45 protein-coding genes and 1 tRNA gene are annotated in these 53285 nt (G+C 61.0%); 18 read left to right on the top strand and 28 right to left on the bottom strand.

The genetic code is table 11. The features are described from left to right. Positions 1-141 precede the first annotated feature (141 nt). From J7E24_RS07720 to J7E24_RS07705, 4 genes are all read right to left on the bottom strand, one after another. Complete coding sequence (locus J7E24_RS07720) at positions 142-876, bottom strand: alpha-amylase family glycosyl hydrolase (RefSeq protein ID WP_215136793.1); 735 nt, start codon at positions 874-876, stop codon at positions 142-144. 160 nt (positions 877-1036) lie between these two features. After that, positions 1037-3145, bottom strand: a complete 2109-nt coding sequence (locus J7E24_RS07715) for a glycoside hydrolase family 97 protein (RefSeq protein ID WP_215136791.1) — start codon at positions 3143-3145, stop codon at positions 1037-1039. Between the two features lie 362 nt (positions 3146-3507). After that, positions 3508-5133: a DUF6377 domain-containing protein gene (locus J7E24_RS07710; RefSeq protein ID WP_215136789.1), complete on the bottom strand. Its 1626-nt coding sequence runs from the start codon at positions 5131-5133 to the stop codon at positions 3508-3510. 126 nt (positions 5134-5259) lie between these two features. Beyond that, positions 5260-5333 (bottom strand) — tRNA-Asp (locus tag J7E24_RS07705). A 247-nt stretch (positions 5334-5580) separates the two neighbouring features. Here J7E24_RS07705 and J7E24_RS07700 point away from each other — a divergent pair. The 5 genes from J7E24_RS07700 (at position 5581) to J7E24_RS07680 (ending at position 9830) form a co-directional block, all read left to right on the top strand. Continuing rightward, the gene (locus tag J7E24_RS07700; RefSeq protein WP_215136787.1) at positions 5581-6534 is read left to right on the top strand and encodes an acetyl-CoA carboxylase carboxyltransferase subunit alpha; all 954 of its coding nucleotides are present in this window, start codon (positions 5581-5583) and stop codon (positions 6532-6534) included. Between the two features lie 135 nt (positions 6535-6669). After that, complete coding sequence (locus J7E24_RS07695) at positions 6670-7518, top strand: MBL fold metallo-hydrolase (RefSeq protein WP_215136785.1); 849 nt, start codon at positions 6670-6672, stop codon at positions 7516-7518. 155 nt (positions 7519-7673) lie between these two features. Then, positions 7674-8477 carry a patatin-like phospholipase family protein gene (locus tag J7E24_RS07690; RefSeq protein ID WP_215136783.1) on the top strand — a complete coding sequence of 268 codons (804 nt, stop codon included), beginning with the start codon at positions 7674-7676 and terminating at the stop codon, positions 8475-8477. Between the two features lie 136 nt (positions 8478-8613). Continuing rightward, positions 8614-9183, top strand: a complete 570-nt coding sequence (locus tag J7E24_RS07685; protein WP_215136781.1) for a 1-acyl-sn-glycerol-3-phosphate acyltransferase — start codon at positions 8614-8616, stop codon at positions 9181-9183. Between the two features lie 44 nt (positions 9184-9227). Continuing rightward, positions 9228-9830, top strand: coding sequence for a hypothetical protein (locus tag J7E24_RS07680; RefSeq protein WP_215136779.1), 603 nt, complete (start codon positions 9228-9230; stop codon positions 9828-9830). Between the two features lie 89 nt (positions 9831-9919). Here J7E24_RS07680 and J7E24_RS07675 read toward each other — a convergent pair whose 3' ends face one another. After that, positions 9920-10591: a DUF4159 domain-containing protein gene (locus J7E24_RS07675; protein WP_215136777.1), complete on the bottom strand. Its 672-nt coding sequence runs from the start codon at positions 10589-10591 to the stop codon at positions 9920-9922. Positions 10592-10723: 132 nt separating this feature from the next. On the opposite strand from J7E24_RS07675, the gene J7E24_RS07670 reads away from it, so the two are divergent. Then, positions 10724-12196 carry an RtcB family protein gene (locus J7E24_RS07670; RefSeq protein WP_251047088.1) on the top strand — a complete coding sequence of 491 codons (1473 nt, stop codon included), beginning with the start codon at positions 10724-10726 and terminating at the stop codon, positions 12194-12196. Between the two features lie 126 nt (positions 12197-12322). Here the strand turns inward: J7E24_RS07670 and J7E24_RS07665 are convergent, their stop codons facing one another. Next, complete coding sequence (locus J7E24_RS07665) at positions 12323-13039, bottom strand: 16S rRNA (uracil(1498)-N(3))-methyltransferase (protein ID WP_215136775.1); 717 nt, start codon at positions 13037-13039, stop codon at positions 12323-12325. Between the two features lie 145 nt (positions 13040-13184). Here J7E24_RS07665 and J7E24_RS07660 point away from each other — a divergent pair, with 145 nt between their 5' ends. Further along, entirely contained in the window at positions 13185-14450 is a 1266-nt protein-coding gene (locus J7E24_RS07660; protein ID WP_215136773.1) for an SDR family oxidoreductase, read from the top strand. A gap of 129 nt (positions 14451-14579) precedes the next feature. On the opposite strand, the gene J7E24_RS07655 is transcribed toward J7E24_RS07660, so the two are convergent. Together J7E24_RS07655 and pckA are read right to left on the bottom strand one after the other, a co-directional pair. Next, positions 14580-15365 (bottom strand): S1/P1 nuclease, encoded by a 786-nt coding sequence (locus J7E24_RS07655; protein WP_215136771.1) that lies wholly within the window; start codon positions 15363-15365, stop codon positions 14580-14582. Between the two features lie 153 nt (positions 15366-15518). Continuing rightward, positions 15519-17135 carry a phosphoenolpyruvate carboxykinase (ATP) gene (pckA, locus tag J7E24_RS07650; RefSeq protein WP_215136769.1) on the bottom strand — a complete coding sequence of 539 codons (1617 nt, stop codon included), beginning with the start codon at positions 17133-17135 and terminating at the stop codon, positions 15519-15521. A gap of 255 nt (positions 17136-17390) precedes the next feature. Between pckA and J7E24_RS07645 the strand changes: the two genes are divergently transcribed. Next, the gene (locus J7E24_RS07645; RefSeq protein ID WP_215136767.1) at positions 17391-18812 is read left to right on the top strand and encodes a peptide MFS transporter; all 1422 of its coding nucleotides are present in this window, start codon (positions 17391-17393) and stop codon (positions 18810-18812) included. 79 nt (positions 18813-18891) lie between these two features. Here J7E24_RS07645 and J7E24_RS07640 read toward each other — a convergent pair whose 3' ends face one another. From J7E24_RS07640 to J7E24_RS07575, 14 genes are all read right to left on the bottom strand, one after another. Next, on the bottom strand, positions 18892-19731 hold the full coding sequence (locus tag J7E24_RS07640; RefSeq protein WP_215136765.1) for an aldo/keto reductase: 840 nt from the start codon (positions 19729-19731) through the stop codon (positions 18892-18894). A 146-nt stretch (positions 19732-19877) separates the two neighbouring features. Continuing rightward, positions 19878-21524, bottom strand: a complete 1647-nt coding sequence (gene groL / locus J7E24_RS07635; RefSeq protein WP_215136763.1) for a chaperonin GroEL — start codon at positions 21522-21524, stop codon at positions 19878-19880. A gap of 53 nt (positions 21525-21577) precedes the next feature. Further along, entirely contained in the window at positions 21578-21868 is a 291-nt protein-coding gene (groES, locus tag J7E24_RS07630) for a co-chaperone GroES (protein ID WP_019947230.1), read from the bottom strand. A gap of 352 nt (positions 21869-22220) precedes the next feature. Then, the gene (secG, locus tag J7E24_RS07625; RefSeq protein ID WP_215136761.1) at positions 22221-22583 is read right to left on the bottom strand and encodes a preprotein translocase subunit SecG; all 363 of its coding nucleotides are present in this window, start codon (positions 22581-22583) and stop codon (positions 22221-22223) included. Beyond that, the gene (locus J7E24_RS07620; RefSeq protein WP_215136759.1) at positions 22584-24035 is read right to left on the bottom strand and encodes a hypothetical protein; all 1452 of its coding nucleotides are present in this window, start codon (positions 24033-24035) and stop codon (positions 22584-22586) included. A 146-nt stretch (positions 24036-24181) separates the two neighbouring features. Then, positions 24182-24670: an LptE family protein gene (locus J7E24_RS07615; protein WP_317195624.1), complete on the bottom strand. Its 489-nt coding sequence runs from the start codon at positions 24668-24670 to the stop codon at positions 24182-24184. 103 nt (positions 24671-24773) lie between these two features. Further along, entirely contained in the window at positions 24774-26102 is a 1329-nt protein-coding gene (locus tag J7E24_RS07610) for a sigma-54 interaction domain-containing protein (RefSeq protein WP_410779723.1), read from the bottom strand. Between the two features lie 43 nt (positions 26103-26145). Then, positions 26146-26502 carry a type II toxin-antitoxin system HicB family antitoxin gene (locus J7E24_RS17765; RefSeq protein ID WP_215136755.1) on the bottom strand — a complete coding sequence of 119 codons (357 nt, stop codon included), beginning with the start codon at positions 26500-26502 and terminating at the stop codon, positions 26146-26148. 94 nt (positions 26503-26596) lie between these two features. Next, positions 26597-28057 (bottom strand): tRNA (N6-isopentenyl adenosine(37)-C2)-methylthiotransferase MiaB, encoded by a 1461-nt coding sequence (gene miaB / locus J7E24_RS07600; protein WP_215136809.1) that lies wholly within the window; start codon positions 28055-28057, stop codon positions 26597-26599. Positions 28058-28351: 294 nt separating this feature from the next. After that, on the bottom strand, positions 28352-29629 hold the full coding sequence (gene pabB, locus J7E24_RS07595) for an aminodeoxychorismate synthase component I (RefSeq protein WP_215136753.1): 1278 nt from the start codon (positions 29627-29629) through the stop codon (positions 28352-28354). Between the two features lie 154 nt (positions 29630-29783). Continuing rightward, positions 29784-31208: a DUF3808 domain-containing protein gene (locus J7E24_RS07590; protein WP_215136751.1), complete on the bottom strand. Its 1425-nt coding sequence runs from the start codon at positions 31206-31208 to the stop codon at positions 29784-29786. A 138-nt stretch (positions 31209-31346) separates the two neighbouring features. Continuing rightward, on the bottom strand, positions 31347-32099 hold the full coding sequence (locus J7E24_RS07585; protein WP_215136749.1) for a zinc ribbon domain-containing protein: 753 nt from the start codon (positions 32097-32099) through the stop codon (positions 31347-31349). Next, entirely contained in the window at positions 32089-33189 is a 1101-nt protein-coding gene (locus J7E24_RS07580) for a Nif3-like dinuclear metal center hexameric protein (protein WP_251047086.1), read from the bottom strand. Before J7E24_RS07580 ends, J7E24_RS07585 begins: the two co-directional genes overlap by 11 nt. Before the next feature lie 154 nt (positions 33190-33343). Then, entirely contained in the window at positions 33344-34021 is a 678-nt protein-coding gene (locus J7E24_RS07575; protein ID WP_215136747.1) for a uracil-DNA glycosylase family protein, read from the bottom strand. Between the two features lie 199 nt (positions 34022-34220). On the opposite strand from J7E24_RS07575, the gene lpxK reads away from it, so the two are divergent. The 4 genes from lpxK (at position 34221) to J7E24_RS07555 (ending at position 38519) form a co-directional block, all read left to right on the top strand. Continuing rightward, complete coding sequence (gene lpxK / locus J7E24_RS07570) at positions 34221-35300, top strand: tetraacyldisaccharide 4'-kinase (RefSeq protein WP_251047085.1); 1080 nt, start codon at positions 34221-34223, stop codon at positions 35298-35300. Next, positions 35293-37251 carry a putative porin gene (locus tag J7E24_RS07565; RefSeq protein WP_215136746.1) on the top strand — a complete coding sequence of 653 codons (1959 nt, stop codon included), beginning with the start codon at positions 35293-35295 and terminating at the stop codon, positions 37249-37251. Before lpxK ends, J7E24_RS07565 begins: the two co-directional genes overlap by 8 nt. Positions 37252-37273: 22 nt before the next feature. Beyond that, entirely contained in the window at positions 37274-37870 is a 597-nt protein-coding gene (locus J7E24_RS07560; RefSeq protein ID WP_215136744.1) for a tRNA-(ms[2]io[6]A)-hydroxylase, read from the top strand. Positions 37871-38051: 181 nt separating this feature from the next. Further along, entirely contained in the window at positions 38052-38519 is a 468-nt protein-coding gene (locus J7E24_RS07555; protein WP_215136742.1) for a hypothetical protein, read from the top strand. Positions 38520-38815: 296 nt separating this feature from the next. Here the strand turns inward: J7E24_RS07555 and J7E24_RS07550 are convergent, their stop codons facing one another. Continuing rightward, a complete protein-coding gene (locus tag J7E24_RS07550) occupies positions 38816-40093 on the bottom strand; it encodes an asparagine synthetase B (protein WP_215136740.1) in 1278 nt (425 codons plus the stop codon). Between the two features lie 228 nt (positions 40094-40321). Between J7E24_RS07550 and J7E24_RS07545 the strand changes: the two genes are divergently transcribed. The 3 genes from J7E24_RS07545 to J7E24_RS07535 all read left to right on the top strand — a co-directional run bounded on the left by J7E24_RS07545 (position 40322) and on the right by J7E24_RS07535 (position 43558). Continuing rightward, on the top strand, positions 40322-41560 hold the full coding sequence (locus J7E24_RS07545) for an ABC transporter permease (protein ID WP_215136738.1): 1239 nt from the start codon (positions 40322-40324) through the stop codon (positions 41558-41560). A 185-nt stretch (positions 41561-41745) separates the two neighbouring features. Continuing rightward, positions 41746-42333 carry a hypothetical protein gene (locus tag J7E24_RS07540; RefSeq protein ID WP_215136737.1) on the top strand — a complete coding sequence of 196 codons (588 nt, stop codon included), beginning with the start codon at positions 41746-41748 and terminating at the stop codon, positions 42331-42333. A 355-nt stretch (positions 42334-42688) separates the two neighbouring features. Next, on the top strand, positions 42689-43558 hold the full coding sequence (locus tag J7E24_RS07535) for a cyanophycinase (RefSeq protein ID WP_215136735.1): 870 nt from the start codon (positions 42689-42691) through the stop codon (positions 43556-43558). A gap of 32 nt (positions 43559-43590) precedes the next feature. On the opposite strand, the gene mtaB is transcribed toward J7E24_RS07535, so the two are convergent. Then, complete coding sequence (mtaB, locus tag J7E24_RS07530; protein WP_215136733.1) at positions 43591-44934, bottom strand: tRNA (N(6)-L-threonylcarbamoyladenosine(37)-C(2))-methylthiotransferase MtaB; 1344 nt, start codon at positions 44932-44934, stop codon at positions 43591-43593. Between the two features lie 501 nt (positions 44935-45435). On the opposite strand from mtaB, the gene J7E24_RS07525 reads away from it, so the two are divergent. Then, positions 45436-45633, top strand: a complete 198-nt coding sequence (locus J7E24_RS07525) for a hypothetical protein (protein ID WP_215136731.1) — start codon at positions 45436-45438, stop codon at positions 45631-45633. Between the two features lie 26 nt (positions 45634-45659). On the opposite strand, the gene J7E24_RS07520 is transcribed toward J7E24_RS07525, so the two are convergent. Further along, on the bottom strand, positions 45660-47525 hold the full coding sequence (locus J7E24_RS07520; protein WP_215136729.1) for an LTA synthase family protein: 1866 nt from the start codon (positions 47523-47525) through the stop codon (positions 45660-45662). Positions 47526-47898: 373 nt separating this feature from the next. Between J7E24_RS07520 and J7E24_RS07515 the strand changes: the two genes are divergently transcribed. Then, positions 47899-50088: a glutamine synthetase III gene (locus J7E24_RS07515; RefSeq protein WP_215136727.1), complete on the top strand. Its 2190-nt coding sequence runs from the start codon at positions 47899-47901 to the stop codon at positions 50086-50088. A gap of 495 nt (positions 50089-50583) precedes the next feature. On the opposite strand, the gene J7E24_RS07510 is transcribed toward J7E24_RS07515, so the two are convergent. The 3 genes from J7E24_RS07510 to J7E24_RS07500 all read right to left on the bottom strand — a co-directional run bounded on the left by J7E24_RS07510 (position 50584) and on the right by J7E24_RS07500 (position 52153). After that, complete coding sequence (locus tag J7E24_RS07510; RefSeq protein WP_215136725.1) at positions 50584-51006, bottom strand: STAS/SEC14 domain-containing protein; 423 nt, start codon at positions 51004-51006, stop codon at positions 50584-50586. Between the two features lie 378 nt (positions 51007-51384). Next, positions 51385-51531, bottom strand: a complete 147-nt coding sequence (locus J7E24_RS07505) for a hypothetical protein (RefSeq protein WP_215136723.1) — start codon at positions 51529-51531, stop codon at positions 51385-51387. 121 nt (positions 51532-51652) lie between these two features. Next, positions 51653-52153: a hypothetical protein gene (locus J7E24_RS07500; protein WP_215136721.1), complete on the bottom strand. Its 501-nt coding sequence runs from the start codon at positions 52151-52153 to the stop codon at positions 51653-51655. A gap of 135 nt (positions 52154-52288) precedes the next feature. On the opposite strand from J7E24_RS07500, the gene J7E24_RS07495 reads away from it, so the two are divergent. Further along, positions 52289-53263: an NAD(P)H-quinone oxidoreductase gene (locus J7E24_RS07495; protein ID WP_215136719.1), complete on the top strand. Its 975-nt coding sequence runs from the start codon at positions 52289-52291 to the stop codon at positions 53261-53263. The last annotated feature ends 22 nt before the right edge of the window (positions 53264-53285 follow it).

The raw sequence follows: 53285 nt of genomic DNA, 5'->3' as shown, positions 1-53285 counted from the left end.
GCCCGGCGGCGCATGCGCGGGTGCGGCCCCCGGGCACAAGCCGCTTCCAGGGTGGTTATTTCGAGGGCTGTCAGCGGCAGAGGGGCTAAAATCATGGCCCAAAGATACGCCCATCCGTACCACCCGTTTACTTATGCAACACTACTTAATGTTGCGCAACGTATCGGTGGCCTGCTTCCAGAAATTGCTGGGCTGGAAGTCGGCGTAGTCGAAGCGGAAGCCGTCCACGTTGGCTGTGTATACCCACGATTTTAGCGCCGAAATCATCTCCAGGCGCATGGCGGCGTTGCTGAAATCAAGCTGAGCCACGTCGTTGTAGGTGGTGCCGTTGTTGGATACAGGCGTTATGGCTCCGGCTGCGTTTTTCTGGTACCAATCGGGGTGCTGGGTAATCCAGGGGTTGTCCCAGCTGGTGTGGTTGGCCACCCAGTCGAGCATAACGGCCATATTGCGCTGGTGGGCACCGTTAACCAAGGCCCGTAGGTCAGTAAGGGAGCCAAACTCCGTGTTCACCGCGCGGTAATCCTTCACGGCATAAGGCGAGTTCACCGATTTGCTGTCGGTGCCAATCGGGTAGATGGGCATCAGGTACAGCACGTTCACGCCCAAATCCCGGATGGAATCAAGCCGGGCCGTGACGCCGGCAAAGTTGCCGGCCTGGCTGAACGCGCGCATGTTCACCTGATACATTACGGCATCCTGGCGGTTGGGCACGCCCGCGAAGGGCGTGCCATACTGGGGTGGCGGCGGCGTACCCGGGGTGGGCGGGGGCGTAGGAGCGGGGGTATCCGTGCCGGAAGATTTGCAGGCCCCCAGCAGTCCGGCGGCCACGAACAGGACCAGGCTGGCGCGGTAAGTGTTGGTGAGTGGTGTCATAGTACAGAGAAGATGGTGGAAATTGTACTGGTAGGAAACCTCTGAAACGTCATGCTGAGCTTGTCGAAGCATCTCTACCGCTTCGTTGCAGTAGTCATTCAACAAAGCGGTAGAGATACTTCGGCTCCGCGGACGCCAGATGAAGCATGACGAGTACTGCTTAGCAGCCAAGCGGCCGGAGGCTAATGGCCGCACCGCCGCCAGGTGCCAGCTGCAGTGTAAGCGTGGTTTTGCTGGTTACTTTCTGCTTGCGGATCTGGTAGGCCGTGGGGTTCCGGTCCCAGCTGGCACCTTTGCCGTCGGCATAGATGATGGCTTCATACTGCCGGCCGGGCGTCAGGAAATCGAGCTTCACGGCTTGTTGGCGCGGGTTTTCATCGGTGATGCTACCCACAAACCAGTCCTCGCGGCCCTTGGCCTTGCGGGCCGTAGTAATGTACTCGCCGGGCTCGGCCAGCAGCACGCGGGTGTCGTCCCAGTCCACGGCCACATCCTTGATAAACTGGAAGGCATCGAGGTGCTGCTCGTAGGCCTCGGGCAGGTCGGCGGCCATTTGCAGGGGGCTGTACAGAGTTACGTACAGGGCCAGCTGCTTGGCCAAAGTGGTATGCACCTGCCGGCCCTTGTTCTGGGCGGGGTTCCAGCTTTCCAGCATAATCCGGAAAATGCCGGGCGTGTAGTCCATGGGGCCGCCCATGAGGCGGGTGAAGGGTAAAATGGTTTCGTGCTCGGGCGGATTGCCGCTGCTCCAGGCATTGAACTCATTGCCCCGGGCTGCCTCCGACGCCAGCCAGTTGGGGTAGGTGCGGTGCAGACCGGTGGGGCGCACGGCCTCATGCATGTCCACCATCAGCTGGTTCTGGCCCAGCAACTCGGCCGTGTGGTTGTAGTGGTTCACCATCCACTGGCCGTCGTGGTGCTCGCCGCGTGGGATGATGCGGCCCACGTAGCCGGTTTTCACGGCCGCGTAGTTGTGGTCCTTCATGAAGCGGTAGGCTTCCTGCTGGCGCCGCTCGTAGTTGGTCACGGAGCCCGAGGTTTCGTGGTGCATCATCAGCTGCACGCCCTTGGCGGCGGCGTACTGCTGCAGCTCCGTCACGTTGAAATCGGGGTAGGGCGTCACGAAGTCGAACACTTCCTCCTTCCAGTTGCCGGCCCAGTCTTCCCAGCCCACGTTCCAGCCTTCCACCAGCACGCTTTGCAGGCCGTGTTGAGCCGCAAAGTCAATGTAGCGCTTCACGTTGGCAGTGTTGGCGCCGTGGCGGCCGTTGGGCTTCAGGCGGCTCCAGTCGGTGCCGGCCAGCTTGATGTTGCTGGTGTCGGCGTAATTCCAGCTGGCTTTGTTCACGTGCATCTCCCACCATACGCCCACAAATTTCTGGGGCCTGATCCAGTCGGTAGAGGCTAGTTTGGTGGGCTCGTTCAGGTTCAGAATCAGCTTGCTGGTGAGCATTTCGGGCGCCTTGTCCGACACTACGATGGTGCGCCAGGGCGTGTGCTCGGGGGCCTGCAGGTAAGCGGCCGCGCCGGTAGCCGAGGGCACCAGCTGGCTGCGCAGCCCGTAGGTTTGGGTGTCCACGTTCAGGAACATGGCCGGGTAGTTCACCAGGGCCGCCTCGTGGATGTTCACGTACAGCCCGTCGTCCGATTTCAGCATCAGGGGCGTCTGCACCCGGTTGGGAGCGGCTTTCTGCTGAATGGCCTCGATGGGGATGGTGTTCACTTCGCTCAGGCGGGAGGTGGTGTAGGCGTACTCGTTGGAGTCGTAGTCGCCGGGTATCCAGAAGGCCTTGTGGTTGGCGGGCAGGTTGAACTCGGTCAGCTCCTGCTGCACTGTGAAGTAGCTCAGGCCGGCCTGCCGGGGCACCTCGTAGCGGAAGCCCACGCCGTCGGCAAACACCCGGAACACCACGTCGAGGCGGCGGCCGGGCTGCTGGGGCTGGCGCAGGTGCACCGTGAGCTGCTGGTAGTGGTTGCGAATGGTTTTCACCTCGCCCCACACCGGGTTCCAGCTCTCATCCACGTTTTTGGTTTCGGAGCCGGTAATTTCCAGCGGCCCATCGAAACCCGGCCCATCGGCCAGGGCCAGTCCCAGCCGGGAGGATTTGATAACGGATTTCGGACCCAATTGCACGGCGTAGGTGGGCTGGCCAGCGGCGTTGAGGGCGACGGTCAGGCTGACGTTAGCGAGGCGGGCGGTAATCGGGGCCGGAGCCGGGGCCGCAACGGCAGCACTTGTGGGCAGCAGCAGCCAGAAAAAATGACGCATAGGGAAAGGAAAAGCAGAAGGAGCCGGGGCCGTCACCGGGCCACCTGGCAGGCGGGTAACACCACAAAGCAAGCCTTCCGTGCGCCCTTGCGAAACCTATCAAGTCCGGGTCAAGAAAATATAATCCCTTGTCGGGTGTATTTTATTGATTTATAGAATTTTAAATTGAAAAATACAGCCAAAAATATGAACCGGATATTGCCCCTTTTGGCTAATGTACACCCCAGCCATAAGGCCATGCCGCGCTTGCCGAAGCAGCTCTGCCACTTCGTTGCCATAGTGATTCAAGTGCAGCAGTAGAGCTGCTGCGGCAGACGGACGCCAGATGAAGCAGGACAGTTGAGCCGAATAACTGACCCGACTTACACCGCCTCAATGGCCATAATCCGGGCCTCAAATTCCTCGTTCGGCACCACCGAGCGGTTCTTCACCCGCGTCTTATAGGTGTAAATGGTGTTGATGGAATAGCCCAGCATTCGGCTGATTTGCTCACTGTCGGTAATGCCCAGCCGGATAAGGGCGAAGATGCGCAGCTCGGTGCTCAGCAGCTGGTCGTTGGGGAGCCGGAACTGGTGTTCCGGCCCGAACAGGGCGTTGAACTGCGGAATGAACTGCGGAAACAGCCGCAGAAACACCGCATCGAAGCCGCGTAGCAGCTCCTGGCGCTGCTGCCGGATGTTGAGGCCACTTACCAGCCGCTGCACGGCCCCGTACTGCTTGCTGCCAAGTTGAGTATCCAGCGCGTTTTTCAGCGTTTCCAGCCGGTCGAGCAGCTGGGAGTTGTTGTGAAAATAGTAGCCGATGTACTCCTGCTTGATCTGGTTGGCTTCGTGCAGGCCCGTGTTCAGCCGGCCCAGCGCCTGGTTGCGCTCCTCCAGGGCCTGGTTGGTGGCCGAAATCAGCCGGCCGGCCTTCTGCAATCTGCGCAGCTGTTTGAAAATGAGTAGGATAAAGCCAAAGACTGCCGCCGCCAGCAGCGTCACGGCTCCGGCGTACAGGCGCAAAGAGCGACGCTGCTGCTCGATAATGCTGATCTTCTGCCCTTCAATAATGGAAGAAATATGGCTGATGGCCAGCTGCCGCTGCCGGGCCTTGTAGAACGTGGCCTGCGCCCGCGCCTCTTTGATGAAGATATAGGCGTTTTCCAGGTCGCCGCGACGGTAGCAGTGCTCCGAGAGCTGAAACAGCGCCACCGTCTCCTTGGTGGCCGACTGCACATCGGCAATGGCTGACACCAGCAGCAGTTCGAAGGCCTGGTTTTCCTGCCTCAGCTGAGAATAGATGTAGGCGGTAGTGCTGGCACTTACAGCCAGCTGGTGCCGCGTGAGGTGGGGCAGCTGCCGGATCTGCCGGTACAAGGTCGCGCCCTGTGCCAACTGTCCGGTTTTCAGGGCTTTGAACTGCTGTACGGCTAGCTGCGCATAGGAGCCGGGCGGGCTGAACTGCAGCGCCGTATCGGCGTAGGCTAAGGCCTGGGCGTGGTAGGCGGGGCGGTACACTTGGTCGTGGTTGAAGTCGCCCAGGTCGCTATAGGCGCGGGCCTGCAGGAAGTAGAAGTCCTGCTTGTCGGCCCGGCTCAGGTAGGCCGGCCGGATGTGGTCCAGCTCCTCGAAGGTTTCCTTGAACATACCCGCCGAGAGCAGGATAAAGGCCAGCTTCAGCCGGGCCAACTCGGCCTTTTCGGGGCGGTTGAGCTGCCGGGCCAGCCGGGTGAGCTGCTGGCTGTACACAAACGCCGAGTCGTACTGAAAGGCCTTGTACTCCTCATAAATGCGCAGCCCCAGTTCGAACTGCGCCTGGGGCTGGCGCTGGCTGGCCCGAAAGGCGGCCGTGAGCACCGCAATGCGCTGCTGCCGCTGCCGGTCGTAGGTGTGCTTGCGGGCCAGGGCCGTTTGCAGGTCGCGCAACAGGGGCGTAGCCGTAGCCGGCTGCGCCCGGCCAATTTGAACTGAAAACAGGAGAATGCAGACGAACAACAGTGCTTTCACAGGGGTAAAGATGCGCCGTGCGCCGCAGGAAGGCTACTACTTGACCGAATAAAGCCGCCTGAGGCGCGTTCGGCCAGCCAGCCGGGAAAAGCAAAAAGCCCTCCAGCGGATGCTGAAGGGCCTTTGCGGTCCGGACGGGACTCGAACCCGCGACCTCCGCCGTGACAGGGCGGCATTCTAACCAACTGAACTACCGAACCAGGTTGTTCTATTTCGCGGCTCAGGGAGCGTTGAAGTGGTGCAAAAGTAGTAGGCCGGTAGCAAGTGCGCAAGAGCGGCTACAAAAAAAGCGCAAAAAACATGCGCATGCCGGCGTGGCAGGCTGCTAGTCAGGTAGAAAGATTTTTCAGGCAGCCGAAGCAGGGCAGAGGCAGCCGGAATCGGCCCCTTCGCTTACCTTTGCTACCTTCTTGTTTCCCCCTCGCACCTCCAAAACCCGCCTTTGCCGTGGCCCAGCTTCTCGATTTTGAACAACCCATTGCCGCCCTCGAAGGCAAGCTCCGCGAAATGCAGCAACTGGCCCTCGACAGCCAGGTAGATGTATCGGCCGCGGTAACGGCCCTCGAAGCCAAAATCAACGCCCTCAAAAAGGAAACCTACCAGAACCTGACCCGCTGGCAGCGCGTGCAGCTCTCGCGCCACCCCGACCGCCCCTACACCTTCGACTACATTCTGGGCATGAGCCAGAAGTTTGTGGAGCTGCACGGCGACCGGACCGTGCGCGACGACAAGGCCATGGTGGGCGGTTTTGCCGAAATTGATGGCCGTGCGGTGATGCTGATTGGCCAGCAGAAGGGCCGCAACACCAAGCAGCGCCAGTTTCGCAACTTCGGCATGCCCAACCCCGAGGGCTACCGCAAGGCCCTGCGCCTGATGAAGCTGGCCGAGAAGTTCAACACCCCCATCGTTACGCTCATCGACACGCCCGGCGCGTTTCCGGGCCTGGAGGCCGAGGAGCGGGGCCAGGGCGAGGCCATTGCCCGCAACCTGCGCGAAATGTTTCTGCTCAAGGTGCCCGTCATCTGCATCATCATTGGCGAAGGGGCTTCGGGTGGGGCGCTGGGCATTGCCATCGGCGACCGGGTGCTGATGCTGGAAAATACCTGGTACTCGGTTATTTCGCCCGAATCGTGCAGCAGCATTCTGTGGCGCTCCTGGGATTACAAGGAGCAGGCCGCCGAGGCCCTCAAGCTCACGGCCAACGATATGCTGGGCAACAAGCTCGTCGACGGCATTGTGGCCGAGCCGTTGGGTGGTGCCCACACCGACGCGCCCACCATGATTCAGACGCTGAAAGAAACCATCCTGAGCACCTTGGCCGAGCTCGATGCCCTCTCGCCCGAGGAGCGCATCAGCCAGCGCATCGACAAGTTCTCGGACATGGGCGTGGTGCTGGAATAATTTTGAATTCTGAATTATGGATTTTGAATTCCGTTCTCAAGAATTCTGTCCAATAATGTCTTGTGTAGTAGGCTGAAAAATAGCGTGTCAGGCTAATGCATAATTTAAAATTCATAATTCAAAATTATCTGCATAATGACCGTCCATACCCTCGATACCGGCTTGTTTAAATTGGATGGCGGGGCCATGTTTGGGGTCGTGCCCAAGAGCATGTGGCAGAAGCTCAACCCCGCCGATGAGCACAACATGTGCACTTGGGCCCTGCGCTGCCTGCTGGTGGAGGATGCGGGTCGGCTGCTGCTCGTAGATACCGGTATCGGCGACAAGCAGGACGAGAAGTTTCGGGGCCATTTCTACCTGCACGGCGACGACACGCTCGAAAAGTCGTTGCGCCGGCTGGGCTACACTGCCGCCGATATTACCGACGTGCTGCTGACTCACCTGCATTTCGACCACTGCGGCGGCGGTGTAGTGCGTACGGCCGGGGATTCGCTGCAGCTGGCTTTCCCTAACGCCACTTACTGGAGCAACGAGGCCCACTGGAACTGGGCTACCGCGCCCAACCCGCGCGAGAAAGCCAGCTTCCTGAAGGAAAACATCCTGCCCATTCAGGAAAGCGGCCAGCTGCGCTTCATCGACCCGCAGGCCGGCGCCCCGAAGGAGCTTGGCAGCCTCCAAGACCTGATTTTTGTGGATGGGCACACCGAGAAGATGATGCTGCCGAAGCTGTTGTATAAAGACCGCACGCTGGTTTTTGCTGCCGACCTTTTGCCCAGCGCCCACCATGTAGGCCTGCCCTACGTGATGAGCTACGACGTGCGCCCACTGATAACGATGGACGAGAAAGCCCGCTTTCTGCAGCAGGCCGCCACCGAAAACTGGGTGCTGATACTGGAGCACGACCACCAGACCGAGTGCATCACGGTCGAGCAAACCGAGCGCGGCATTAAAGTAGCCGAGAAGTTCCGGCTGGAGGAATTGTAGGGAATCTGGACAGAGTATAGGTAAGAGAAAAGAACGTCATTCAGAGCGCAGCGAAGAATCTCGCGGGCCAATATTGCAATGGTAATCTAACACCAGCACGCGAGATTCTTCGCTGCGCTCTGAATGACGTTCTACTTCCAGTTTTCCACCGTTCCATGCCGCAAAAATCCCTTGGTTTAGCACTTTCCGGGGGTGGGGCGCGGGGCATTGCCCATTTGGGCGTGCTGGCGGCCCTCGATGAGCTGGCGCTGCCGATAGGACGGTTGGCGGGCGTATCGTCGGGAGCTATTGCGGCTACGTTTTACGCTGCCGGCATGCCACCGCGCGAGATTATGCGGCTGCTGCAGGGCCTCAGCATTTCGCGCCTGACGCGGTTGGCGCTCAGCCGCTACGGCCTGCTGCACATGGATGCGGTGGGGCGGCTGTTCGAGCAGCATTTGGGGGCGGGAGCCACATTCGAGCAGCTGCGGCTGCCCATCACGCTAGTCGCGACGGATATTGAGGCGGGAGAGTCGGTGCGGTTTTCGAGCGGGCCGCTGGTGCCGCCGCTGCTGGCCTCGTCGGCGGTGCCCATTTTGTACCGGCCGGTAGTGTACCAGGGGCGGCAGCTGGTAGACGGCGGCCTGCTGAACAACCTGCCCGTAGAAGCGCTGTTGGAGCCCGAGCACCCGGGCCTGCGGGTGGTGGGCGTGCACTGCAACCCGCCCAACCCGGCCGCGCAGGTCAGCAACATGCGCGGGCTGGTCGAGCGCACGTTTAACCTGGCCATTGCCGGCAACACCGTGCTCAGCAAACAACGCTGCCACCTGCTGCTGGAGCCGCCCGAACTGCGCCCGTATCGTACGATGAGCTTCGGGCAGGCCACCGAACTATTTGCTATCGGTTACCGCTATACCCTGGCCCGGGCGCCGGAGCTCGTGGCGCTGCTGGAAAACGAGCTGTTCGACCCGCCCAGTTGAGTTGGCAAGGGTGCCCGCTCTGCCCGAAGAACGGGTGGTGGGATACTACAGGCGCTTTGGTGCGGCAAATCAGCTAGCTTTGAACTCTGGTAGCCCGTAGGTGGTGCCGCATTTTTTCGTTTCCAGTTTCCCGCTTATGGCGCGTCGTACTTCTACTTTCTGGTATCTGTTTTCGAAATTCCTGTTCTGGATTACCGGCTGGCGTTTGGGTTCGGTGGTGCCGCCCACTATCAAGCAGGGAATGATGATTGCCGCCCCGCACACCAGCAACTGGGACTTTCTGTTTGCCCGGGCCGCATTCTTTCTGATGGATGTCGATGTGAAAGTGACCATTAAGAAGGAGTGGACCACCATTCCGGTGCTTGGGGCGCTGGTGCGCAGCCTGGGCGGCCTGGCCGTAGACCGCAGCCGCAACAACAGCCTCGTGGATGGCATGGTACAGCTGTTTAAGCAGCGCGAGGAGCTGGTAATTCTCATTACGCCGGAAGGTACGCGCAGCTACCAGCCGAAGTGGCGCAAGGGTTTCTACCACGCCGCCCTGGGCGCCGGCGTGCCCATCATGCTCGGCTACCTCGACTATAAAAAGAAGGAGGCCGGCGTAGGGCCCGTGTTCTGGCCCACCGGCGACTACGAGAAGGATGTGGAGGAAATCAAGGCCTACTACCGCACCAAAACGGGCCGCTTCCCCGAAAAAGGCGTACGTTAGAACATCCGGCGGCCTTATTTGTCGGCAGCAATACATTCTCTCGCATGGAAGATATCAAAGGATTTGTCTGGGTAATCGGGGCCATCGTCTTTTTTATCTGGCGAATGGTGCAGAAGGCGGCCGAAAAAGCCAAAGAGGCCGCCGACCGGCAGCAGGCCCAACAGCCCGGCGGCGCGCCGGTGCGTCGGCCGGCCCCGTCGGCGCCGGCTGTATCGTTTGAGGAACTGCTGGCCCAGATGCAGCGCCAGAACCAGCAGCCGGCCCCACCCGAGCCCGGCCCGATGGCTGAGCGCGCCGCGCCCCAGGAGTGGGAGCAGCAGGAGCAGCGAATTCCGGAGCCGCAGGCGAAGCCCGCCCGGCCTGCGCCGGCCCCACGCTTCGGACGCGGCCTGGAAAAGACGGAGGTCGAGCAGTATTCTCAGGAGCTACCTGCCCGCGAAGCCCGCTCGCTCGAAGCGCCCAAGCGGGCCGCGCGGCTGGGTTCCTCGTTGCCCCGTACCAGCACCGAGCACGGCAACGATGATTTCTGGAGTCAGAAGAAAATTTCGCCCAAGCAAACCCGTCGCACCGTCAACGAGCTACTGCAAAACCCCGCCGACATCCGCGCTGCCTTCGTGCTGAGCGAGATTTTCCAGCGGCGGTACTAATGGGAGTCAGCGCAGGAAGTAAAAAGGGGAAGCCCGCTCAGTATTCTGGGCGGGCTTCCCCTTTTTACTTCCTGCGCTGGCTTCCGCTATTAGTCCTGCGTGAGGGCGTACGCTACCAGGTTGGCGCCCATTTTGAGAGCGGCTTCGTGGGTAGCGGGGGTATCTTCAGGGTAGGTGCCCAGGTCTTCCCAGCCATTGCCCAAGTCGGTTTCGTAGCTGTAGAAGCAGACCAACCGGCCCTTGTACAGCAGCCCGAAGCCCTGGGGGCGCTTACCATCGTGCTCATGAATTTTGGGTAGGCCTCTGGGGAACTGGAATTTCTGGTGGTAGATGGGGTGCGTAAAAGGCAGTTCCACGAACTCCAAGTCGGGAAATACCTTTTTCATCTCGGGCCGAATGAATTTATCGAGGCCGTAGTTGTCGTCGATGTGCAGAAAACCGCCTCCAATCAGGTAACGACGCAGGTTGCGGACATCAGTGTCGGAGAATGTGACGTTGCCGTGGCCGGTCATATGCACGAAGGGGTAGGTGAGCAGCTCGGGCGAATCGAGCTCCACGGTGGCCTCGGCGGGCGCGATGTTGGTGTTCAGCGTCTGGTTGCAGAAGCGGATAAGGTTGGGCAGGCTCGTTTTGTTGGCGTACCAGTCGCCGCCGCCGCCGTAGTGCAGCTTGGCGATGCGGAAGCTTGGGGCCGGGGCCACTGGCGCGGCCGCCGTGAGTGAGAACAGGAGCAGGAGGGTGAGGAGGAGGTGCTTGGGCATGGCAGCAGTTGAAGCAGGGCAGGGGCGCCACTAAAACAAAGTAACGGAGAACCGGGAAAGTTCGGGCGGCGGTAGTTGCCGCCGGGCCTGGCGCGCCCAAAGCAGGCGCTGGTTCTGCTTTAATTCGTTTTCTTGCCAATTGAACGTATCGCAATCCACCACGATAAGCAGATGATAACCGGCAAAGATTTACTGGATAGAGGATTACCATCAGGCAAGTGGTTTAAGGCGGCTCTGGCGCACATCAATGTTCATAACCTCGAAGGTGAGGTGCTGGAGGCTTACCTCGATACCGTAAAGCCCGCCCCGACTATTCCGCTGCTGGCGCAGCCCGTGCCGTTTTACGAAAACATCAGCGCCGATACGCCCATCGAGCAGGCCAACATCGATTACGTGCGGCAGTCGATGCAACGGCTCATGCGCACGCCTACGGTGGTGGCGGGTGCTATTATGCCCGATGCCTGTCCGGCCGGCCCGTTGGGTACCATTCCGGTGGGCGGCATCGTGGTGGCCCGCAACGCCATTCACCCCGGCATGCACAGCGCCGATATTTGCTGCTCGGTAATGCTAACCAATCTGGGCAAGTCCGACCCTAAGCAGGTGCTCGACGTGGCTCAGCAGCTCACCCATTTCGGGCCCGGTGGCCGGCCCGAGGGCCGGCAGTTCGCGCTGCCCGCCGACATCGAAGCCGAATTCCGCGCCAACGCCTACCTCAACTCCCGGCGCAGCCTGAGCATGGCCCGCGAGCATTTGGGCACCCAGGGCGACGGCAACCACTTTTTGTACGTGGGCGTGTCGCGCAACACCGGCGACACCGTGCTCGTCACCCACCACGGGTCGCGCGGGCCGGGGGCGCTGCTGTACAAGCAGGGCATGAAGGTAGCCGAGAACTTCCGCAAAGCCCTTTCGCCCGAAACCGACCCCAACAACGCCTGGATTCCCGCTGAGTCGGAGGAGGGCCAGCGGTACTGGGCGGCCCTGCAAACTGTTCGCAAGTGGACCAAGCAAAACCATCTGTGCCTGCATGAGGCCGTGGCGGGGCAGCTGGGAGCTACCGTGCAGCAGCAATACTGGAACGAACATAACTTCGTGTTCCGCGACGGTGACCTGTACTACCACGCCAAAGGTGCCACCCCGATGGATCCCAAGTTTATGCCCGACATCACCGGTCCGCGCATTATTCCGCTCAACATGGCCCAGCCAATTTTGATTGTGGAAGGCTCTACCACCGAAACCAACCTGGGCTTCGCGCCCCACGGGGCCGGCCGCAACCTGAGCCGCACCGGCCACAAGCGCAGCAAGCTCGGCCAGACCAGAGAGGAAATTTTCGCCGAGGAAACCCGGGGCATTGACGCTCGCTTCTTCTTTAATCAAATTGATATTTCGGAACTGCCTAGCGCCTACAAAAACGCCGCCCAGGTGCAGCAGCAAATCCTGGACTTCGACCTTGCGACCATTGTAGACGAAATCAGGCCCTACGGCTGTATTATGGCCGGCGACTGGGAGCAGGACGCCCCCTGGCGCAAAAAGAAGCTGGCCAAAGCCGCCGCCCGGCTGGCCGCCGCTAACTCTCAAGCCGACGACTCGGCGTTGGCGGCGGGGTAGACGATATAGAGCCTGCAAAAGCAGCTTGTTGGTAGTACCGTAGCGCGAAGCTCCGGCTTCGCGTATCGTTGCTGAACTCCGAACGGCGTAGTTCAGCTATGCGCGAAGCCGGAGCTTCGCGCTACATTATCCAGCCAGCTCCCGCGCTACGTGCACGGTGTGCACGGCGGCCAGCGCGGCCGTTTCGGTGCGCAGGCGCGAGCTGCCCAGCGTAACCGGCCGGATGCCGTGGGCGAAGGCAGCCGCAATTTCGTCGGGCGTGAAGTCGCCTTCGGGGCCGATAAGGACGGTGCAGCCGGTAACAGCGGCGGCCACGCGGCTCAGCGGGGTCCGTTCGCCGTCTTCGAGGTGGGCAATGAAGGTGGTGGTGGGCTCGACGGTGGGCAGGAAGTCGGCCAGATTCTTCAGTTGCGTGAGACGCGGCAGCCACGCCTGGCCCGACTGCTTGAGGGCGCTGACAGCAATTTTCTCCAGCCGCTCCAGCTTCAGCTCGCGCCGCTCGGAGCGGGCGCAGCGCAAAAACGTGATGGTGTCGACCCCAACTTCGGTGGCTTTTTCGATCAGCCATTCCATGCGGTCGAGGTTTTTGGTGGGGGCCACGGCCAAATGGATGGGGGCGGGGCGGGGGGCGAAGTGGACGTGGGCGCTGATGCGCAGGGCGCAGCGCTTGGGGGTGGCATCGGCTACTTCGGCTTCAAACACGTCGCCCCGGCCGTTTACCAGCACCACAGCCGCGCCCACGCTCAGGCGTAGCACCCGCACGGCGTGCTTGCTTTCGTCTTCGGGCAGCGTGTAGCCGGTTGTGTCGGCGGTCAGGGCGGGGGCGAAAAAGGTGTGAGCCATGCAGCAAAGGTACGCGGGAAGTTGGCGGTTTGGGCGGCTTTTAAGGAGTTGCGCGTGGGGGGCAGGATAACGGCCCGCGGGTTTTTCGCGTACGTCAGTTGTATCTATCATGCGGCTAACCGCGCGCTACTAACCGACTAATCAAATGAAAACCAAGCTTAAAAAACTCGCCGAGCAAACTATTGTCATTACCGGCGCCTCGTCGGGCATTGGCCTTGTAACGGCCCGGCAGGCGGCCAAAGCCGGCGCCAGGCTCGTACTGGCTGCCCGTAGCGAAGACGCTTTGCGACAGCTCACGCAGGAGCTTAGCGAGCAGGGCTGCAAGGCTATCTATGTGGTGGCCGATGTCAGCAAGCAGGCCGATGTGAAGCGCATTGCCCGCGAGGCAAAGCAGAAATTCGGCTCCTTTGATACGTGGGTGAACAATGCCGGCGTATCGATGTACGGCAAGGTCGCTGATGAGTCCATCGACGACATGCGCCAGGTGTTCGAAACCAACTTTTGGGGCCTGGTGTACGGCTCGCTCGAAGCCACGGAGCACCTGCGCCACCGCGGGGGCGCGCTCATCAACGTGGGCAGTGTTCTGTCCGATGTAACGGCCATTCTGCAAACTATGTACAGTGCCAGCAAACACGCTGTAAAAGGCTTTACCGACGGCTTACGGACCGAGTTGGAAATGGAAGATGCCCCGATTTCGGTTACCCTGATTCAGCCGGCTGCCATTGATACTCCCTACCCGCTGAACGCCAAGAACTATATGGACAAGGTGCCCCAGCACGCGCCGCCCGCCTACGCCCCCGAAACGGTGGCCGAGGCTATTTTGAAGTCGGCCACCTCACCCCAGCGCAACATTCTGGTAGGCGGAGCCGGCAAGCTGTTTAAAGGCATGGAAGAGTGGACCCCAGCACTGCTCGATAAATTCATGGAAACGGCTTTTGCGCCCATGACGAAATCTGACCAGGCTGACCGCCGCAACCGGCCCAGCGGCTTGTATGAGGGCGCGGGCCAGCTGCAGGAACGCGGCAACTACCCTGGCCGCACCCGCGAAATCAGCACCTACACCAAAGCTAAGCTGAACCCTGCCGCTACGGCCGCTATTGTGGCCGGCACGGGCCTGGCCGTGGCCGCCATTATCAATGCGTTCGGCAAGAATGATGGCAATGGCGCCGCGCCGGACCACGGCAGTGAAGGCCCCGGTCGCAAGTCTGGAAACAAAGCAACGCCGACCACCGATAAAAACACCGATCAGGCTGCTACCCAAAGCTCCGATAACGTGCAGGACACCGGCAAAGGCGCCAACGGAGACGGCCGCGCCTCGCGAGCCGGCTCGGCCGAAGCCACGCCCGGCAGCGTCCGTGGGTCGGTAGCCGACAAATCCAGTCAAAGCAAGCAGTCGGGTAGCAAAAGCTAATTGATAAGCAGCTTCATTTTACCAAGAAGCCCCGCTCGGCAGCTGCTGAGCGGGGCTTTCTGATTGAAAAAAGCGGGGAGTATGGCCGGAGTCTTCCTCTGGTAAACTGATGCTAACAGCTCAAAAACCCTAACCCAGCATGTTGTTCAGTACGCCGGCGAGGCGCACACCAGCCTCCTGGATGCGCTGGCGCATCAGCATGCTGTGGGCAGGGTAGTAGTCGTACTTTACTTCAGTGCCGTTGGGAGTGAGGGGGTAAAGCAGCTCGGACGCCTGGTACGACTCCCAGAGCCACTCGGCGGGTTCGGCGGCCTGCATGCGGCGCACGTCGGAGCGGCTTATGCCAGAGTTGTACTGCTGGGCCATTTCGGTGTACGTCAGGCCCTGGTAGTCGAGCAGGCCCGAGTCCCAGAGACCGTGCAGGTTGGTGTCGCGGCCCCGAAACTTGAGCTTGACGTCGTTGCCGCCCTTGTCTTCGGCGTGGCCCGTGTGCAGGGGCTGATGAATGTCGCCCACGATATGGATAACGTACTTGAGCGCGTCGCGGCGCTGGGCAGTAGTCTTGCTCTTATCGGCCATAATGGCCATTTGGGTTTGTAGGGCGGTGTAGGCGTTGGGACCAACGTTGGTGCGTAGTTCCGTCAGGTACTGGGCGTGGTCGAGGCCGGAGGGCGAGTTTACGTAGTGCCAGGGGCCGGTTTCCTTGCCTTCGGGGTAGTAGCGGATTTCGTCGGGCCAGGTGCTGACCAGTGCCATGTTCTCGGTGCCCAGTAGCTGCTGCACCTGCTGGCGGGCACTACGCTTAAGGTGATGTTCGGCAATCAGGGCAATGGCCCGGTGGCCATCGGCGCCCCAGGCCCACAGGTGCAGCGGCGAAAGAAGCAACAGCAGCAGCGGAAGCAGAAATTTACGCATGGGTAAGCAGTAATAAGGTGACGAGTAAGGACGCAAAAGTAGCGCAAGTAAATGCAGCTAAGCATCCGGCAGATTGAAAAACCTTTCAGCTATAAAAAACCGCCCCGCCGGCACAGGGCCAGCGGGGCGGTTTCAAATTAGAAGTGCCGGTAGTTAGGCACCGGCAGCAACCTGCGCTTTAGGCGCACCAGCCAGAATTTCTTCGTTGGCGTAGTCGGCATACTTGCCGAAGTTGGCTACAAACTTCTCGGCCAGCGAGGAGGCCGTTTTGTCGTACTCCTCGGCGTTGCTCCAGGTGTTGCGCGGGTCCAGAATTTCGGTGGGCACGCCGGGAACCGAAGCCGGAACCTCCACCCCGAAAATGGGGTGCTTGGTGAACTGCACGTCGGTCAGCTCGCCGTTGAGAGCGGCCGTAATCATGGCGCGGGTGTAGGAGAGCTTCATGCGCGAGCCGGTGCCGTACGATCCGCCGGTCCAGCCCGTGTTGATAAGCCACACGTTCACGTCGGGATTCTCGTCCATCTTCTGGCCCAGCATCTCGGCGTACTTGGTGGGGTGCAGCGGCAGGAACACGGCGCCGAAGCAGGCCGAGAAAGTCGTCTGCGGCTCGGTGATGCCCATTTCAGTTCCGGCCACCTTCGCGGTGTAACCCGACATGAAGTGGTACATGGCGTGGCTCTTGTCGAGCTTGCTGATGGGGGGCAGCACCCCGAAGGCATCGGCCGTCAGGAAGAAAATGTTCTTGGGCGCATCGGCCACCGAAGGCTCGATGGCGTTGTCGATGTAGTGGATAGGGTAGGCCGTGCGCGTGTTTTCGGTTACGCTCTTGTTGGCGTAGTCCACGGTGTGGGTGCCCTCAATAAAGCGGGTGTTCTCCACAATGGAACCGAACTTGATGGCGTCCCAGATCTGGGGCTCCTTCTCCTGGCTCAGGTCGATTACCTTGGCGTAGCAGCCGCCCTCGAAGTTGAAAATGCCCTTGTCGGGTGTCCAGCCATGCTCGTCGTCGCCGATGAGGCCGCGGTTGGGGTCGGCCGACAGGGTGGTTTTGCCTGTGCCCGAAAGGCCGAAGAACACGGCTGTGTCACCGTCGGCGCCCACGTTGGCCGAGCAGTGCATGCTGAGCGTGTTGTGCTCGTGGGGAAGCAGGTAGTTGAGTACGCCGAAAATGCCCTTCTTCATCTCGCCGGCATAGCCGGTGCCACCAATCAGAATCATCTTCTTGGTGAAGTTGAGGATGGCGAAGTTCTTCTGGCGGGTACCATCCACGGCTGGGTCGGCCTCGAAGCCGGGGGCGCAGATGATGCTGAAATCGGGCGTCCAGCTGGTGTCGGCACCCTCAGTAGGGCGCAGGAACATATTGTAGCAGAACAGGTTGTGCCAGGCCATTTCGTTCACTACGCGCAGCTTCAGCTCGTAGTCGGGGTTGGCACCGGCGTAGGCGTCGCGCACGTAAATCTCCTTGTCTTCCAGGTACTTCACCATCTTCTGGTGCAGCTGGTCGAACTTATCGGCGTCGAAGGGAATGTTGATGTCGCCCCACCACACGCTGTCGGCGGTGTTGGCGTCCTTCACTACAAACCGGTCTTTGGGCGAGCGGCCGGTGAAGGCGCCGGTATCGGCCATCAGGGCGCCGTTGTCGGTGAGGGTGCCTTCGTTGCGGCGCAGGGCTTCTTCGACAAGTGCAGCGGGCGAGAGGTTGAGGTGCACCTGGGCAGCGGTGGAAATACCCAGGGGGGCGAGGCGGGCGTTGGCGGCAGAATCTAGCATAGGGGGCCGAAAACGGATGGGGGTTGGGTGGAAAAATCGGTGGGAATACAGGGGCAAAAGTAGCGAAAAAGATGTCGAAAAACCGGGAAAAGCCAAAATGATAGCGAAAATTCGCCATATAGGCGTATCCTTTAATCCGACTTCGACAGCCGGTTACAGTGGGTTTGGGGCAGTCTGGGAAACTTTTGTAGTTTTACCGACCCCAATCCGGCTGCGGCCGGCGAACTTCTGAACATACTCTCTCACCACTCCTTCATGCAAACTCCTATTGCCGCCCAACAGCCCGCTGCTTTTCAAAAAAGCCACCCGCCCGGCCTTTACCTGCTCTTCTTCACCGAAATGTGGGAGCGGTTCAGCTACTATGGCATGCGGGGGCTTCTGGTGCTTTATCTCACCAAAACGGCTGTCGAGGGAGGCTTAGGAATTCCGGAGGCCAGTGCTACGCTTATCTATGGTTACTTCACGGGCTTCGTTTATTTCACGCCTATTATCGGCGGGTGGTTGGCCGACAAGTATATCGGGCAACGGCGGGCCATTCTGATTGGTGGTCTCACCATGGCCCTTGGGCAGTTTTTCCTGTTTATGCAGCCCGAGCTTTCCAAGGAAGCTTCCTTGTTTGGGCTGCCTTGGCCGGCGCTGCTTGGCCTGTTGCTGCTGATTTTAGGCAACGGCTTCTTCAAACCAAATATTTCCACCATCGTTGGGAAACTGTACCAGCAGGGCGACCCATTGCGTGATGCCGCCTTCACCATCTTCTACATGGGCATCAACCTGGGCGCGTTTATAGCTCCCTTGGTTTGCGGCTACCTGGCAGAAGACCTGTTCGCTGTGAAAAGCGCTACGGGAGAGGTAATCAGCTATGGTTTCCGTTACGGCTTTATGGCGGCCGGTATTGGTATGCTGACCGGGCAGCTGGTTTTCAACCTGCTAAGCAAGCGGTATTTGGGTGACGTAGGCCTTTACCCCGAAGGACAGAGCGCCGACAACAAGCAGGGCGGCGTGAAGGAACCGCTTACCAAGGAGGAAACGGACCGCATGGCCGTTATCTTCATTATCACGCTGTTCGTAGTATTTTTCTGGGCCGGTTTCGAGCAGGCAGGGTCGTCGCTGACGCTCTACACAGACAAGTTCATCAACCGCGAAGTAGCAGGATTCCTGATTCCGACATCTTGGTTTCAGTCGGTTAACGCCGGCTTTATTGTGCTGCTGGGCGCTCCTATTGCCGCCTTGTGGGTTACCCTGGGCCGTAAGGGCAAAGACCTAAGCATCCCGGTTAAAATGGGTCTGGGCATGGTGCTGCTCGGGGTTGGCTTCCTGTTTATGGTAGGTGCCGTGATGGAGCGCGGTGGCGATGTGGCCGACCAAAGCATCAAAGCAAGCATCTGGTGGCTGATTGCTACCTATTTCTTCCACACTGTTGGCGAACTGTGCCTCTCGCCGGTGGGCCTGTCCATGGTTTCCCGCCTATCCCCACCCGCCCTCACCTCCATGCTGATGGGAGTATGGTTCCTGGCTCCTTTTGTGGCCCAGATAGCCGGCGGCTACATTGCGAAATACGTGGAAGAACTGGGCGCGCTGATGGTGTTTAGTCTCATCGCCGGATTCGTGATTATGGCGGGCCTCATTCTGATTTTGCTGGCAAAGAAGCTCTTCCATATGATGCACGGTAGAGGATAAACAACCATAAAGTATAGCCAAGAACAAGCCCCGCTGGATTTCGGTCCGGCGGGGCTTTTACGTTTTATGGCTGAACTGCCTACTTCGGAAACACGTCCGGGTCGGGACCCAGGCGCTGGTGGCGGTCCAGGCCGTCGATGTAGGCCAACTCGTCTTCGCTCAGCTCGAAGTCGAATACGTCGGCGTTGCTGATGATGTGGTTTTGCTTCACCGACTTGGGAATCGTGACGACGCCGCGCTGCAAATCCCAGCGTACCAGCACCTGGGCCGGCGACTTGCCGTATTTGGCGGCCAGCTCGTTCACCACATCCTGCTCGAACACCTTGCCCTGCATCAGCGGCGACCAGGCCTGATACTGAATACCGTGCTGCCGGCAGTAGGCCTGCAACTCGGGCTGCACCAGCCACGGATGAAACTCCAGCTGGTTCACCATTGGCTTCGTTTGGGCTTCGGGTAGCAACTCCTCCAAGTGGTGCTGCAAAAAGTTGCTGACTCCAATAGCACGCACCCGCCCATCGGCATACAGCTTTTCCAGCGCCCGCCAGGTTTCCTTGTACTTGCCGGGCACGGGCCAGTGAATCAGGTACAGGTCCAGCACGTCCAGCCCCAGGCGCTCCAGGCTGGCATCGAAGGCGCGTAGCGCGCTGTCGTAGCCCTGGTCGGTGTTCCATACTTTGCTGGTCACGAACACCTGCTCGCGCGGCACCCCGCTTTCCCGGATGCCCTGCCCGACGCCTGCCTCGTTCTTGTACACGGCGGCCGTGTCAATGTGGCGGTAGCCGGCTTCCAGTGCCCAGCGCACGGCCTGCACGACTTCCGCGCCATCGTCGGCCTGCCATACGCCCAGCCCCAGGTAAGGAATTTCTACGCCGTTGGCCAGCGCCCAGGTGCCGCCGATATCCGTTATTTTCTTCTCCATGTTGTAGCAGTCAGGTAATGAACACTGTCCTCGTCTACGCACAAAAAAGCCCCGCCGGACAAAATCCAGCGGGGCTTTTCGCTTAAAGCTTCAGAACGGTTGACGTTTGCATCTGCGCTATCAGCGTCATCTGCAACATCTGTGATTTACATCATGCCGCCCATGCCGCCGCCCATACCGCCCATTCCGCCGCCGGCGGCTGCGCCGCCTTTGTCGTCCTCAGGCTCGTCCGAAATCACGCACTCGGTGGTCAGGAGCAGGCCGGCAATCGAAGCAGCATTCTCCAGGGCCAGGCGCGTTACCTTGGTCGGGTCCAAAATACCGGCCGACATCAGGTTTTCATACTTGTCTTCGCGGGCGTTGTAGCCGTAGTCGCCTTTGCCTTCGCGCACCTTCTGTACTACTACCGAACCCTCGCCGCCGGCGTTGGCTACGATGGTCCGCAGGGGAGCCTCCAGGGCCGTGCGAATGATGTTCACGCCGGTACGCTCGTCGCTGTTGATGGTATCAACGGCTTCCAGCGAATCGAGGGCGCGCACCAGGGCCACGCCGCCGCCGGGTACCACACCTTCCTCCACGGCAGCGCGGGTGGCGTGCAGGGCATCATCCACGCGGTCCTTCTTCTCCTTCATCTCCACTTCGGTAGAAGCACCAATGTAGAGGATGGCTACGCCGCCCGAAAGCTTGGCGAGACGCTCCTGGAGCTTCTCCTTGTCGTAATCGGAAGTGGTGGTGCCAATCTGGGCCTTGATTTCGTTGACGCGGGCCGTGATGGTTTCCTTCTCACCCTTGCCATTGACAATGGTGGTGTTGTCTTTGTCGATGATGATTTTCTCGGCCTGGCCCAGGTACTCCAGGGTAGCGGCGTCGAGTTTGTAGCCGCGCTCTTCCGAAATAACGGTACCGCCGGTCAGCACGGCAATGTCTTCGAGCATCGCCTTGCGACGGTCGCCGAAGCCGGGGGCCTTTACGGCCGCGATTTTCAGCGAGCCGCGCAGCTTGTTTACTACCAGCGTGGCCAGCGCCTCACCGTCAACATCTTCAGAGATGATAACCAGGGCTTTACCGGTCTGAACTACCTGCTCCAATACGGGCAGCAGCTCCTTCATGGTGCTCACCTTCTTGTCGTAGATGAGCACGTAGGGGTTCTCGAACTCGGCCTCCATCTTCTCCGGGTTGGTCACGAAGTAAGGGGAGAGGTAGCCGCGGTCGAACTGCATGCCTTCCACCGTTTTCACTTCGGTTTCGGTGCCGCGGGCTTCTTCCACGGTAATCACGCCTTCCTTGCCCACTTTGTCCATGGCGTCGGCAATCATCTGGCCGATTTCCATGTCGTTGTTGGCCGAAATAGCGCCTACCTGGGCAATTTCCGACGAGTTCTCAATCTTCTTCGACTGCGACTTGAGGTTGGCAACTACAGCCTGCACAGCCTTATCGATACCACGCTTCAGATCCATCGGATTAGCACCAGCGGCTACGTTTTTCGAGCCGGCCGCGTAGATGGCCTGGGCCAGTACGGTAGCCGTAGTGGTGCCGTCGCCGGCCTGGTCGGCCGTTTTGCTGGCTACTTCCTTCACCAGCTGGGCGCCCATGTTCTCCACGGGGTCCGAAAGCTCAATCTCCTTAGCCACGGTCACGCCGTCTTTGGTGATGCTCGGGGCGCCGAATTTCTTGTCGATAACCACGTTGCGGCCTTTGGGGCCCAGGGTTACCTTCACGGCGTTAGCCAGCTTATCTACGCCGCGCTTGAGTTTGTCGCGGCCTTCGGTATCAAATTGGATGTTCTTAGCCATCTTATTTCTAGAGAATTAACTGAATTCAGAAAAGGAAAAAACCGGCGTTTGGCCTAGAGGACGGCGAAAATGTCCGATTCCTTCATGATGAGCAGGTCCTGCCCGTCGACGGTGATTTCGGTGCCGGCATACTTGCCGTAGAGCACCTGGTCGCCGGCTTTTACCTGGGGCTTGATGGTGGTGCCGTTGTCGGCCACTTTGCCCTCACCCACGGCTACTACCTCGCCCCGCTGGGGCTTTTCCTTGGCCGTGTCGGGAATGATGATGCCCGATTTGGTTTTTTCTTCGGCGGCGGCCGGCGCGATGATAACGCGGTCAGCCAGCGGTTTGATGCTAAGCGACATAGTGTACGTTTTGGTTGAAAAGTTGAAAGAAACTGGAATTACCAGGGTGTCACAGCCGTGTTACATCATCTGTGCCAGCCCACTCAAACCTGACAGAATGAACGATTCGGTACCGTTTTCGGCCAGTTTTGCATTATGAGCCTGCCACCTGTGGCAGGAAACGACCTGAACTGGTGAAACCATGGCACAGATTGGGCTAGGTAGCTCGACAGTACGGCTACTGCTGGCAGGGCTTGTGAGCAGCAGCCTAAGCCAGCACTCCAACACCTCGTGTAATTGCCTGAACGCAAAAAGCCGGTGGCTCCCCGCAGGGAACCACCGGCTGCCAAGCCGAAAAACGGGCTGGTGCTGATTAGTTGGCCGGAGCCGGAGCTACGGGAGCAGTCGGAGCCGGGGTGGCAGGTGCTACCGGAGCCGGGGTAGCCGGCAGGCGGGTTTCGAGGGCGCGCTGCTGGTTGATGCTGCGCACGGGCCCGGTGGAGGTATGGCCGCCAACCATGTAGGAACCCAGGCTGAGTACCATCAGGCCGATAGCAAAACCCCAGGTGAGCTTTTCGAGCAGGTCGCCGGTACGCTTTACGCCCATCATCTGGGCAGCGCCGCCACCTGCGCCGAATTGGCTGGACAGGCCGCCGCCTTTAGGGTTCTGGGCCAGTACTACAATAGAGAGCAGCACGCAAATGACGAGAATCAGGGCAATAATGACGTAGTACATTTACTCCGGGGGTTGTTGCAGTTGTTGGATTTGCTCGGCAAAGTACGCCATTTTTCCGGGCTGCTTTGCCATCAGGTGCTCATAAATTTCAATGGCCTTAGCGGTCTTACCCTGCCGGACCATAATTTTGGCCAGACTTTCGGAGGCCAGAGCTGGCGCAGGCACACTGCTCCGCACCGATAAATCAGTCTGTTCGGCAGTGGGCAGGGGTAGCCCGGCCGTACCCGCTTTAATGCGGGGTTGGGCCTTGAGGAAGCGGTTGATCAGGTCGAGTGAGGACGCTTTGGCAGCCGGCTGGTGGGCGCGCATATGGGCCAGTAGCAGGGCATCGGGCTCAAAAAAGGCTTCCAGAGGCAAATCAAGCGTGAAACCGTCGGGGGTGCGGCCCTGCAAATCGTAGCCCAGGCGGCTGCCGCCACCCAACGCATAGCCCAACTCGGCATCGGCCCTGAAGGGAGCCGTAACGCGGGGTGGAGCGGCAGAGCGGGTCGTGGGCAGCTCGTCGTCTTCCGCCGCAAGCTCATCGTCGTCGTCGTCGATGCCTGGCAGCCGGTAGCTCGTGGGCTCGGGCAAACGGGCTTCCCCCAGGCCAAACTCAAAGCGCGAAATACCTGCGTCGCTCGGCGGCCGGATGGGCAGCGCCACCGCCGGAAGCAGCTCATCGGCCGGTTCGGTTGCTTGCGCGGCTTCCGGCGCTACTGCTTCTTCGACAACGACTTCATCCGGTGTTTCGGCGCTGGCGGCGGCGGTGTCGTCGTTGGTTTCGGCTGTGGCAGAGGGCGTTGTGAGAGCTTCTGGCGGATGATTCGGTGCTTCATCCGAAGTCGGCTGCTCCTTATCAACCGGCGTTTGTGCCTCGGGCAATTCAGCCGGCCCGGCTTCGGAAGCAATGTCGAGCGGGGCAGCGGCTGGTTCGGTTTCCGTACTGTGCGCGGTCGTCGGCTCATCGGCAGTTGCCGCTGTGGCTGCTGTCGTAGTATCCGGGCTGTGGGCCGCCACTGCAGCGGGCGCAAGCGAGTCGTGGCCGGTCGGTTCGTCGGCCGGCGCAGGTGCGGCAGTAACTTCTACTGCGAATACATCGGCTTCAGAAGCAGTGATGGGCTCGGAGGGAGCCGTTGCCGTAAGGGCCGCTGGTGCAGCCGGAGCTACTTCGGCAGCAGCTAGGGTATGCGTCTGGGGGGCGCTGGTAGTTTGCGCGGCTATTGGGAGGGCCGCCGGGGTGGGGCGTTCCAGCAGCTGGCGCAGCAGTTCGCGGTCGGCGGCGTAGGTAGCAGCCCGGCGCAGGCGCTGGCCGGCCAGCATGCTGCCGCGGTCGTGGGCCGTTTTGGCCAGCAGCACATGCGCCGTCTGGCAATACGGAAAGGCCGCGGCCAACTGCTCCAGCTCCCGGATTTCATCGTCGGAAATACCGTTTACGTGGTCCAGAATGCGTAAAAGCGACGCGCGGGTCATGCGAAATAGCGTAGAAGAGGCAGCCCATCCATAGATATACGGCAGGTTGCAGGCAGGAAAAAAGCACCGGCGACACCCGGCAACGGCCGGGCAAGCGGGCTACAAGAATACGGCAATTCGGGCACTATAACGCAGCCCGCCCACAATTACCAGTTGGCCACCGACTTATTGAATGCGTCGCTGATCAGGTTGCGAAATAGCTCGTTGAGCGCCGTTTGGTCGCTGTTGACGCTGGCAATGTCGCGGGTGGCGGGGAAGGAGCGGGTCGTTTGCAGCGTTTCCTCGAAATCCTGTTTGGGGTCTTTGGTATTGGTGAATTTCACCCGCACCTGAATGGTGAGCTGGTTGGCACCCGCCTGGTCGATGCCGTTTTGCTGCTGAATAGCGGCCGGGGCAAAGTCATAGGCAAGTATCTGACCCTCAAACTGCAGGTCGCCGTCGCGGGGTACGAGTTTCAGGCTGGTGTTGCGCTGAAAGTAATCCTTGAAATTCTCCGTGAACTGCTGCGACAGAAACGAAGGGCCGTTGCTGGCGTTGTTGGCAAACGTAGCAATGGAAATCGTTTTGATACTCGGGTCGATGTTGGTTCCACTGAACGAGTACACCCCGCAGCCGGTAAGGAAGCTGCAAGCCACAAGCCACATTAGTAGCTGCAAGCCGCAAGCTGCAAGCTGCAAGCTTTTTAGACGGGCTGGCGATTGATAGCTTGCAGCTTGCAGCTTGCGGCTTGCAGCTTGTTCATGCTTGTTCCAGATCATACTGTTTGAGTTTGCGGTAGAGGGTGCGCTCGGAAATGCCGAGGTCGTGGGCGGCGTACTTACGCTTGTTGTGGTGCTTTTTGAGGGCCTTGATAATCATTTCCTTCTCCTTGGCCTCTAGACTCAGCGTTTCCTCCTCCGTTTCGTGCGGGATGTCCTCTACCCGTTGCACTTCCTCCTCCTCGTAGTCGGCGTCATCGTCGTCGCTTAGCTCGCGCGAGCTGATGATGTATTCGTTGCTGCCGCCTTCGGGCCGCAGGGGGCGGCTGCCCGGGCCCTCGTAGGGCGCAACGGCCGTGGTGCTGAACAGGTGGCTGTTCTGGCGCAGCAACTCCTGGGTTTCGTGGGGGCGCTGGCCGGTGGCCAGCTCCAGCACCAGCTTTTTCAGGTCGGTCATGTCGCGGCGCATATCGAAGAGCACCTTATAAAGCAGGTCGCGCTCCGAGTAGCTGTTGCCGGCCCCGTCGGTGGCGCCGGTGCCGGCGGCGTGCACCAGCATGGGCAGGCGGCTGGCCTGGTCGGCGGGCAGGTACTGGCGCAGGCGGCGGGCGTCCACCTCCCGGTCCGTCTCCAGCACCGACATCTGCTCGGCCACGTTCTTGAGCTGGCGGATGTTGCCGGGAAACCGGAACCGCTGTAACTCCTGCACCGCCTCGGGCGTCAGGCTGATGGGCTTGACGCGGTAACGGTCAGAAAAATCGGTAGCAAACTTTCTAAACAGTAAGTAGATATCATCGCCTCGTTCACGCAAGGGTGGAACCGTAATTGGCACCGTGTTGAGGCGGTAGTACAGGTCTTCGCGGAAGCGGCCTTCGCGCACGGCGTCGAGCAGGTTCACGTTGGTGGCGGCTACCACGCGCACATCGGTCTTCTGCACCTTGCTGGAGCCCACGCGAATGAACTCGCCGTTTTCGAGCACCCGCAGCAGCCGGGCCTGGGTGCCCAGCGGCATCTCGCCAATCTCGTCGAGGAAAATGGTGCCGCCGTTGGTGACCTCAAAGTAGCCCTTGCGCGCCTCCTGGGCCCCGGTAAACGAGCCCTTCTCGTGGCCAAACAGTTCCGAATCAATCGTGCCCTCGGGAATGGCGCCGCAGTTGATGGCGATGAACTGCCCGTGCTTGCGGGGCGACAGGGCGTGGATAATCTTGGAAAACGACTCCTTGCCGGAGCCGCTTTCGCCCGTTATCAGCACCGTCATATCGGTCGGGGCCACCTGCGCCGCCACCTGAATGGCATAGTTGAGCGAAGGCGCGTTGCCGATAATGCCGAAGCGCTGCTTGATGGATTGAATCTCTGAAGGTGTCAAGATGGAAGTGCTTTCGGAAGGAAGACGAAGAACGGCGCGTTTTATTTCAGGCGTAGCGCAAACGCGGGCTCGGGGCCGGAATGGGTCGGCCCAACTCGCGGGCTGTTTCCAGCCATTGCGCAGTTACGGCCGCTGCATTGTTTAAGGCCTCGACCTGCGTGGTACCATCGGCTACGCAGCCGGGCAAGTCGGGCACCTCCGCGATAAACCGAGCGTCCTCTGCGTGCCAAAAAATGCTGATTGGATAGGCAGGAAGGCTTACCCAAGAGCTACTGGCAGGGAGGGCCTTACGAGGGAAATTATTGACTACTAAGAGACGAACCACTAAAAAACCAACGGTTCCTATCACCAGCAGGCAGATAATTTGCCATATCAGAATACCAACTCCGGGCGATACTTCCATCTAAAAGAATATGATGTGAAAGGGTTGTGAAGCAATGTGATTAAACCTAAAGGTCAGTGCATCAAATAAATAACTTGCTCTTCAAAAACCACCATCAAACCGCTTCGCCCAGTAAAGTATTGGTCGTCGATTCATTTACCAGCACGTCAACGTAGTCGCCCTTCTGGTAGTGCTTTTTGGGGAAGATGATGACCTGATTCTGGCTGTTGCGGCCGCTTAGGTGCTCGTCGCTGCGTTTGGAGAAGTTCTCGGCCAGCACGCGGTGCACCTGGCCCACGGCGCGGGCGTTTCGCTGGCGGCTGTGCTCCTTTTGGCGGGCAATTACTTCGGCCAGGCGGCGCTTTTTCACTTCCAGCGGCACGTCGTCGGCGAGCTTGCGGGCGGCCAGCGTGCCGGGGCGCTCCGAGTAGAAGAACATGAAGGCCATGTCGTAGCGCACCAATTCCATCAGGCTGAGCGTGTCCTGGTGTTCTTCCTCAGTTTCGGAGCAGAAGCCCGAAATCATGTCGGTGCTGATGGCGCAGTCGTCGCCCAGGATGCGGCGGATGGCCTGCACGCGCTCCTCGTACCAGGGCCGGTCGTAGGTGCGGTTCATCAGGGCCAGCACCCGCGAGTTACCGCTCTGGGCCGGCAGATGGATGTATTTGCAGATGTTCTCGTGCCGGGCCATGGTGTGCAGCACCTCGTCGGTGATGTCTTTGGGATGCGAGGTGGAGAAGCGCACCCGTAGCGCCGGGCTCACCAGCGCCACCTGCTCCAGCAGTTGGGCAAAGTTCACCTGCTCGGTGCCGTCTGCCGAAGCCCACTTGTAGGAATCTACATTCTGACCCAGCAGCGTCACTTCCTTGTAGCCGGCCGCCACCAACTCTTGCGCCTCGCGCACGATGCTGTGGGCGTCGCGGCTCCGCTCGCGGCCCCGCGTGAAGGGCACCACGCAGAACGAGCACATATTGTCGCAGCCGCGCATGATGCTGATGAAGGCCGTGATGCCGTTGGAGTTGAGGCGCACCGGCGTGATGTCGGCGTAGGTTTCCTCGCGGCTCAGCAGCACGTTCACCGCCTTCTGGCCGCCATCCACCTGGGAAATAAGCTGGGGCAGGTCGCGGTAGGCGTCGGGACCCACCACGAGGTCGACGAGCTTTTCTTCCTCCAGAAACTTGCTTTTCAGGCGCTCGGCCATGCAGCCAAGTACGCCCACCAGCATGCCGGGGCGGCGCTTTTTGTAGCTGTTGATTTGGGAAAGGCGCATACGCACGGTCTGCTCGGCCTTCTCGCGGATGGAGCAGGTGTTGAGCAGCACCAAATCGGCCTGGTCGAGCGAGTCGGTGGTGTCGAAGCCCTCATCAAACAGGATGCTCGACACGATTTCGGAGTCGGAGAAGTTCATCTGGCAGCCGTAGCTCTCCAGGTAGAGTTTGCGCGAGCGGCCGGTGCGAGTGGCCGGGTTCACGCGCACCTCGCCCGAAGGCGTGTCGGCGTGCGTAACGGCGTCCACGCTGGGCGCAGGCAGGGTGGGCGTGTCGAGAAAATCGAGGGTAATCAGGGGTTGGGCCATCAGAAAAATGCCGGTTAGCGGCAGCAGCTTCACAGTTCAGGGAACGGCAAAGGTAGCGGTTTTCGGGGTGAAAAATGACAGAATGGCAGGGGAGAAGTGGTTTGGTGATTTAATGATTTGGTGAACGGTCTGCAGCGCGTCATTGCGAGCGGAGCGAAGCAATCCAGGCAGGCAAAAGACGAAGCCCTAGTTACCATAAATCCCTGATTTGGGCATATTTAGGGCTTTACGCTTCACAGCGCGTAACACCTTGCTCGCCCAGATTGCTTCGCTCCGCTCGCAATGACGTTTCATTCACTCACTCACCACTGCTCCCAGAACTTCCAGCATGGCGCGGGCTTTGAGCAGGCACTCGGCGTACTCGCGCTCGGGCACCGAGTCGTAGGTGATGGCCGAGCCGACCTGGAAGCTCAGGTGGCCGGTGTCCTGGCGATACTGCAGGCTGCGGATGACGACGTTGAAGTCGAAGTCGCCGTTGGGCCAGATGAGGCCCAACGAGCCGCTGTAGAGGCCCCGGCGGCGGCGCTCGTAGTGCTCGATGAGCTGCATGGCCCTGATTTTTGGCGCCCCGGTCATCGAGCCCATCGGGAAGGCAGCCCGCAGCACGTCTACCACATCCAGACCGGGGCGCAGGCGGGCGGTTACGCTGGAAATCATCTGCCAGACGTGGCGGAAGGGGTACAGGCCGAACAACTCGGGCACCTGCACGGTGCCGGTCTGGGCTACCCGGGCCAGGTCGTTGCGCACCAGATCCACAATCATCAGGTTTTCAGCGCGCTCCTTCTCGTCGTGCAGCAGGGTGTGGCGCTGCTGCGCGTCCTCCGCGGCCGTGGCTCCGCGGGCAATGGTGCCCTTAATGGGCTGGGAAAGCAGTACAGGCCCAGTGCGGCGCACGAACCGCTCGGGCGAGGCGCAGAGCAGGAAGTGATTTTCGTGTCGCACAAAGCCCGCAAAGGGTGCGGGCGAAGCGGCGTTCAGGCGCTCGAACACATCAACCGGGTCCAGACGCACGTTGTCGGCCGTGAACTCCTGGCATAAGTTCAGCTCGTACACCTCGCCGTTGAGAATATCCTCGCGCACCGCATCTACAGCGCGCAGGTAGTCGGCTTGCGGCATGCGAGGCGTAACGGCTGTTACGGCTGGGGGGGGCACCTGGGGTAGGAGCGTGGCCGTAATAGCCGCCAGTACACCCGCCGTTTCGCCGTGGATTTTTAGCTGGTTGCCTTCCCAGGTCAGCCAGGTATGGGGCCTGAAAAAGTGCAGATTTGGCCATGCCAGTTTACTGTAGTTGGCGCTGCTAAGGTCTTCCAGCTCATCCTTTACTTCATAGCTGATAAATCCGCAGGCCGGCGCCACGCTGTCGGCGCCGTCGGCCAGCCAGGCCTCCAACTCACCCAGGTTGCCCGGGGCATCCGGCGCCGCCGCGGCCACGGCCAGCACCCGCCGAAACGGCCCGCTTGGGTAGGGCAGGTCATTGGGTTCGTAGTAGGCACAATGCACGAAACCGGCCGCCCAGCGCAGGGCGCGGGCGCGGAAATCGGCGGGCAGTTGGGTGAGCGGAACGGTCAGCACAAAGCAAAAGTACGGCTTGGGCCAGGGGAAGTGGCAGAATGGAGTGGCCAAGCTGGCGCTGGCCGAGCTGTAACGCGAACTTTGTAGTTCGCGGAGTCGAACGGTAGTTGCCAGGCCAGCAACCCGTTCGACTCCGCGAACTGCAAAGTTCGCGTTACAGCTCGGCCAGCGCCAGCTTGGCCTTGGTGTCGGTGCTGTTCTTGTATTCGTGTTTGGGGTAGCTCAGAGCCTTCTGAAAGTAGGTTTTGGCCGTATTCGACTGGCCCGCCAGCTGGTACAGGTAGCCCAGCTGCAACGCCGACTGCGGCGCGTAATAGTAGGGCGCGAGGCCGGCGCGGGCAATGGTTTGGGCGTAAAGCACGCGGGCTGAGTCGGGCTGGCCGAGCAGGTGCAGGGCCCGGGCGCGGCGGTACAGGTGTTCCAACTGGTTGCGCAGGGGCGTAGCGGCGGTGGCCCGGAACGTGGCCAGCGTGGCCAGAGCCGGGCGGTAGTAGCCACCGTCAATCTGCAGGCGGGCGCGGGTGAGGGTAGCATCGAGTGGCTGCGGGTCGTCGAAGAAGCGCTGGGCGTAGTTGTCCTCTTCGAGCACTTTGCGGCCCGCCGCGCCAATGCGGGCACGGTAGCGGGCGGCGGCCGGTGCATCGCCCCCCAGCCAGCAGGCCAGGTACAGCTTGAAGTAGGCATCCTTGAGGTAGTGCCGGCCCCGGTACTGCTGCAGAAATAGCTCGTTTTCGCGTCGCGCAGCCGGGTACTGGCCCTGGTAGAGCAGCAAATCGGCGGCCAGGTGGTGCAGGTAGGGCAGCGGCAGGTAGGCCGGGCCAGCGGGGCGGGCGCGGTAGGCGGCCAGCGCCTCGCCGGTACGGTGCTGTTTTTTCAGCTGGCTGACAAGCAGAAACGCGACCAGTTGATTTTCGGGTTGTTGCTGGCGCAGGCGCTCCATCAGAGCCAGTGTTGCGGCGGGCTTCTTGTAGTAGGTTTCTTCGAGCAAAGCCAACACCAGCCGGGCTTCGAGCTGGAAGTCGTTGGGCTGGCTGGCGGCCCGGCGCAGGTTGGCCAGGCCCTCATTTACCGAGCCCGGCAAACCCAGCAGCCGCAGAAACCACCGGTAGCCCTCGGGCAGCGAGCCGATGAAAAACTGCAGCATGCCGAGTGTTTTGCGGGCCGGCAGAAAGTTGGGGTAGCGTTCGGTTACGCGCTGCATGGCCCCGTAGCTCTGGCGCAGGCTCCAGGCCCCGCGCACCTCCTGCCCAAACACCACCTGCGCGGCCGCTTGGTGCAGCCGGATTTCGGCCGCCGCATACTCGGCCAGCGGGCCGGTTTGCTGCTCCAGCTGCTCCAGCCGCGCATCCTGGCCGGCCACGGTGCTTTCGAAGCGGGCGGCATCCTGGCTGACGAGCAGCTCCGTGATACTCAGGCAGTCCTGCACCAGCAGCGTGCCGGCATCGGTTCCGGTGCCCAGGAGGGTACGAGTGGCGGCGGGGCGCATGTTCAGCACCTCAGCGTAGGCGCGGGTTTGGGCAGTAGTTAGTTCGGTAGCAGGTTCCCGCAGAGGCGCGCAGAGGGTTTCGCAGAGGCTCACAACACAAAGTGCTACCAGCCAGCACGCTCTCAGCGCACCTCTGCGAAACCCTCGGCGCACCTCGGCGGGAAATTCCATAGAACAAAAAAAGAACGGCCCCGGAAAGAGGCCGTTCTTCAAAGCTAAAGCATAAGATGATTACTCGCCCCGGGCCTCCACGTCGGCGAAAATGCGGCCGCAGTGCTCGCACACGATGATTTTTTTGTGCGAGATGATATCGGCCTGACGCTGCGGGGGCACAGTGTTGAAGCAGCCGCCACAGGCGTCGCGCTTCACCTCTACCACGGCCAGGCCGTTGCGCACGTTGCCACGGATGCGGGTGTAGGCGGTCAGCAGGCGGTCCTCGATGGGCTTTACGGCTTTGTTGCGCTGGTCCATGAGCTTCTTCTCGTCGGCCTCACTCTCGCCCACGATGGTTTCCAGCTCGCCCTTCTTGTTGTCGAGGTCTTTCTTACGCTCGATCAGGCGCTGCTTGGTGCCGCTGATGTCGTTGTTTTTCTGCTCCGTCTGGTACTGGGCTTCTTTGATTTTCTTCTCGGCAATCTGGATTTCCAGCTTCTGCAACTCGATTTCCTTGGCCACCGCCTCGTATTCGCGGTTGTTGCGCACGTTCTGCTGCTGCTCCTCGTAGCGCTTAATCAAGCCGTCGGCATCCTTGATGGCCTGCTTGCGCTGCTTGATCTGGTCGTTGAGGCCGGCAATTTCTTCGTCGAACTTGCCTACGCGCACTTCGTAGCCGGCAATTTCGTCCTCCAGGTCCTGCACTTCCTCGGGCAAGTCGCCGCGTACGCGCCGAATTTCGTCCAGTTGCGAGTCAATTTGCTGCAGGTGCAACAGGGCTTCCAGTTTGCTGGCAACGGTAACTTCCGCGGCGGCTGGGTTAGAAATCATATCGGACGGGGTTGGTGAGGGTCTGTGCGATTAAGACCGCAAAAGTACTTCCAAAGTTCGCGGCAAGCAAATCCTGGAACAGTTCGCCCGTAAACTGCTCGCTCTCAAAATGGCCCACGTCGCAAAGCATCAGCCGGCCCTCGGCCCCGAAGTACTCGTGGTATTTCAGGTCGCCGGTCACATAAGCGTCGGCCCCGGCGCCGCGGGCCTTGCCAATGAGAAAAGCGCCCGAACCGCCGCAGATGGCCACTTTTTTAATGGGTCGTTCGAAGTCGGTGTACTTCACTACCGGCACGCCCAGCGCCGCGCGCAGCCGCTGCCGAAACTCGGCGGGGCTCAGCGCCTCGGGCAGCTCGCCCACAAAGCCAGAACCGACGTCTTGGTGGGTGTTTTCGAGCTTTATCAACTCGTAGGCCACTTCCTCGTACGGGTGCGCCGCGCGCAGCGCCGCCAGCGCCGGCCGTTGCCGGTGCAGCGGCAGCAGCACTTCCACGCGCTCCTCGGGGCCGGTATGGGGCTGGCCGGGCGTACCCAGAAAGGGGGTGGTGCCCACGCCGGGCGTGAACGTAAACGTGCCCTCGGAGCGAAAGCTGCACCCGGAGTACTGCCCTATCTGCCCCGCGCCGGCCGCGTACAGGGCCGCCAGCACGGCCGGGGTGTGCGTGGCCGGCACGTAGGTTATCAGCTTGGCCAGCAACCCGGGTTTGGGGTCGAGGATGCGGCCACTCTGCAGGCCCAACTTGTCGGCCAGCTTGCGGTTGACGCCGTGGGCTACATTGTCGAGGTTGGTGTGGGCGGCGTACAGGGCCACCTCGTTTTTGATGGCCTTGAGCAGGGTCTGCTCCACCTCGTTGGCCCCGGTCAGGCGCTTGAGGGGCTTGAAAATGAGCGGATGGTGGGCCACCACCACGTTGCAGCCGCGCCGAACAGCCTCGTCGACCACGGCCGGGGTGCAGTCGAGGGTGATGAGCACGCCCCGGATTTCCATTTGCGGGTCGCCGCACTGCAGGCCGGCGTTGTCGTAGCTTTCCTGGTAAGCCAGCGGGGCGGCGGCTTCGAGCACGCGCATCAGGTCGAGGAGTTGGGGCATATCAAGTGGGAGTTAAAAGGTGAGAATAGCAGGCCCAGGCCGCCTGAATGTAGCGCGCAGCTTCCGCTTCGCGTGTAGTTGCTGACTTTTATACGACGTCGTTCAACGATACGCGAAGCGGAAGCTTCGCGCTACGGCTGTGCTGCGAATCGTGCTACAACCCGGCGGCCTGGGCCAGTACTTCCACGTAACGGGCCACGTTTTCGGTTAAGTGACGGCGTTGGTACTGCATGAGGTAGCGCGGATGATCGAGCACGTAAAGCTGCTCGAAAAGCCCCAGTTCGTCGTTGAGGCGCTGGAAGAACCTGGCGTTGCGCCGGCCCAAGCACACGGCCGCTTGCCGGGCCACGCCCACCTCCGTCACCAACTGCTGCAGGTGTGCCTGGATGTCGGGCCAGAGGGCGGCGGTGAGGGTGGGCGCATCGTAGAAATTGTAGTTGCGGCCGTCGCGGAGCAGTACCAGCGGGTAAAGCGAGCCGACGTAGAACTGCTGGTAGAACGGCCCTGGCCCGCCCCAGGCTTCCACCACGGCCTGCATAAACTCGCTCGACGGCTCGCGGCGCGTCGGCAGCGCGTGGGCCAGGCCCCAGGCTGTGAGGGCAGGCCCGTCGGTGAAGGCTACGCCGCTGCGGCCGTTGCCCAGCCGGCCGGGGTTGATGCCCAGCACCGCCACCCGCGCTTGGTTGCCGGGGTAGTAGCGGCGGGCAAACTCCGTAAACAGCCCCCGCGGTTCCGGCTCCTGGTAGGGGCTGTAGGCCGTTACGCCATCGGGCAGGGGCGGAGGCAGCGGAAAATCGGTGAGGGACTGGAGCAGGCGGCTGGCAAAGGACATCGGGGCGGGCTGGGGTGGATAGGGGCGGTGGAAGGGCGCGCAGTGAAGACGGCAGTAGGACTACGGGCTTGGTGGAGCAAAGGTGGGTTTCTGTTATAAAACTGCCACTAACCCGCCCCAACCCGCTACTTTTGCGGCGGCCGGCGCACGCGTTGCGCCGCCAATGGCCGTTGTGGTCCCTGGCTTTGACCTCTGACTTTTGATTTTCAACTTGCTCAAGCTCCTGCTGCTGCCCCTTAGCTGGCTCTACGCGGCCGTGCTGGCGGTGCGCAACCGGCTCTACGACCGGGGCTGGAAGCGCAGCGTGGCCTTTGCCGAAGTGCCCGTTATCAGCGTGGGCAACCTGCGGGTGGGGGGCACCGGCAAAACGCCCCATGTGGCCTGGCTGGTGGCCTGGCTGCAGGCCCGCGGGCAGCGCCCGGCGCTGCTGAGCCGGGGCTACGGCCGCCGCACCCGCGGCTACCGGCTCGCCACCGCCACCGATTCGGCCGCTACCGTGGGCGATGAGCCCTGGCAGCAGTTCGGGCAGTTTGGCGCGGCCGTGCCGGTGGCGGTGAGCGAAGACCGGGTGGCCGGCATCCGGCGGCTGCTGGCCGAAGTGCCTGCCCTGACGGCCGTGGTGCTCGACGACGCATATCAGCACCGCCGGGTGCGGCCGACCGTCAATATCCTGCTTACCGAACAGCAGCGGCCGTTTTACAACGATTTTGTGCTGCCTGCCGGGCGCCTGCGCGAGAGCCGCTCCGGAGCCGCCCGCGCCGATGCAGTCGTCATCACCAAGTGCCCCCCCGACCTGAGCGCGGCGGCCCGGGCCACCATTATGGCCCAGGTGCACCGCTACGCCCGGCCCGAGGTGCCGGTGCTGTTTTCGGCCTACGACTACGGCCCGCCGGTGCCCGTGTCGGGTACGGCGGCCGGCCGGATGGCCGTGCCGGTGGTTGGGAGTGAGGTGGTGCTGCTGACCGGCATTGCCCAGCCCGGCCCGCTGCTGGCGCACCTGGTGGCGGCCGGCTACTGCGTAAATCACCATGCCCGCTTCGCCGACCACCACGCCTTTACGCCCACCGAAATTGCGGCCCTGGCTGCGCAATGCCAGCCGGGCCAGTGCGTTCTGACTACCCAGAAGGATGCGGCCCGGCTGCAGGAGCCTGCGCTGGCGGCAAGTGTGGCCGATTTGCCCGTATTTTACATTCCGATTACCGTCCGGTTTCTGGCCGACGGGGAGGCCCGGCTGGCTTCCTTGCTTGGTTCCTACTTTCCGCTTCCCGCCGTTGGCTGATTTCCTGTTGCTTTGCTTTCGTGATTCTTCGTTGCGCCTGTTGCTGCTGGCCGGCCTGCTAGGGCTGGGCCTGCTGCGCCCCCAGGCCGGCCATGCCCAGATTCTCGACGACTCGACCCGTACCCGCTACGGAGCGCACACCACGTTTATTCTGAAGGAGCGCGACCTGCTGCAGGGTGACACCGTAGGCCGGATGGTGGACTCGACGCTCACGCGCTTGCCTCAGCAGCGCTACTGGACCCACGATACCACGTTTCAGCAGACGCTGGGCTACTTTGGGGCGGCTTCGCGGCCGCTGCTCTGGGAGGCCAACCGCCAGCTGGGTGCCCGCCTGGGCCGCACCGTGTTCGACCAGTATGCCCGCGGACCCGAAGACGTGAACTACTACGATACGAAGTCGCCCTACACGTTTTTCCGCTTTTTCCAGGGCAACCCCTACGAGCAGGTGTTCGAGCTGGGTTATGCCCGCAGCCTGAAAAAGCGCTTTAATGCGGGCTTCAACTACGAGCGGTTCGGGGCCAACAAGGCCATTGCCGTCAGCAACACCAAAACGGGGCAGGTCGAGCACAACAACTTCGTGTTCTTTGCCCGCTACCAGTCGCTCAACAACCGCTACCAGGCCATGGGCCACTTCAGCACGGCCCGGCACACGCTGGCCGAGCAGGGCGGCATCCGGCCCCTGGCCACCGATACGTCATTGAGCGAGCTGTTCGACTACCAGCGCGAGGAAGTAAGGCTCAGCAACGCCAAAAACCGCGACTCCCGCGACCGGGTGCGGCTGCTGCACAGCTACCAGCTGCTGGGCCGGGGCTTCACGGCCTACCACCTCTTCAACTTCAGCCGGCAGCTTAACCGCTACACCGACGAGCAGCCGTCGCCCGGCGGCGTGCGCAACCCATTCTACCCGATAAACCGGCTGAGCACGGCTGCCACCGACGACCGGGCCGAATTCCGGCAGCTCGAAAATACGGTGGGCGTAATGGGGCAGAGCCAGCGAGTGAACTACCGCCTGTACGGCCGCTACCGCACGTATTCGCTCGAAACGCGCTCGGCCTACGGGGTTCCGCCCGTGGTGCGGGAGGCGCTGCCAACAGTCGACGAGCCCAGCCAGCTGTTTGCGGGTGGCACGGCGGCGTTCCAGTACCGGCAGTTTGCCATTGAAACGGCCGGCGAGGTAAAGCCTTCTGTTGAGCAGCTTGAATATTGGCTGAGCGGCCGGGCCCGGCTGGGGTTTTTGAGCGGCGAGGTGCTGCTAACCAGCGTCGCCCCCACGCTCACGGAGCAGCAGTTTTCGGGCAACCACTTTGCCTGGAATACCGACTTTAAAAACGTGAATGTGCTGCAGCTGCGGGTGCGGGCGGCCCGGCAACTGGGCCGGCACTTCGTGGAAGCCGTGGGCACGGTAGCCAACATCGGCAACTACATCTATTACTCCGTCGACCCGGATTCGCAGACCGACCAGGTGCACCTGGCGGGGCCTGCGCAACAGTCCGACGCGTTTCGGATAATCTCATTCATGGGCCATTACCGGGGCAGCGTGGGTAAGCTCTTCTTCGAGACGCAGGCCACCGCTACGCTCGGGGCCGGCTCCGACAACCCGGCGCTGCGAATTCCGGCCGTGGTGGGCGAGGCGCGGGTGTATTACCAGGGCTACCTGTTCAAAAACGCGCTGCTCGGGCAGGTGGGGGTGCAGGGCTACTACCAGTCGCGCTGGAAGGCCTACGACTACAGCCCCAGCACCCAGCAGTTCTTCGTGCAGGACCACTTCACCATTCGCAATGTGCCGGTGGCCGATGTGTTCCTGAACGCCGACATCAAAACGGTGGGGGTGTTCCTGAAAATGAGCTACATCAATCAATTTCTGCCCCAAAACGGCTACTTCACCGCGCCCTACTACGCCGCCCTGCCCCGCCGCCTCCAGTTTGGATTGCGCTGGCAGTTCTTCAATTAGGTCCCCGGGCCCCAGGTTCCCCATGAAAGAGAAAACCATCCTTAAGCTCAAGCTCAATACCGACCCGCGGTGGGTGGATATTGCCAGCAAAAACCTCGAAGATATTCTGGTCGACCATGCGTACTGCGAGCAGAAGGCGGCCAGCACCGGCATTTCACTCATCCTTAAGTATCCCGAGAAAACCCGGCTGGTGCAGGAGCTGACGGCGCTGGTAGCCGAGGAGTGGGAGCACTTTGCCCGGGTACTGCAGGAGCTGCGCCAGCGCGGCTTTGCGCTGGGCCGCCCGCGCCGCGACGAGTACGTGGTGGCCCTGCTGGCCCACGTGCGCAAGGGCGGCCCCCGCGAGCGGCAGCTCATGGACCAGCTGCTGGTGAGTGCGCTTATCGAGGCCCGCAGCTGCGAGCGGTTCAAGCTGCTCTGGAAACACATTCCCGACCCCGGCCTGAGCCAGTTCTACTACGAGCTGATGGCCTCCGAAGCCGGCCATTTTGTGAGCTACGTAGAGCTGGCCAAGGAATACGCCGACCCGCAGGAGGTGGACGTGCGCTTCCAGGAGTTGCTGCGCATCGAAGGCGACATTATCACCAGCCTGCCCGTGCGCGACGACCGGATGCATTAAGCTGGCTGCGGGTTGCCAGTAGTTCGCTTTGGCCAATGGCTACAATGGCTGGCAGGTTGCAGCTGACCGCCTATTTACCGAGCCAAAAACAGGGTTGGAGTAAAAAATTTGCCTTCCGCTCAAGGTCTTCGTAGCTTAGGCCCCAACCATTTAACTCGTTTGCTGCTCTGCCCAATTCCTTATGAAGAATCTGCTATTCTTTGCGTTGCTACTGGCGTTACCATTCACTGGCCGCGCTCAAGCTGCGGCCGGGTCTCAACTTAATTTTTGCGGCGTCAACCTGCCCCTGGAAAATGGCTATACCGCCGTTTCGAGCTCCGAAGTAACCGGCCCGGCTTACCAGCTGGCGTGGGTGTACCTCGACTACAGCGTAATGCGCACCTACCCGCCCGAGCATGTGCGGGTGGCAAAGAAGAAACGGAAAAACGTGGAGGCAACGCCCTTCACCTGCACGCTGCTCGATGGCCCGCCGGCCCAGGGCACGCGCCTGGCGTACCCCACCGAAACAGGTGGCATGGCCTACCAGTACATCGTGTTCGGCATAGCCAAAGGCCAGCCCGTGCTGGTCGACCTCACTCTGAGCCTCGACCCCGAAAAAACCGACGACCTGCCCGCTCTCGTGCAGCAGTTTATGCGGCTGGAAAAGTAAGCAGACCGCATTTTACCGGAGGGTTCTGAAAAATCAGCACCCAAATACTGCAAGGGGGCACGGACTACAGTCTGTGCCCCTTCGACATTAGGTAACCCAAGTTGCGGAGTAGGCGTGTAAGCACGATGTAGGGGCGGGGCTTGCCCCCGCCCGCCGTTACAACGAACTCGTTGAGCCGTCACGAACGGCGAGCGGGGACAAGCCCCGCCCCTACGTCGGGCTGATAGACCTACTTACTGGGCAACTTGAGTTAGCCGGTTATTCCTGTATGGCTTCTCACCTCTTAACAGTGAGCGTCAGGTTTTCTGCTTCTTCTTTTTGGCGGCCGGGAAGAGGATGTTGTTGAGGATGAGGCGGTAGCCGGGCGAGTTGGGGTGCAGACTCAGGTCGGTGGGCTCTTCCTCCACCATGTGCTGGTAGTCTTCGGGGTCGTGGCCGCCATAGAAGGTCCAGGTGCCTTTGCCCAGCGTGCCGTGCATGTAGCGCACCTCGCCCGAGGCCTTGTTTTCGCCCATTACCACCACATCGGGCTTCACCAGGCCTTTGCGAAAGGCCGTGGTCTGGCCCATAAAGCCTTTGATGGTGCGCTCGTGGTTCTGGCTGAGCATGGTAGGTACCGGGTCGTACTTGGCCGAGAAGTTGAACAGCTGGAAATAGTCGTTGTCTTCGTACACGCCCCGTTCGCGCGGGTCCATGTCGATGTTGGAGTACTCGTACTCGAAGGGGTTGGGGCGCAGCTGGAAATTCTGGAAGGCCAGCGTGCGGTTGAAGTTGAGCTTGCTCTGGGCCTGGAGGTCGGCCGGGTCGCCGTCGTACATGCTCTCTACCATATCCAGGCCCAGGCCGGCCAGGGCAATGTCGTACGAGTCGGTGGCCGAGCACATGGCGAACATGAAGCCCCCGCCGGCAATGAACTCCTGCATCTTCACGGTTACGGCTCCTTTCATCTGGCTTACTTTGGCAAAGCCGTTGCGCTTGGCCGCCGCTTCGGCGTCGCGCTGCTGCTGCTGGTACCAGGGCCGGCTGCGGTAGGTGGCGTAGAACTTGCCGTACTGGCCCGTAAAGTCTTCGTGGTGCAGGTGCAGCCAGTCGTACTTAGGCAGCTCGCCGCGTAGCACCTCGTCGTCGTAAATCTGGGTGAAGGGAATTTCGGCGTACGTCAGCACCATGGTCACGGCATCGTCCCAGGGCATCTTGCCTTTGGGGGTGTACACGGCAATTTTGGGCACCTTCTCCAGCTTCATGATATCCATGTTGGCGTTGGGGTCGGCTATTTCGGAGAGGATGCTGGTGTATTGCGCCCCGGAAATTACCTGGTAGCTCACGCCCCGTACGGCCAGTTCGTTTTCGGCTCCCGGCACCACATCGAAGGCAAAGGCCCCGCCGCGGTAGTTCAGCAGCCAGTCTACCTCTACCTGCTTGCCCAGCAGCCAGTAGGCCGCGCCGTAGGCCTTCAGGTGTTCCTTCTGGCTTTTGTCCATCGGGATGAGGATATGATTGGCCCGGGCTGCCAGTGGCCCCAGCAGTCCGGCAGCCAGCACGAGCAGCAAACTCAGCAAACGAAGATTTCTCATAGAGTAAAAGACTAAAAATGCGGCCAGTCGAAAGGTAGCAAATCGGGGCGGAGTTGTGAGCCAAACGCGCTACCTTGCATAAGCGCCTTGCAAGGGCCAATTGGCGGAAAGAGCCCGGAAAACGGGTTTTAAGTGCGTAACAGCCCGCCGCTTATTCAATCAATCAGCGCGCTGCCGCCCAAATTCTGCCATCCAGAACGAAAGCCAACAGCCAACAGCCCAGAAACAATGCACCTGCTGGAAAACATCAAAGAGGCATTTCGTTCCATTGGCAGCAACCTGCTGCGCACCATTCTCACGGCCCTTATTGTCAGCATCGGCATTATGTCGCTGGTGGGCATCCTCACGGCCATCGATGCCATCAAAGCTTCGCTCAACTCGACTTTCGCCAGCCTGGGGGCCAACTCCTTCGAAATCAAGGCCAAGGGCTACAACAACCGGGGCCGACGGGGCGGGGTGCAGGCCAAAACCTACCCGGCCATCGACTACCTGCAGGCCCGCCAGTACAAGGAGCAGCTCGGCGACGAGGCTAAGGTGGGCATTTCGGCCTTTGTGGCCGGCGCCACCGAAGTGAAGGCCAACGGCGAGAAAACCAACCCCAATATGCAGGTGGTAGCCGGCGACGAAAACTACCTGCTCATCCAGAGCTACGGCCTGAAGGCCGGCCGCGGCTTTTCGCCCACCGAGCTCGACAACGGAGCCAACGTAGTGATTGTGGGCTCTGAAATTAAGGATAAGCTGTTTCCTGCGCAAAGCCCGGTAGGCAAGTATGTGTACATGCTGGGGCGGCGGTTTCAGGTGGTAGGCGAGCTGGAAAAGAGCGGCAGCAGCATGGGTGGGGGCGGGGCCGACCGGCTCATGCTCGTGCCGCTGGAAACCGGCAACCAGCTGCCCCGCCAGCGCGCCCTCACCTACGACGTGAAAACGGCCACTACCGACGCCAGCCAACTCAACTACCTGACGGGCGAGGCCACCGGTATTATGCGCGCCGTGCGCCGCGACGAGCTGGGCCAGCCCGACAGCTTCGAGGTGGAGCGCTCCGACTCGCTGGCCGGCAAGCTCGATGCTCTATCGGGCAACCTGCGCATCGGCGGCTTCCTGGTGGGCTTCATCACCCTGCTCGGGGCCAGCATTGCCCTGATGAACATCATGATGGTGTCGGTAACTGAGCGCACCCGCGAAATAGGCGTGCGCAAGGCCATGGGAGCCACGGCCCTGCTCATCCGCCAGCAATTCCTCATCGAGGCCATTGTGATTTGCGTGCTGGGTGGCTCGTTGGGCATCCTGCTGGGCGTGGGTATCGGCAATGCCGTGGCGCTGCTGGTGGGCAGCGGGGGCTTTATCGTTCCCTGGCTCTGGATGAGCGTAGGGCTGGCTATCTGCGTAACGGTGGGCCTGGCCTCGGGCTACTACCCGGCCAGCAAAGCCGCCGCACTCGACCCCATCGAGAGCCTGCGCTTCGAGTAGGAGCGAGGTATGATTAAATAGGGATAAGCCGGCTGTTTTCTTCGGAAGGCAGCCGGCTTATTCATTTGGTGGTATATTGCAGCGTCATTCAACAAGCATACTCTGGCATGGCAACGCAAACAACGGTAGGGCAGCGTTTTACACAACTGATAAACCATTTGGGGTTATCGAAAAACGCCTTTGCTATGTCGCTGGAAAAGACGGCAACGGTTATTCAGCACCTTGTAGACGAGCGGAATAAGCCTGGGTTTGATTTGCTGTGCAAGGTGTTTGAAGTCTACCCAAATGTATCGAAAGACTGGCTGCTGGAAGGCCGGGAACCCATGCTAACCGTTGAAACCGAGGCCGCCACTGCGGAAGTTGGGGCCATAGCTCCGGCCCCGGCGCCCCTGGAACGTGTTGCCCCCCAGCCGCGCCCGGAGCCCGCCGCCGCATCAGCCGCCACGCCAGTTGCTGCATCAGCCCCAGCAACAGCAGCGCCAGCAGAACCAGCGCCTTTGGTAGCGGCGGTAGCTGCTCCTGCCCCGGTTGCCCCGACTCCTGTTGAAGCGTTGGTGCCTCCCGTTGAGGCGCCCACCCCTCCTGTTGCTGCGCCCCAGCCCGCGCCGGCAGCCGTTGCCCCGTCCGCACCAGACACCAGCTGGCAAACGGCCCTCTACACCCAGCAAATGGCGCACCAGCTGGCTATGGCCGAAATGCGCAACCAGCACCTGCAGGACCAGCAGCGCATGATGCAGCAGATGATGGACCTTATGCAGCGGCAGTTGTCGTAAAGGCCCAGGTTGGTTGCTATGGCAGCGCGCCGCGTATTGTAGCTTGTGTAGTAGTATTTTCTATACCCAAAGCCCCCAACCCCATGCTGGCGCGGGGGCTTTGTTTGCCTTGGTGTCGGCTGGCACAGGCACACCGCAACGCGAAACCGGGCATCCGGCAGCGCGCCGCTGCTGGTATCATGTTGCCAGCCCCAGCCTCTAATACGCATTTGCCGAAGGTAAAACCCGTATTTCTAGCGCCACAGAACTGTTTTGGCAACGTAAAAGAGCAGGCTCCTGCGGCCGAGTCCTGTTCTCCGGTTGAGCCGCCGTGCTGCCGAAAAGGGTAGCTGGCTTACTTACTTATACCTGCCTCATGCCCAATTCATCCCCCATTCCCAAAGGCAAGCTGCTGCTTATTGGCGGCCACGAACAACGTGACAAGGGCGGTATCCCGCCTGAACAGTCGCCGGACTTTATTCTGGAGCGGTTCGTCAGCGAGCTGCCCAAAAAAGATACGGTAGTCGTGGTTCCCACCGCCTCGCAGGAGTCTACGGAAGCCGCCCAGGACTATGTGAAGCTGTTTGCCAGCCTGGGCATCAGGCACGTTGAGGTGCTCGATATCCAGAGCCGCGAGCAGGCAAACAGCGCCGAGGCCCTGGAAATGCTAAACCGGGCCGATGGCGTGATGTTGACAGGGGGCGACCAGCTACGGCTCACGGCGTTGCTGGGCGGTACGCTGGTGCTCAAGTGCCTGAATGAGCGTTATCTGCGCGAGCCTTTTGTAATTGCAGGCACCAGCGCCGGCGCTACGGCCATGAGCACGCCCATGATTTACCAGGGCCGCAACGACGCCGGCTTCCTCAAAGATGAAATCCACATCACGACGGGTTTGCAGCTGCTACGCGACGTTGCCGTTGATACTCACTTTATTGCCCGCGGCCGCATCGTGCGCATGGCCCAGATTATCTCCACCAACCCCGGCTGCATTGGCCTGGGGCTGGAAGAAGACACGGCTGTGCTGGTAACCAAAGGCGGCGAGCTGGAAGTGGTGGGCCACGGTATTGCCGTGCTGCTCGATGGCCACGACTGCACCGATAATACTATTTATGAGGTGCAGCCGGGCGAAGGTTTTTCCATCCGCAACCTGCGCCTACACTTGCTGGCCAGCGGGCAGCGCTTCACGTTGCCCGGCTTCAATCCGGGTAAGCCCCCGCTCGAAAAGCCACCCCAGCAGCCGGCCTGACCTTAAAAAGCCGTAAGCAGCTAGCTGGCTGGTTAGAAAGCCACTGCCACGCCCATTTCTTCGGCTTCCATCAGGTTTTGAGGCGTTACGGTCGTCAGGCGCAGGGGCTTCAGCTCGCCCACCAGCAGCGGGTCGTATTTGGCCACTACCCGAATGTAGTTGGGCGTGAAGCCCTCCATCTGGCCGTTGGTTACGTCGTCTTCGAACAGCACCTGGGTTTCGAGGCCCGCGTGCTGCTCATAGAAAAAGCGCTTCTTTTTCTCCGAAAGGCCGCGCAGCTGAGTGGTGCGCTCGTGGCGGTGGCGGTCCTGCACCCGGCCGGGCAGGGTGGGCGCCAGCGTATTGGCCCGCTCCGAATACGGAAATACGTGCAGGTAGCTCACATCGAGCTCATTCAGGAACTGGTAGGTTTCCAGGAAATCGGCCTCCGTTTCGCCGGGGAAGCCCACGATTACGTCGACGCCGATGCAGGCGTGGGGCATCACCTGCTTGATGAGGGCCACGCGCTCCTGGTACAGCTCGCGGCGGTAGCGACGGCGCATCAGCCCCAGCAGCTTGTTCGAGCCCGACTGCAGCGGGATATGAAAGTGCGGCATAAACCGCTTCGACTGGGCTACGAAGCGGATAATCTCGTCGGAGAGCAGGTTAGGCTCGCAGGAGCTGATGCGGAACCGGGCAATGCCCTCCACCTCATCCAGCGCCCGCACGAGGTCGTAGAAATTCTCGCGCCGCTCGCGCTCCGGGCCCTGCAGGCCAAAGTCGCCGAGGTTAACGCCGGTGAGCACGATTTCCTTCACGCCGGTTTCGGCCAGCTTCTGCACGCGCTCCACCACGCTCTGCACCGAGCCCGAGCGGCTGGCTCCACGGGCCAGCGGAATCGTGCAGAACGAGCAGGAGTAGTCGCAGCCGTCCTGCACCTTGAGGAACGTGCGGGTCCTGTCGCCGTAGGAGTGGGCGGCGTGGAACTCGGTGGCTTCCGAAATGGGCGAGGCAAACACCCGGCCGGGCTCGCCGGCGGCGGGCCGCTTAAAGCCGGCCAGCGTTTCGACGAGCTGGAATTTCTCGGCGGCGCCCAGCACGGCGTGCACGCCGGGAATCTCGGAAATCTCCCGGGGCTTGAGCTGGGCGTAGCAGCCCACAATGGCCACGAAGGCCTCGGGGTTGTGCTTGAGCGCCTCCTTCACCACCTTCCGGCACTTGCGGTCGGCGTGGTCGGTGACGGAGCAGGTATTGATAACGTAGATGTCGGCCGCGTCCTCGAAGGCGGTTTTCACGAAGCCCGCCTCCTCAAACTGCCGCCCGATGGCCGACGTCTCAGAGAAGTTGAGCTTGCAGCCCAGCGTGTAAAAGGCAACTTTCCTGGTTTCCATATCCATAAGCAAGGCCGCAAAGATACGGTGGAAGCGGCAAGCTTTCGGTGTGCGGTGGCAGGCTTGGAGGATAAGAGTAATAAGAGCTACTTTTGATTGGCCTATGTGATAAAGAGCCTTATTGTATATTATTTATTGCGAATATATTGCTTGTTAGTTTTTGTATTTAAGATGCAATACTTCCGGATTGTATAGTAAATCAGTATGATGAATAATAGTATCACCATTAAAATCAATGGATATCGTTTCCTTATTATTGATTAATAAGCTCGATTTGATCTTGTGATATATATGGCTTGAATTATCACGTTTCCCGCATTTGATTAAAACAAAATTATTGTTCATTTTTAGCAATGAACAAGGCTTTAAATCATCAAACTGTGATTTGAATACTATAGATGACATCTCAAATTGACAGGAATCGTCTAATTGCTCACACGATATATAATATAACCCTTTTTTTGATTTGTTGCTTCTATCCATATAATCTTGTATCTCCTTTTCAATATGACTATTTTCAAGAAATATGCAGTGATGTTTTCTGTCTTTATCGCAAGAAGCAATCATAAAAACAAAAACAAAGGGAAGTGTATTTTTCATACAAACATTTTATTGCTCCCTTTTTCGTTTGAAAGCAAACTATCCTGTTCAGGTTCAGTAGCTCAGGAGGTACGCCAGCCAAAAATAGAATCTTTTGCCATTTAACGCTAAGCTACACCCCAGCTATCCCCTCACTTCCCCAGGAAATCTCCAAACGACACCTGCTCATACGCCTGCCCGAAGCGCAGTTGCCGCGCCGTAACGGCCGAATCGCGCTCGATGATGCGGCGGGCCACGTTGTCGTAGGTGACGGTGCCGGCGGGCGTCGCTACGCCGAAGCCGTCGGTGAAGGAGTAGAAGGCGGCGCCGCCGGGCCAGGCGGGGGGGGCGGGGGCCAGCAGGTCGCGGCTCCAGGGGAAGGTGGTGGTGGGCAGGTTCAGCTGGTGCAGCAGCGTGGCGGCCACGTCGGTTTGCGAGCCGTAGGTGGGCACCTGCCGACCCTGGGCGGTGGGGGCCAGCGCGCCGCCAGTCAGCAGCAGCGGGATGCGGAACTTGGCCGAGTCGTGCACGGGCGAGTCGTCGGGCTGGGGGTGGCCGTGGTCGGCTACCAGCACCACCAGCGTGTTGGCCCACCAGGGCTGCCGGCGGGCCTGCTGCAGGAACTGGCCCAGCACATGGTCGGTGTAATACATGGAGTTGCGGAAGCGGCTGGCCTCGTCGGAGCCCGCAAACCGGGGGCGCATGGGCACGTCGAAGGGCTCGTGGGAGCTCAGGGTGAAGGCCGTGACGAAGAACGGCTGGGGCTGCCGGGGCAACTCCTGCAGCATCCGGTTCAGCAGCACGTGGTCGTGGGCGCCCCACTTGGCATTTTGGTCCTGGCGCGCGAAATCGGCCCGCTCGGTGAAGCGTTGGTAGCCCGCTGTCACGAGGTAGCTTTTCATGTTGGCAAAAGCCAGCTCGCCGCCATGGTAATAGGCCGTGCTGTAGCCCTGCTCGCGCAACACCCGCGCCAAGTGGGGCAGCTGCTCGGTTTTGCGCGGGTACTTGATAATGCTGGTGGCCGGCTGGTTGGGGTAGCCCGAGAGCAGCGCCACGAGGCCCTTCTGGCTCCGGTCGCCAGCCGCAAACACGTTGCGGAAGGCCACGCCGGTGCGGCTCAGGCTGTCGAGCGTGGGCGTTACGCCCCGCTCGCCTCCCAGGTGGCCCACCAGCTTACCCGTAAAGCTCTCCAGAATAATGAACAGCACGTTGGGCTTTGGCAGGCCGGGGCGCAGCAGCCGGACCGTATCGGGGCCGCCGGGTTGGTAGAGGCTGGCGGTGAGGCGGGCGGCGGTGGTGTCGGGCAGGAACTGGTAGGGGTTGCGGGTGCTGGTTTGCAGCCGCAGCGAGTTGAGCACGTTCCAGGGCACATTGATGGCCGCGTGGTTGGCAAAGGGCGCCTGCGAGAAGTACACGTCGCCTTGGTTGATGGGAATCTGCTGCAGGCCCCCGCGCAACGGTACCACCAGCAGCACCAGGTATAGCAGCCCCGCCAGCGCCGCCCGGCCCCGGCCGAAGCCCGCCGGCAGTTCGGGCAGGCGGCCCACCACTCCTTTATATAGCCCCCAGCCTGCGCCCAGCAGCGCCAGCCACAAACCCAGCCCCAGCCCCAGCAAACCCGGCGTGGCCGAAGCCGCCGCTTCGCCCGGCGTGCGCAGGTACTGCAGCGGCGTGGCATCGAGCCGGAAGCCCCAGGGGCCATACAGCGCCAGATCGGCCACCGTGAGCAGCGCCACCAGCGCCACCAGCACCATCGTGAGCCCGCGTAATACGCGCCCCAGCCCGAAGCGCGGTCCGGCCAGACTGCCCACCACAAACAGCAGAAACGGCAGCAGGCACAGATAGGCCGTTGCCGAGGCATCGAGCCGCAACGCGTGGGCGAAGATGCGCGGCACCGTGCCGGCCGGCAGCGCCCCGGTACGCGGCAGGTAATAGGCCAGAAACAGGGCCCGGACCAACCCGAAATACAGCAGCCAGAAAACAAAGTAGCGCGGCTGAAACGCAAAGCGGCTTTTCACGCCCGTAAAGATACGCCCCCCGGCCCCGGATGCTCCACGCTGCCAAGCATAGGCTGCAAAGAACAGCGTAGGGGCGGGGCTTGCCCCCGCCTGCCGTTGAACAGTCCGGTTCTGAATGGTCAAACGGTCCGGTTCTGAATCGTTGAACGGCGGGCGGGGACAAGCCCCGCCTCTACGTCGAGTTGCTATCCACTATCTACATATTGAATAGGGGGGGGTGAAATGATAGGGGTAGGCTGATGAAAACTAAATTATACCGAAAATAAGGGTGTAAAATAAGGGGGTATAGATGTATTTTATAGTTGATTCGTATATTTGACCCCATCGATAGGCACTGCTGCCTGCACTTTCTTCTGCGTATTTCATTTTCCCCATGGCAATCCTCCGCTTCAAAGCCCTTGAGCAAGTTTTCCAGCGCCAGCCGCTGGCCGTCGTTAATACCGGCGAACGGCGCTCCGACAGCTTCGGCCGCAACGTGTTCAACCTGGAGGCCATGCGGGCCAACATGCCCGGCGAGTACTTCAAGAAGCTGCAGGGCGCCATCAAGCACGGCACGCCCGTAGAGCGCAACGTGGCCGACGCCGTGGCTTCGGCCATGAAAACCTGGGCCATGGCCAAGGGTGCTACCCACTACACCCACTGGTTTCAGCCCCTGACGGGTGCCACGGCCGAGAAGCACGACTCGTTTTTCGACCTCAATTCCGACGGCCGGCCCATCGAAAACTTCAAGGGCTCGGCCCTGGTGCAGCAGGAGCCCGACGCTTCCAGCTTCCCCAACGGCGGCATCCGCAACACCTTCGAGGCCCGTGGCTACACGGCCTGGGACCCCACGTCGCCCGCCTTCATCATTGAAACCGGCGGGGCCAAAACGCTGTGCATCCCTACCATTTTTGTGGCTTACACCGGCGAGGCGCTCGACTACAAGGCCCCGTTGCTTAAGTCGCTCGATGTGCTCGAAAAGGCTGCCCTCGACGTGTGCCACTACTTCGATAAGGACGTGGCCCGCGTAACGACCACGCTGGGCATCGAGCAGGAGTACTTTTTGGTTGACAAGGCCCTCTATACGGCCCGGCCCGACCTGATGATGACCGGCCGGACGCTGTTCGGGCACTCCTCGGCCAAGGGCCAGCAGCTCGACGACCACTATTTCGGCTCGATTCCGGCCCGGGTGCACGCCTACATGCTCGAGTACGAGGAGGAGGCCAACAAGCTCGGCATTCCGCTGCGCACCCGCCACAACGAGGTGGCCCCCCACCAGTTTGAGTGCGCCCCCACCTTCGAGGAGGCCAACCTCGCCGTCGACCACAACCAGCTGCTGATGGACGTGATGGCCCGCGTAGCCGACAAGCACAACTTCAAAGTGCTGCTGCACGAGAAGCCGTTTGCCGGTGTAAACGGCTCGGGCAAGCACAACAACTGGGCCCTGAGCACCGATACCGGCGTGAACCTGCTCGCGCCCGGCCGCCGGCCCAAGGAAACCCTGCAGTTTCTGGTGTTCTTTATCACCACCATCAAGGCCGTGCACCGCCACGCCGATCTGCTGCGCGCCAGCATTGCCTCGGCCAGCAACGACCACCGCCTGGGGGCCAACGAGGCTCCGCCGGCCATCATGTCGGTGTTTGTGGGTTCGATGCTCGACTCGGTGATGAATGAGCTGGAGCGCACGGCCAAGCTGCCGCTCGACAAGGGCGACAACATCTACCTCAAGCTCGGCATCGATAAAATTCCGGCCATCCTGCTCGACAACACCGACCGCAACCGCACCTCGCCTTTTGCCTTCACCGGCAACAAGTTCGAGTTCCGGGCCGTGGGCTCGTCGGCCAACAGCTCGTCGGCCGTCACCACGCTCAACACCATCGTAGCCGACCAGCTTGTCGAGTTCAAGCAGGCAGTAGACAAGCTCATTGCCGACGGCCGCAAGAAGGAGGTGGCCATTGTGGAGGTGCTGCGCGAGTACGTCATCAGCTCCAAGGCCATCCGTTTCGAGGGCAATGGCTACTCGGATGAGTGGAAGGAGGAAGCCGCGGCCCGTGGCCTGAGCAACCTGCCCACCACGCCCCAGGCCCTCGACGCCATTGTCACGCCCGAGTCGGCCGCGTTGTTTGCGCGCCACCACATATATTCGCCCGTCGAGCTACACGCCCGCCACGAAATTGTGCTGGAAGATTATGTCAAGAAAATCCAGATTGAAGGCCGGGTGATGGGCGATTTGGCCATCAACCACATCGTGCCCACGGCCCTGGCCTACCAGACCAAGCTGGTAAACAACGTGCGCGGCCTGCGCGAGCTGGGCCTCGACGACGAGTATACCAACGGCACGCTCGACACCATTAAATCCATTTCCCGCCACGTATCCATCATCAAAACCCAGGTGGCCGAAATGATTAACGCCCGCAAAGCGGCCAACAAGATAACCGACACCCGCGAGCAGGCGCTGGCCTATTGCGACACGGTAAAAGTGCATTTCGACACCATTCGCCGCTCGGCCGACAAGCTGGAGCTGATGGTGGACGATGAGGACTGGCCCCTGGTAAAGTACCGCGAACTGTTGTTCCTGCACTAAGCCCGGGTCAGAGTCGGGCCGGAGTTGGGTGGGAATTTTTCTCCGCGCCCCGATCTTAGAAAGGCCGCATCCGGGGGATGCGGCTTTTTTTGTGGCCCAGGCTGAAAATTGCTGCTACCTGTCTGGAGCATCATTACGGGCGTCGTCTGCACGCCACTCAGCCGGTAAGTGGGGCGGCAGACTGTTGACCGCGTTAGATGAGAACAGATAACGCAAGTAGCGAAGCACGACGTAGGGGCGGGGCTTACCCCCGCCATTCGCACGAAGCGTTGAACGACCATTGGAGGCCCCGGCAAGTTCGTTGTAATGGCGGGCGGGGCTTACCCCCGCCCCTACGTCGTGCTGATGCCCTTCGCAACGTAGGTTAAAGTACTGCTCTTGACCCTGACCCCATGACGTGCGTGGTTTTTCAGAATCCGCCTGTTTTGGTCGTTTCTGTCACCTGCCGGGCACGGTCGGCGGCTTGTATGGCTCGTTGTTTCTTTCAGCCTACGCCTATGCCTCCACTGCCCGCTGGGCCTGCCGCAGCCAGGCTTTCGCCTCGTCTATATCGCCGAACATCTTCATTTCGAGCCGGCCGCCGAAACCTATGTGCATGGCCTCGGCCGAAATAGCCGCCAGCGCCTCGGGGCTGACCACGTGGGCGAAGTGCGTAAGGCCCTGGGCCAGAGCCCGCGGGGCCCAATCGGTTACAATCCACTCCACGGCATGGTCCCAGGGGCCGATAACCTCGCGGTTGTCGTTGAGCAGGTAGGGGCAGGCATGAGCAAGCAGGGGAGCCAGGCAGGCATTGGCCCCGGCTACTATGCCTGCATAGGTTTGGTAACCTACCCAGTTGTTGTACACCCACTCATTGGCTGGCTCATAGGCAATGGTCAGGTATACTTTGCCGAAGCCATTGGTAAGTTCTTGCATCATGGAGCGGATAGCGGAACCACAGAGTGGGGTGAATCACTCAAAAATGCGGAAATAGTAGCAGTTTGCCAAATACTACCCGCTACCCCCGCAGCTTAGGGGTTGATGCTTAGTCCGAAGGAATAAAAGTAGCTTCGGCAGCCGGGAAAGAGCCGGCCGGCTGGTTCAGGCAAAGGGGGCCAGCGCGGCCAGCAGGGTAGTAGTGATGCGCTGCCACTGCGGGTAGGGCCAGCGGGTGCCGGCAGCGGTGCCGGCGTGGCCAATGTCGCGGCGGGCCACCGCCACCCAGGCCAGTAGTACAGCGCGGGCTGGCAGCGGCTGGCCCGAGTGCAGGGCGGCCGGCCACTGCTCGGCGGGCCAGGTATCGAGCAGGTAGTCGGCCTAGTCGGCAATGCGGGCCAGGCGGGCAGGGGTATAAGGGTCGGTGGAAGGCAGGTGCCGCGCGGTGCGGTATAAGTCGCGCAGGGCTACGCAGGCGGGCGGAAGCGGGGTGGCGTGGCCTGTTGATGCGGGTGTCTCTTTCTTCATATCGGGCCCACTTACGACCCGGTTTTGAGGTTTGGATTTCCTGTCGAACACTGGAAAAGGTAAAAAATAAATAAAATTTGTCTACGGAATTATATGCCCCGCAATGGGGTTTAAGGCCGTTTCAGGAAGAAATCCGGGCGAGCGGCTCGTGGTCGTCGGGCAATACTTCGGCGCTGCTGCCGTGGTCGGGCGCAAGGCGTTTCCAGGTGGCTTCCCGCAGCGCATCGAGGCGCCGGAGCGTGTCCTGCACGGTGGCATGCTGGCCTACTTTTTCGAACAGACCCGAGCTGCGGCCGGCTTTCAGCAGCTGCTCGACAACCAGCGGCAGCACCCAGCCCACTACACTCGAAGCCAGCGCCCCGCGCAGGCCCAGCCGCAGCAGCAGCCGGGCGGCCATGCGTTCGAGCAGCAGCGCACGGGCCATCGGCAGGGCCTTGCCCACCAGAAAGTCGCGCACCAGCTCGCCATTGCCCTTTACTACTTCGGCCCGCAACACGTCCTGTACCGCATCGAGGGCCGAGCGGGCCGCTTTGCGGAACAGCAGGCCGGTTTGCCAAGCCGCCAGCCGGCCCGTTTGGCCTACTGCGCGCAGAAACGGAGGAAGATGCAAGGGATTTTTCATGGATAGTAGGAAAATCGGCCGAGGAGCTGGTCGGGCGCAGCAAGCCCAACGGTACCCAAAGGCGCGGTTTCTGCGTAAAGTTCAGCTTACGCTCTGGCTGGCCCACGGTTGCCGGCCCTACTTTAGCTTATTGCCATGAACGCCATTGTGATTAAACAAGCCGGCGGCCCCGAATGCCTGGAGCTGCAAACCCGCCTCCGCCCCGTGCCCGGCCCCGGCCAGGTGCTGCTGCGGGTGGCCGCCGCCGGCGTTAACCGGCCCGATGTGCTGATGCGGCAGGGCAAATATGCCGGGGCCGACGAGGTGGCCGGCCTGGTGCCGGGCCTCGAAGTGGCCGGCCACGTGGAGGAGTGTGGTGCGGGCGTAACTCACTGGCAGCCCGGCAATGCCGTGTGTGCCCTGCTGGGTCAGGGTGGCTACGCCGAATATGCGGTGGTAGAGGCCGGCCACTGCCTGCCCGTTCCGGCCGGACTGAGCCTTGCGGAGGCCGCCAGCCTGCCCGAAACGGCCTTTACCGTGTGGCACAACGTGTTTCAGCGTGGGGGGCTACTGCCCGGCGAAACCCTGTTGGTACACGGCGGCAGCAGCGGCATTGGCGTGCTGGCAGTGCAGTTGGCCCACGCCCTGGGCAGCCAGGTAATAGCCACCGCCGGCTCGGCCGAAAAGTGCGCCGCCGTGGCCCGTCTCGGAGCCAGTAAGGTTATCAATTACAAGGAAGAGGATTTTGAAACCGTGGTGGCTGCTGCCGGCGGGGCCGACGTGATTCTGGACATGGTGGGCGGCGACTACACGCCCAAAAACCTGCGCCTGCTGCGCGATGATGGCCGGCTGGTGTTCATCAATGCCATGCAGGGGGCCAAAGCCGAATTCAACGCCCTCGACCTGATGCGCCGCCGCCTGACCATTACGGGCAGTACGCTGCGGCCCCGCTCGGCCGAATTTAAGGCGGCGCTGGCCCGCGAGGTGGAGCGTTGCGTGTGGCCGGTAGTCGCGGCCGGCCGCCTGCGCCCGGTTATCGAGCGCACCTTTCCGCTGGCCGAGGCCGCCGAAGCGCACCGGCTGATGGAAAGCAGCCGCCACATCGGAAAAATAGTGCTGCTGGTGCACTAGCGCCACTTCCGAAACTTTCAAC

Source organism: Hymenobacter sp. ISL-91, from assembly GCF_018613725.1.
Lineage (GTDB): Bacteria > Bacteroidota > Bacteroidia > Cytophagales > Hymenobacteraceae > Hymenobacter.
This window is presented reverse-complemented; position numbering and strand designations above follow the sequence as displayed.

Excerpts from the sequence above, each read along its gene's own strand:
- J7E24_RS07580 (WP_251047086.1), bottom strand. The coding sequence starts at position 33,189 with ATGCCCCAACTCCTCGACCTGATGCGCGTGCTCGAAGCCGCCGCCCCG.
- J7E24_RS07640 (WP_215136765.1), bottom strand. The coding sequence starts at position 19,731 with ATGGAGAAGAAAATAACGGATATCGGCGGCACCTGGGCGCTGGCCAAC.
- groL (WP_215136763.1), bottom strand. The coding sequence starts at position 21,524 with ATGGCTAAGAACATCCAATTTGATACCGAAGGCCGCGACAAACTCAAG.
- J7E24_RS07690 (WP_215136783.1), top strand. The coding sequence starts at position 7,674 with ATGCCGCAAAAATCCCTTGGTTTAGCACTTTCCGGGGGTGGGGCGCGG.
- J7E24_RS07510 (WP_215136725.1), bottom strand. The coding sequence starts at position 51,006 with ATGATGCAAGAACTTACCAATGGCTTCGGCAAAGTATACCTGACCATT.
- J7E24_RS07555 (WP_215136742.1), top strand. The coding sequence starts at position 38,052 with ATGAAGAATCTGCTATTCTTTGCGTTGCTACTGGCGTTACCATTCACT.
- J7E24_RS07680 (WP_215136779.1), top strand. The coding sequence starts at position 9,228 with ATGGAAGATATCAAAGGATTTGTCTGGGTAATCGGGGCCATCGTCTTT.
- J7E24_RS17765 (WP_215136755.1), bottom strand. The coding sequence starts at position 26,502 with ATGGAAGTATCGCCCGGAGTTGGTATTCTGATATGGCAAATTATCTGC.
- pckA (WP_215136769.1), bottom strand. The coding sequence starts at position 17,135 with ATGCTAGATTCTGCCGCCAACGCCCGCCTCGCCCCCCTGGGTATTTCC.
- miaB (WP_215136809.1), bottom strand. The coding sequence starts at position 28,057 with ATGGCCCAACCCCTGATTACCCTCGATTTTCTCGACACGCCCACCCTG.
- J7E24_RS07500 (WP_215136721.1), bottom strand. The coding sequence starts at position 52,153 with ATGAAAAATCCCTTGCATCTTCCTCCGTTTCTGCGCGCAGTAGGCCAA.
- secG (WP_215136761.1), bottom strand. The coding sequence starts at position 22,583 with ATGTACTACGTCATTATTGCCCTGATTCTCGTCATTTGCGTGCTGCTC.
- J7E24_RS07495 (WP_215136719.1), top strand. The coding sequence starts at position 52,289 with ATGAACGCCATTGTGATTAAACAAGCCGGCGGCCCCGAATGCCTGGAG.
- J7E24_RS07715 (WP_215136791.1), bottom strand. The coding sequence starts at position 3,145 with ATGCGTCATTTTTTCTGGCTGCTGCTGCCCACAAGTGCTGCCGTTGCG.
- J7E24_RS07675 (WP_215136777.1), bottom strand. The coding sequence starts at position 10,591 with ATGCCCAAGCACCTCCTCCTCACCCTCCTGCTCCTGTTCTCACTCACG.
- J7E24_RS07505 (WP_215136723.1), bottom strand. The coding sequence starts at position 51,531 with ATGAAGAAAGAGACACCCGCATCAACAGGCCACGCCACCCCGCTTCCG.
- J7E24_RS07645 (WP_215136767.1), top strand. The coding sequence starts at position 17,391 with ATGCAAACTCCTATTGCCGCCCAACAGCCCGCTGCTTTTCAAAAAAGC.
- J7E24_RS07535 (WP_215136735.1), top strand. The coding sequence starts at position 42,689 with ATGCCCAATTCATCCCCCATTCCCAAAGGCAAGCTGCTGCTTATTGGC.
- J7E24_RS07695 (WP_215136785.1), top strand. The coding sequence starts at position 6,670 with ATGACCGTCCATACCCTCGATACCGGCTTGTTTAAATTGGATGGCGGG.
- J7E24_RS07585 (WP_215136749.1), bottom strand. The coding sequence starts at position 32,099 with ATGATTTCTAACCCAGCCGCCGCGGAAGTTACCGTTGCCAGCAAACTG.
- J7E24_RS07720 (WP_215136793.1), bottom strand. The coding sequence starts at position 876 with ATGACACCACTCACCAACACTTACCGCGCCAGCCTGGTCCTGTTCGTG.
- J7E24_RS07685 (WP_215136781.1), top strand. The coding sequence starts at position 8,614 with ATGGCGCGTCGTACTTCTACTTTCTGGTATCTGTTTTCGAAATTCCTG.
- J7E24_RS07665 (WP_215136775.1), bottom strand. The coding sequence starts at position 13,039 with ATGGCTCACACCTTTTTCGCCCCCGCCCTGACCGCCGACACAACCGGC.
- J7E24_RS07550 (WP_215136740.1), bottom strand. The coding sequence starts at position 40,093 with ATGAGAAATCTTCGTTTGCTGAGTTTGCTGCTCGTGCTGGCTGCCGGA.
- J7E24_RS07540 (WP_215136737.1), top strand. The coding sequence starts at position 41,746 with ATGTCGCTGGAAAAGACGGCAACGGTTATTCAGCACCTTGTAGACGAG.
- J7E24_RS07515 (WP_215136727.1), top strand. The coding sequence starts at position 47,899 with ATGGCAATCCTCCGCTTCAAAGCCCTTGAGCAAGTTTTCCAGCGCCAG.
- mtaB (WP_215136733.1), bottom strand. The coding sequence starts at position 44,934 with ATGGATATGGAAACCAGGAAAGTTGCCTTTTACACGCTGGGCTGCAAG.
- J7E24_RS07575 (WP_215136747.1), bottom strand. The coding sequence starts at position 34,021 with ATGTCCTTTGCCAGCCGCCTGCTCCAGTCCCTCACCGATTTTCCGCTG.
- groES (WP_019947230.1), bottom strand. The coding sequence starts at position 21,868 with ATGTCGCTTAGCATCAAACCGCTGGCTGACCGCGTTATCATCGCGCCG.
- J7E24_RS07525 (WP_215136731.1), top strand. The coding sequence starts at position 45,436 with ATGACTATTTTCAAGAAATATGCAGTGATGTTTTCTGTCTTTATCGCA.
- J7E24_RS07620 (WP_215136759.1), bottom strand. The coding sequence starts at position 24,035 with ATGACCCGCGCGTCGCTTTTACGCATTCTGGACCACGTAAACGGTATT.
- J7E24_RS07545 (WP_215136738.1), top strand. The coding sequence starts at position 40,322 with ATGCACCTGCTGGAAAACATCAAAGAGGCATTTCGTTCCATTGGCAGC.
- J7E24_RS07655 (WP_215136771.1), bottom strand. The coding sequence starts at position 15,365 with ATGCGTAAATTTCTGCTTCCGCTGCTGCTGTTGCTTCTTTCGCCGCTG.
- J7E24_RS07560 (WP_215136744.1), top strand. The coding sequence starts at position 37,274 with ATGAAAGAGAAAACCATCCTTAAGCTCAAGCTCAATACCGACCCGCGG.
- J7E24_RS07660 (WP_215136773.1), top strand. The coding sequence starts at position 13,185 with ATGAAAACCAAGCTTAAAAAACTCGCCGAGCAAACTATTGTCATTACC.